Annotated in this window: 42 protein-coding genes, 1 tRNA gene, 2 pseudogenes and 1 riboswitch (1 of these 46 running past the window's edge); of the genes and pseudogenes, 22 read left to right on the top strand and 23 right to left on the bottom strand. The window is 70.1% G+C overall.

Annotated features, from left to right (window positions below):
- The 6 genes from fxlM to ACZ48Z_RS36590 form a co-directional block, all read right to left on the bottom strand.
- On the bottom strand, window positions 1-1,503 hold the 5' portion of the coding sequence (gene fxlM / locus ACZ48Z_RS36615; protein ID WP_468740232.1) for a methyltransferase, FxLD system. Its footprint begins 579 nt before the window's first position; 1,503 of the gene's 2,082 nt are visible here — the first part of the coding sequence; its start codon is at window positions 1,501-1,503; its stop codon lies beyond the left edge, outside the window.
- 21 nt (window positions 1,504-1,524) lie between these two features.
- A complete protein-coding gene (locus ACZ48Z_RS36610; RefSeq protein ID WP_468740231.1) occupies window positions 1,525-2,799 on the bottom strand; it encodes a lanthionine synthetase C family protein in 1,275 nt (424 codons plus the stop codon).
- Window positions 2,796-5,750, bottom strand: a complete 2,955-nt coding sequence (locus ACZ48Z_RS36605; RefSeq protein ID WP_468740230.1) for a lantibiotic dehydratase — start codon at window positions 5,748-5,750, stop codon at window positions 2,796-2,798. Before ACZ48Z_RS36605 ends, ACZ48Z_RS36610 begins: the two co-directional genes overlap by 4 nt.
- A 291-nt stretch (window positions 5,751-6,041) precedes the next feature.
- Window positions 6,042-6,221: an FxLD family lanthipeptide gene (locus tag ACZ48Z_RS36600; RefSeq protein WP_224295499.1), complete on the bottom strand. Its 180-nt coding sequence runs from the start codon at window positions 6,219-6,221 to the stop codon at window positions 6,042-6,044.
- A gap of 188 nt (window positions 6,222-6,409) precedes the next feature.
- Window positions 6,410-6,598, bottom strand: a complete 189-nt coding sequence (locus tag ACZ48Z_RS36595) for a hypothetical protein (protein WP_019759144.1) — start codon at window positions 6,596-6,598, stop codon at window positions 6,410-6,412.
- 227 nt (window positions 6,599-6,825) lie between these two features.
- Complete coding sequence (locus ACZ48Z_RS36590; RefSeq protein WP_468740229.1) at window positions 6,826-7,272, bottom strand: ATP-binding protein; 447 nt, start codon at window positions 7,270-7,272, stop codon at window positions 6,826-6,828.
- 241 nt (window positions 7,273-7,513) lie between these two features.
- Here ACZ48Z_RS36590 and ACZ48Z_RS36585 point away from each other — a divergent pair, with 241 nt between their 5' ends.
- Complete coding sequence (locus ACZ48Z_RS36585) at window positions 7,514-8,797, top strand: XRE family transcriptional regulator (RefSeq protein WP_468740228.1); 1,284 nt, start codon at window positions 7,514-7,516, stop codon at window positions 8,795-8,797.
- Window positions 8,794-9,333 (top strand): GNAT family N-acetyltransferase, encoded by a 540-nt coding sequence (locus ACZ48Z_RS36580; RefSeq protein ID WP_468740227.1) that lies wholly within the window; start codon window positions 8,794-8,796, stop codon window positions 9,331-9,333. Before ACZ48Z_RS36585 ends, ACZ48Z_RS36580 begins: the two co-directional genes overlap by 4 nt.
- Window positions 9,334-9,385: 52 nt before the next feature.
- On the opposite strand, the gene ACZ48Z_RS36575 is transcribed toward ACZ48Z_RS36580, so the two are convergent.
- The 3 genes from ACZ48Z_RS36575 to ACZ48Z_RS36565 form a co-directional block, all read right to left on the bottom strand.
- Window positions 9,386-10,363: a DUF4238 domain-containing protein gene (locus ACZ48Z_RS36575; protein WP_468740226.1), complete on the bottom strand. Its 978-nt coding sequence runs from the start codon at window positions 10,361-10,363 to the stop codon at window positions 9,386-9,388.
- A 64-nt stretch (window positions 10,364-10,427) separates the two neighbouring features.
- Window positions 10,428-11,459, bottom strand: a complete 1,032-nt coding sequence (locus ACZ48Z_RS36570) for a DUF4238 domain-containing protein (RefSeq protein WP_468740225.1) — start codon at window positions 11,457-11,459, stop codon at window positions 10,428-10,430.
- Between the two features lie 131 nt (window positions 11,460-11,590).
- A complete protein-coding gene (locus ACZ48Z_RS36565; RefSeq protein WP_468740224.1) occupies window positions 11,591-11,959 on the bottom strand; it encodes a trypco2 family protein in 369 nt (122 codons plus the stop codon).
- A gap of 98 nt (window positions 11,960-12,057) precedes the next feature.
- Here ACZ48Z_RS36565 and ACZ48Z_RS36560 point away from each other — a divergent pair.
- Together ACZ48Z_RS36560 and ACZ48Z_RS36555 are read left to right on the top strand one after the other, a co-directional pair.
- Window positions 12,058-12,367 (top strand): annotated as a pseudogene (locus ACZ48Z_RS36560) (aquaporin family protein); the annotation flags it as partial.
- 58 nt (window positions 12,368-12,425) lie between these two features.
- Window positions 12,426-13,733, top strand: a complete 1,308-nt coding sequence (locus tag ACZ48Z_RS36555) for a hypothetical protein (RefSeq protein ID WP_468740223.1) — start codon at window positions 12,426-12,428, stop codon at window positions 13,731-13,733.
- Window positions 13,734-13,765: 32 nt separating this feature from the next.
- Here the strand turns inward: ACZ48Z_RS36555 and ACZ48Z_RS36550 are convergent.
- Window positions 13,766-13,942 (bottom strand): annotated as a pseudogene (locus tag ACZ48Z_RS36550) (GNAT family N-acetyltransferase); the annotation flags it as partial.
- An 846-nt stretch (window positions 13,943-14,788) separates the two neighbouring features.
- Between ACZ48Z_RS36550 and ACZ48Z_RS36545 the strand changes: the two are divergent.
- The 4 genes from ACZ48Z_RS36545 to ACZ48Z_RS36530 all read left to right on the top strand — a co-directional run bounded on the left by ACZ48Z_RS36545 (window position 14,789) and on the right by ACZ48Z_RS36530 (window position 20,469).
- The gene (locus ACZ48Z_RS36545) at window positions 14,789-16,891 is read left to right on the top strand and encodes a CHAT domain-containing protein (RefSeq protein WP_468740222.1); all 2,103 of its coding nucleotides are present in this window, start codon (window positions 14,789-14,791) and stop codon (window positions 16,889-16,891) included.
- Window positions 16,892-16,908: 17 nt separating this feature from the next.
- Window positions 16,909-17,268, top strand: a complete 360-nt coding sequence (locus tag ACZ48Z_RS36540; protein WP_468740221.1) for a hypothetical protein — start codon at window positions 16,909-16,911, stop codon at window positions 17,266-17,268.
- Window positions 17,269-18,008: 740 nt separating this feature from the next.
- On the top strand, window positions 18,009-20,048 hold the full coding sequence (locus ACZ48Z_RS36535; protein WP_468740220.1) for a hypothetical protein: 2,040 nt from the start codon (window positions 18,009-18,011) through the stop codon (window positions 20,046-20,048).
- 10 nt (window positions 20,049-20,058) lie between these two features.
- Window positions 20,059-20,469 carry a hypothetical protein gene (locus ACZ48Z_RS36530; RefSeq protein ID WP_468740219.1) on the top strand — a complete coding sequence of 137 codons (411 nt, stop codon included), beginning with the start codon at window positions 20,059-20,061 and terminating at the stop codon, window positions 20,467-20,469.
- Between the two features lie 454 nt (window positions 20,470-20,923).
- On the opposite strand, the gene ACZ48Z_RS36525 is transcribed toward ACZ48Z_RS36530, so the two are convergent.
- Window positions 20,924-21,835, bottom strand: coding sequence for a hypothetical protein (locus tag ACZ48Z_RS36525; RefSeq protein ID WP_468740218.1), 912 nt, complete (start codon window positions 21,833-21,835; stop codon window positions 20,924-20,926).
- Window positions 21,836-22,264: 429 nt separating this feature from the next.
- On the opposite strand from ACZ48Z_RS36525, the gene ACZ48Z_RS36520 reads away from it, so the two are divergent.
- Entirely contained in the window at window positions 22,265-23,836 is a 1,572-nt protein-coding gene (locus tag ACZ48Z_RS36520; RefSeq protein WP_468740217.1) for a hypothetical protein, read from the top strand.
- Between the two features lie 19 nt (window positions 23,837-23,855).
- Here ACZ48Z_RS36520 and ACZ48Z_RS36515 read toward each other — a convergent pair whose 3' ends face one another.
- Complete coding sequence (locus ACZ48Z_RS36515) at window positions 23,856-24,983, bottom strand: dihydrofolate reductase family protein (protein ID WP_468740216.1); 1,128 nt, start codon at window positions 24,981-24,983, stop codon at window positions 23,856-23,858.
- A 155-nt stretch (window positions 24,984-25,138) separates the two neighbouring features.
- On the opposite strand from ACZ48Z_RS36515, the gene ACZ48Z_RS36510 reads away from it, so the two are divergent.
- The 4 genes from ACZ48Z_RS36510 (at window position 25,139) to ACZ48Z_RS36495 (ending at window position 29,786) form a co-directional block, all read left to right on the top strand.
- Entirely contained in the window at window positions 25,139-25,648 is a 510-nt protein-coding gene (locus ACZ48Z_RS36510; protein WP_468740215.1) for a MarR family winged helix-turn-helix transcriptional regulator, read from the top strand.
- Window positions 25,649-25,764: 116 nt separating this feature from the next.
- Window positions 25,765-26,400: a GTP cyclohydrolase II gene (locus ACZ48Z_RS36505; RefSeq protein ID WP_468740214.1), complete on the top strand. Its 636-nt coding sequence runs from the start codon at window positions 25,765-25,767 to the stop codon at window positions 26,398-26,400.
- 126 nt (window positions 26,401-26,526) lie between these two features.
- Window positions 26,527-28,731, top strand: coding sequence for an MMPL family transporter (locus ACZ48Z_RS36500; RefSeq protein WP_468740213.1), 2,205 nt, complete (start codon window positions 26,527-26,529; stop codon window positions 28,729-28,731).
- 143 nt (window positions 28,732-28,874) lie between these two features.
- Window positions 28,875-29,786 carry an SGNH/GDSL hydrolase family protein gene (locus tag ACZ48Z_RS36495; RefSeq protein WP_468740212.1) on the top strand — a complete coding sequence of 304 codons (912 nt, stop codon included), beginning with the start codon at window positions 28,875-28,877 and terminating at the stop codon, window positions 29,784-29,786.
- A gap of 10 nt (window positions 29,787-29,796) precedes the next feature.
- On the opposite strand, the gene ACZ48Z_RS36490 is transcribed toward ACZ48Z_RS36495, so the two are convergent.
- The 4 genes from ACZ48Z_RS36490 to ACZ48Z_RS36475 form a co-directional block, all read right to left on the bottom strand.
- Window positions 29,797-30,447: a response regulator gene (locus ACZ48Z_RS36490; protein WP_468740211.1), complete on the bottom strand. Its 651-nt coding sequence runs from the start codon at window positions 30,445-30,447 to the stop codon at window positions 29,797-29,799.
- On the bottom strand, window positions 30,435-31,586 hold the full coding sequence (locus ACZ48Z_RS36485) for a sensor histidine kinase (RefSeq protein ID WP_468740210.1): 1,152 nt from the start codon (window positions 31,584-31,586) through the stop codon (window positions 30,435-30,437). The genes ACZ48Z_RS36490 and ACZ48Z_RS36485 overlap by 13 nt, the downstream gene beginning before the upstream one ends.
- Window positions 31,587-31,690: 104 nt before the next feature.
- Window positions 31,691-32,440: a class II glutamine amidotransferase gene (locus ACZ48Z_RS36480; RefSeq protein WP_468740209.1), complete on the bottom strand. Its 750-nt coding sequence runs from the start codon at window positions 32,438-32,440 to the stop codon at window positions 31,691-31,693.
- A 13-nt stretch (window positions 32,441-32,453) separates the two neighbouring features.
- On the bottom strand, window positions 32,454-32,705 hold the full coding sequence (locus tag ACZ48Z_RS36475; RefSeq protein ID WP_468740208.1) for a hypothetical protein: 252 nt from the start codon (window positions 32,703-32,705) through the stop codon (window positions 32,454-32,456).
- Between the two features lie 107 nt (window positions 32,706-32,812).
- Here ACZ48Z_RS36475 and ACZ48Z_RS36470 point away from each other — a divergent pair, with 107 nt between their 5' ends.
- From ACZ48Z_RS36470 to ACZ48Z_RS36455, 4 genes are all read left to right on the top strand, one after another.
- Window positions 32,813-34,036, top strand: coding sequence for an alginate lyase family protein (locus ACZ48Z_RS36470; RefSeq protein WP_468740207.1), 1,224 nt, complete (start codon window positions 32,813-32,815; stop codon window positions 34,034-34,036).
- A 54-nt stretch (window positions 34,037-34,090) separates the two neighbouring features.
- A tRNA-Met gene (locus tag ACZ48Z_RS36465) sits at window positions 34,091-34,164 on the top strand.
- A gap of 337 nt (window positions 34,165-34,501) precedes the next feature.
- Window positions 34,502-34,658: riboswitch (cyclic di-AMP (ydaO/yuaA leader) on the top strand.
- 11 nt (window positions 34,659-34,669) lie between these two features.
- A complete protein-coding gene (locus ACZ48Z_RS36460; protein WP_468740206.1) occupies window positions 34,670-35,701 on the top strand; it encodes a M23 family metallopeptidase in 1,032 nt (343 codons plus the stop codon).
- A gap of 64 nt (window positions 35,702-35,765) precedes the next feature.
- Window positions 35,766-36,713: an aldo/keto reductase gene (locus tag ACZ48Z_RS36455; RefSeq protein ID WP_468740205.1), complete on the top strand. Its 948-nt coding sequence runs from the start codon at window positions 35,766-35,768 to the stop codon at window positions 36,711-36,713.
- A 25-nt stretch (window positions 36,714-36,738) separates the two neighbouring features.
- On the opposite strand, the gene ACZ48Z_RS36450 is transcribed toward ACZ48Z_RS36455, so the two are convergent.
- From ACZ48Z_RS36450 to ACZ48Z_RS36435, 4 genes are all read right to left on the bottom strand, one after another.
- The gene (locus ACZ48Z_RS36450; RefSeq protein ID WP_468740204.1) at window positions 36,739-38,112 is read right to left on the bottom strand and encodes a PrsW family intramembrane metalloprotease; all 1,374 of its coding nucleotides are present in this window, start codon (window positions 38,110-38,112) and stop codon (window positions 36,739-36,741) included.
- 51 nt (window positions 38,113-38,163) lie between these two features.
- Window positions 38,164-39,018 (bottom strand): tRNA (guanosine(46)-N7)-methyltransferase TrmB, encoded by an 855-nt coding sequence (trmB, locus tag ACZ48Z_RS36445; protein ID WP_468740203.1) that lies wholly within the window; start codon window positions 39,016-39,018, stop codon window positions 38,164-38,166.
- 204 nt (window positions 39,019-39,222) lie between these two features.
- A complete protein-coding gene (gene lhgO / locus ACZ48Z_RS36440; RefSeq protein WP_468740202.1) occupies window positions 39,223-40,443 on the bottom strand; it encodes an L-2-hydroxyglutarate oxidase in 1,221 nt (406 codons plus the stop codon).
- Between the two features lie 73 nt (window positions 40,444-40,516).
- Window positions 40,517-41,941: an MFS transporter gene (locus ACZ48Z_RS36435; protein WP_468740201.1), complete on the bottom strand. Its 1,425-nt coding sequence runs from the start codon at window positions 41,939-41,941 to the stop codon at window positions 40,517-40,519.
- Window positions 41,942-42,624: 683 nt separating this feature from the next.
- Here ACZ48Z_RS36435 and ACZ48Z_RS36430 point away from each other — a divergent pair.
- Window positions 42,625-44,709, top strand: a complete 2,085-nt coding sequence (locus ACZ48Z_RS36430) for an asparagine synthase-related protein (RefSeq protein WP_468740200.1) — start codon at window positions 42,625-42,627, stop codon at window positions 44,707-44,709.
- Window positions 44,710-45,368: 659 nt separating this feature from the next.
- Entirely contained in the window at window positions 45,369-48,674 is a 3,306-nt protein-coding gene (locus tag ACZ48Z_RS36425) for an AfsR/SARP family transcriptional regulator (protein ID WP_468740199.1), read from the top strand.
- Here the strand turns inward: ACZ48Z_RS36425 and ACZ48Z_RS36420 are convergent.
- The gene (locus ACZ48Z_RS36420) at window positions 48,661-50,655 is read right to left on the bottom strand and encodes a sigma-70 family RNA polymerase sigma factor (protein ID WP_468740198.1); all 1,995 of its coding nucleotides are present in this window, start codon (window positions 50,653-50,655) and stop codon (window positions 48,661-48,663) included. The two genes, ACZ48Z_RS36425 and ACZ48Z_RS36420, sit on opposite strands and share 14 nt — an antisense overlap.
- 271 nt (window positions 50,656-50,926) lie before the next feature.
- Window positions 50,927-51,709: a TetR/AcrR family transcriptional regulator gene (locus tag ACZ48Z_RS36415; RefSeq protein ID WP_468740197.1), complete on the bottom strand. Its 783-nt coding sequence runs from the start codon at window positions 51,707-51,709 to the stop codon at window positions 50,927-50,929.
- A 374-nt stretch (window positions 51,710-52,083) separates the two neighbouring features.
- On the opposite strand from ACZ48Z_RS36415, the gene ACZ48Z_RS36410 reads away from it, so the two are divergent.
- Window positions 52,084-53,463, top strand: coding sequence for an NAD(P)/FAD-dependent oxidoreductase (locus tag ACZ48Z_RS36410; protein WP_468740196.1), 1,380 nt, complete (start codon window positions 52,084-52,086; stop codon window positions 53,461-53,463).
- Between the two features lie 218 nt (window positions 53,464-53,681).
- Entirely contained in the window at window positions 53,682-55,307 is a 1,626-nt protein-coding gene (locus ACZ48Z_RS36405; RefSeq protein WP_468740195.1) for a SpoIIE family protein phosphatase, read from the top strand.
- A gap of 23 nt (window positions 55,308-55,330) precedes the next feature.
- On the opposite strand, the gene ACZ48Z_RS36400 is transcribed toward ACZ48Z_RS36405, so the two are convergent.
- Window positions 55,331-56,599, bottom strand: a complete 1,269-nt coding sequence (locus tag ACZ48Z_RS36400) for an MFS transporter (RefSeq protein ID WP_468740290.1) — start codon at window positions 56,597-56,599, stop codon at window positions 55,331-55,333.
- Window positions 56,600-56,721: 122 nt separating this feature from the next.
- Between ACZ48Z_RS36400 and ACZ48Z_RS36395 the strand changes: the two genes are divergently transcribed.
- On the top strand, window positions 56,722-57,270 hold the full coding sequence (locus ACZ48Z_RS36395) for a MarR family winged helix-turn-helix transcriptional regulator (RefSeq protein ID WP_468740194.1): 549 nt from the start codon (window positions 56,722-56,724) through the stop codon (window positions 57,268-57,270).
- Window positions 57,271-57,671: the final 401 nt, after the last annotated feature.

The raw sequence follows: 57,671 nt of genomic DNA, 5'->3' as shown, positions 1-57,671 counted from the left end.
CATGAAGGTGTTCATCTCGCTGCCGAGGGAGACCCATCGGCCGTCGCGCTGCTCGTAGGCGATGGAGCGGGACACCGTGCCCTTGAGGCGCTGGGGGACGAGGAGCCGGCCGCCCTGCGCGAGCTGCTGCAACCACGCGTGCGGTACGCCGTGCGCGCCGACGGTGGCGATGATCCGGTCGTACGGCGCTGCTTCGGCGTAGCCGAGGGCCCCGTCGCGGGTCACGGCCTCTACGTTGCTGATTCCAGCGGCGGCGAGGTGCGTGCGAGCACCCTCCACGAGGTCGTCATCGACGTCGAGGGTGGTCACGTGTCCGGTGTCGCCGACCAGGTGGGCGAGCAGACCGGCGTTGTAGCCGGTTCCGGCGCCGAGTTCGAGGATGCGCTCGCCGGGCCGGGCTTCGAGCTGGTCCAGCATGAGGGCGACGACGCCCGGCTGGGAGGCGCAGGAGATGGACGTGCCGTCGATGTCGTACTTGATGTGCACCGGTGCGTTGGCGTAGGCGTCTTCGTGCGACGCCTCGGGCACGAACACGTGGCGGGGCACGGTCCGCAACGCGGTCTCGACGGCGGGCGTGCGGGCGTGTCCGTCCGCGCGGAGCTGGTCGACCAGGGCGTTGCGGAGGCGCTCGGCGTCCGCCGTGGGGGTGGCGATCGTGTCGGTGTTCACCGCGCTGACGCTATCGATGTCAGCCGTTGCCTCGGTGGCCGACGCGGTGTGGTCACTCGTTCCCATGACTACCTCTCGTGCGATGTGGGACAGGGCGCTCTGGTCGTCCCGGAGGAGACCGGCGCGGTTGGCGTGGAAGATCACGTGGTGGGCGATGACGGCTCGCAGGCCGCGAGTGAGAGCGCCCTGGCCTGCGAGGTCGGCGAGCGTGGCACCGGCCCGTTCGAAGGCGGTCACCCATTCCTCGTGAGCGTGGAGTGGGCCATCCGGGCGGCAGAGGCTGTGGGCGTCGGCGGTCATGAGCTTGCGCATGGCCGGAGCCAGCTCGGCGACTCGTTCGGGTGGTGGTGGAGCGGTGGCCGGTCGAAGGGCCGCTACCTTCGCCCATACGTCGCCCTGTTCGAACCAGTCGAGTCCAGCGCCGCGCATCATGGCGCTCGCGAGCAGGACGGCTGTCTCCCGGCGTCCCAGGTGCATCGGGCTCGGCTGGTAGGTGAGTAGGTGGTGGGAGTCGCTGTGGAACAGTTCGTGGGCTGCGTCCATGGCCTCGGGTCCGCCGAACGTGTCGGTCTCGGGCTCGTAGACGCAGGGCAGGCACGACACGGCCACGCCGTCGCCGATGAGATCGCTCAGGAGCGACTCGATGGCTGGTGAGGGCTTGTCGCCGAGGTAACGCAGCGGCCAGGGCTGCTTGTTCATGAACCACCAGCCGGTGAGCTGCCCGTCGGCCTCGGCCTCGATCAGGGTGGGGCCGAGGCGTTCGGCGATGGTGCGCCGGGCAATCTCGCGGTCGACGAAGGTGATGTTGTGCTGCTGCCAGCGGTCGGGAGGCATTGAGGTCCTTCGGTCGGTGGATCAAGCGATGAGGAGGCATGCGTCCCAGGCGGACCGAGGTGGTTCGGCGGTGCTGGGCGGGAGGAGAGCCAGGGCTATGCCCGCGACGCCGTCGAGTAGGCCAGGGCCGCGTTCTTCGTCCTGGATGAGCGCCGTGGCCATGAGTTCGGGGTCCGTGCCCGGAGGGGTGACCGCATCCAGGAGGGCCGGGATCGCGGCGCGGAGTCTTCCCGCGGTCGAGGGATGGGCGTCGTCTGCCATACGCGCGGCAGCGTGGGCGAGGCCGGCGAACCCGTGGCAGAGGCCGCTGTCCGTCGTGGCCTTCAGCTGCTCGGGTTCGGTGAGGGCGGCCACGAATGCGTTCTCCGCGTCGATCTGGCGGCTGGTATCGCCGAGGGCCAGCGCGGCAAGTTGCTGGGCGCGGGCGAGGCCGGCCGTGCCGTAGCACCAGGATGGCCGCCGGGGCGCGGACGGGGCGAGACGCCCGCTTCGCAGCTCGCCCTGAGTGACCCAGTACGGCCAGACCGGTCCGCCGTCAGTCTTCTCCTTCCAGCGGTCCAGCCAGGCCAGGATGGTGCGCAGTGCTGCGTGGTGCCCATCGGTGACGGTGCCGTTCCGGGCGGCGAGGGCCAGGAGCGCGAGCACGCCGCCGATGCCATGGGCCATACCGGTGTTGGCGTGCCCGCCGGGGAATCGGTCGTCCGGGCTGCCCGAGGGCCCGGTCTCCGCCCACCAGCCTGGCATGGGCTCGCCGTGGTGGGTGATCGGTTCGGTGAGGCGTACGCAGTAGTCGAGGACGGCGCGCATCGTGGAGCTGCCGGGGTCTCGGCGCAGCAGATAGGCGCCGTATCCGGTAAGGCCCCGGATGGCGTCGAACTCGGCGAGCTGCGGCAGGCGTCCGGCGTCGATGCGACGGTGTGCGGCGTCGAGACGGCTTCCGACGTCGACTGCGATCTGGGCGTCCATCGCGTCGAGGGCGCGTTGGTAGGAGTCGGGAAGGTGGTCGGCAGCGCAGGCCAGGGCGTGGGCGAAGGCGGGTACTCCGTAGAACGGGTGACTGTCTGGGCCGCTGGTGAGCGGCTGCCGGGACGCGGCGGCGAGCCAGTCGTGGGCGCGGTGCCACGGGCCGAGGTCGTTCGCGGCCAGCTCGATGTGCAGGAGCGCGATGCCAGGCGGGCCGTACGCAAGGTGCTGCCGGTCCGAGGACAGCGTCCTCGGACCGAGGAGCGCCGTGTCGGGGTCGGCGAGCCGGACGGCGATGGCGTCGACCAAGCCGAGCGCGTGGTGGATGGTCACGAGGCCCTCCCCTTGGTGCGGGCGGTCCAGGCCAGGGCGACGGCGCGCGCCAGGTAGAGGCACACCTCTTCCTCCGGGAAGTTCACGGCGACGTGGCGCACGAAGTGGACGTGCAGCAGGGAGGTCAGGACGTCGTCGACGGCGATGCCCTGGGTGTCCGGGCCGGGCAGGTGCGGCCGGTACCTGGCGAGCGCCGTATCCCGGTCAGCCCATCCCGACACGATGGCGTTCCCGCCCGGGACATGGCGCAGCGCCGCCCAGTCGTCGGATGGGTCAGCGAGCCGTACGGCGTCGGTGAACTGCGGGCGCCGAACGGGAGCGGGGGCTGTCGGCGGGATGTGGTCAATCAGCCACCGCATCCCGGCTGCGGTGCTGCCGAGGAACGCGGAGGCGATAGCGACGGTGTGGGCCGCCACCAGCGTGCGGAGTCCGGGGCGCTGTGGCTGCGCAAGCTGGGCCAGGATGGCGCGCGAGTCCGCCCAGAAGACCTCCTCGGCGGCCTCCCATGCGGTGCCGGAGCCCCAGCGGCCCATCTCACGGTATGAGGTGGGATAGCGCAGGTCGGCCAGCAGGCCGATTCTTCGTAGCTCGTCGGCCCAGGTGCTCACCGTTCGGGCCGCGTCGGCGAAGGCTTCCGGGTCGGGGAGGGCAATGCGTACGCGAAGGTGTTGGTCCGGGTCGCGGAAGCGGATGAACCACCACGGCGGGGTGCCGAGTTGTTCGAGGAGGCCGGGCAAGTACCGGGAGAGCAAGACGTCTTGGCGGCAGGGGGCGCCGTACAGGGCGGCCAGAAGAACCGAGGAAGCGGCAGGCGTCTGCATCTGGGCCGCAGACAGGGCACGGGCCCGGCTGGGGGCGGGAAGCGGTGGCCACGTCGGCGGCCGGGTCGCCTTGAGCGGAACTACGACCTCGTGGGCTCGCCCGCCGCACCAGCCGTACGCCTCCGGTTCCGGGGCCTCGACCAGCACAGCCAAGCGCTGACGGTCGAGGTTCTGGCGCAAGAGTGTCCGGTGGCCGGCCTCGTCGAGGTCGAGGAAGAGACGTCGGTCGTCCTCAACGAGATGGACGCGGCGCGGCAGCCTCCGCCGGGCACGCCAGTCGGTGAGCGCGGCGTCCCACTCAGCCCGAGGGCGGACGCGGCCGGGGAGTTCGGACGCTTCCAGCCGCCAGCGTGCCAGGGTCAGCACGGTCCGGCCGTACCGCAGACGTGGAAGGAACGGCATCGCCGCTGCGGTGCCCCAGTCGAAGACGGTGCCCTGCGCGCACTGGGCGCGGGACAGTTCGGTGAGGAACCGCACCAGCGGCGGGGTGTGGGTTCGCAGGTTCAGCGCGTGCATCCCGACGGCCTCCACGCGGTGTCCGCGCTCGGGGGCGGCGAGGTACATGCGGCGACCGTCGCACCCCACCGCCAAGTCCTCCGGGGTGAGGACAGCGTCCTGCGGAGCGCGGTGTTCCTGAAGGCTGATCACAGTGGGCAGGACCTGTAGGGAGCGGGTGACGTGGGCGCTCTCGGGGAGCAGGGGCGGGAAAGAGAGCTGCGCGGGCACGGTGTTGCCGTCCGCGGCCGGGAGGTCGGCGAGCTCGGCGGCCAGGGCCTCGCGGTCGGCGGGGGTCAGCACGCTGAGGAATCGGCCCGTGGAGACGCCGACACCACGGGACACGCTCACGACCTCCAGTCGGAACTGCCCGTGCTGCAAGTCCTCCAGGCTGGCCGCGTGCACCCGCACCCCGATCTCCAAGTGCGGCGGCAGCCGTGGCTCGTCGGGACCCGCGTCCAGGGCCTCAATCTGTTCGTCCGTGAGGACCACTTCGTCACGGCCGTCGAGCGCGGCGGCCTGAGCCAGCCGTACGAGGGCGTCATCCCGAGCGGAGACGCGGGGCCTGCGTGCGCCGGCCGGAGCGCCTGGGTAGCCGTCGGGATAGCCGGTGCCGCTGTCCGCGACGACCTCCACGAGCGGCACCATCGTGCCTATGCCGTACCGCTCGTAGAACCGCTGGTGGTACTTGTTCCAGGCGGCGGTCCCGTACGGACGGCCGCTCAAGCGGGTCAGGATGAGAGCGGCGCGCTCGATCTCTCGGGCGACCGCTGCCGGCAGAACGATCTGCGCGTCCAGGCGGAGGTCGAGCGCGACAGGGTGGCGACGCAGGCCGGGGACGAGATCTCGCATCCGCGCCGCGACGCTGTCCCGGCCGCCGTGCGTGCCGCACTCCTCCAAGCCCGCCCGGACGGCATGGAGTTCGCGTACAGTTTCCGCGACCGGGGCGAGGCTTCCGGCGTCGATCGCGTCGAGTTGGCCCACCAGATACCCGAGGGCATCGGTCTCGGTGCTCGGAGCGTGCAGGCCCGTGATCAGCACCCGCCGCCGGATCAGCTCCGTCAGCAGTCGACGCGCCTTCTCGGGACCGGCCTCGGGGAACTCCGCCTGGAGCTTGTCCACGAGGGTGCCGAACCGGATCGGCAGTCGGGTCGCGGCAAGGACCGCGCGCACCGGTCCTGTCAAGGCCAGAGACGCCTCGACCGCGCGCGTCCGCTCGTCCTGGACATCGGGCTGGAACGGCACGATGAGCCGGTCTCCCCGGTACGTCACGGTGTTGTTGCTGACGATGGGCAACCGTTCGAGGAGGTCCGGGCACGACTCCAACCGTGCGGCCACGGCTGCCAGCCACTCTGCCCCGGCGCGGCCGACGGCCACGTGCTCCTCGCCCCAGGCGGCCCGCGCTCGCGGACCGAACTCCGCGGTGGCCACGCCGGCGAACAGGCCGAAGGGCGTAGCCCGGTGCTGCGCCCGCAGCAAGTAGCGGGCCACGGACAGCGCCGCGCGCTGCACATCACGGAGGGCAGGGTGCTCGGCCGTGCACAGGGTCCGTACCTGCGCGGCCAGGCTCGGACTGGAATGCTGGAGTGCCTCGGCGACGTCCTTGTTCGCCCAGACCGCGCGCAGCCACGCCACACGGGCAGACGAACCACCGGGCGAGCCGTCGTCGAGGTCAGGGCACGGAGGGACCGGCAGGGACGGCCGGGCCACGGCGCGCACAAGAGCAGTAGAGCTGGTGCCGAACGCTGCGGGCGGAGCAACCACCAAGTACCTCCGTAGGTGAGGGACGGGCGGCTGGTGGGGGGGGGGGGGGGGGGGGGGGGGGGGGGGGGGGGGGGGGGGGGGGGGGGGGGGGGGGGGGGGGGGGGGGTGCCCCCCCCCCGCCCCCCCCCCCCCCCCCCAGACCGGGGTGACCTGGGGTCCGGGTCAGGCGACGTTGGTGGTGCAGGCGCCGCAGGTGGACCCGCAGTTGTCGTCGGTCAGGCTGACCAGGCCCGCCGGGTCGGCGATCTCGACGAGGGAGACGTCCAGGTCGAAGCCGTCCGACGCCCCCGGGATCTGGGGGCGTACTTCGGTGCGGCTGGGAACTACGGTGCTGCGCGTCATGCTTCAACTCCTCGTAATCGTTGTGGTGTTACTGGGCTGGAGTGCCCACCAGGTGCCGTCACGGGAGCATTGCCACGCAGCTGCTCCGCGGACGGCTCCTGGCCGCCCGGCACGAGGGGTGTGCTCCGCGTAGGAGGTCCTCGCGGGCTGCCTGCCTCGCGCCGGGAAGTCGTGTGCCGGGAGTCTGATCAAGCGGATGCCGGTCGCCGCTCCATGAAGTAGGCGAGAGCCTGGGCCTTGAGACGATCGAGGCACGGCTCGCACGCGTAGAAGGGGGCGTGCTGCCCGTCCCACTGCACCGGGCCGAGCCAGATCACCAGGACTCCCGTACGCCCGCAGCCAAGCCAGCAATCACCGGTGATCCACGGCCACTCCATGGAAGGACGTCTCCTTTCTCAGCTCGTCGGGATGGTCGATCTGGCGGCCTGGCAGTGGGGAGCCCAGGCCCAGAGCTGGAACGGCAGGCCCCGGTGGCGTATCTCGCCCAGTCGTCGACCGCTCGCTCCCAGTGGCTGGGTGCAGAGAGCGCAGTCCATGGCCATCTGCTGGCGGGGCCGGAGTTGGGCGAGATCCGGAAGTGGCGACGGTGCCGTCGCCAGGATGCTCACTTGCCGCCCTCGGTGCGGAGTTCCGCCCAGACCTCTCTGCCCCAAGGGCGTCTGTCCGAGCCGTGCAGGTCGTAGCCCCAGAGGTCGGCGACAGCGTCGACGAGGAGCAGCCCGCGCCCCGACTCGTCGTCGTCAGCCGCTTGGCTGAGGATGGGAAGACGCGATGGTTCCCGGTCCACGACCCCGACACGCAGTCGTGTCGCACTCGGCCGCCCGACCGTGAGGCTGATCTCGGGACACGGAGTGTGCCTGGAGGCGTTCGCGATCAGCTCCGTGACAATCAGTGCGGCACGGTCGGCGAGGCCGTCCAGGCGCCACACACCGAGGACGTCTCGGACGAGTTCGCGGCCGATCTCGGCCGTGGACGGCTTGCACGGGAAGGTCTGGCTGTACGTGGGGTGGCCGACGGAGATGGCCTCAACTGGTGTTCTCAGACTTGTCATTGGGGTGGAGCCTTCGTGTCGTCTCGGCGCCCGGCCCGCCCCCACGGGGGAACCTCGGGGGCGGGCCGGGCCGTCAACAGCCGCCAGCACGGTGGGGCGCGGCGGGCGACCAGCACCCAGACAACTCCCTTTCCCAGCAGGTTGGTTAGGACGTTCAGATGCTCAGTCGACGGACCGACCTAGGGTGTTTTGGCTTCTCCTTTACCTGGCGGGTGAGGATCGCGCGGGCTACCGTGCCCGCATGGACACCACCCGCAACACCGTTCTTGAGGCGTGGATGACCGAACACGGATACAGCTCCAACAGCCTCGCCGAGGCCGTGAACAGGGCCATTGAACGGTTGACCGGGCACCCTGGAGGGCTCGACGGCTCATCGGTCCGAGCATGGAAAGCGGGCCGGGTCACGTGGCCAAAGTCAGCTGCCCGCAAGGCACTTGAGGAAGTCACCGCACTACCCGCCGTCGCTTTAGGGTTCGTGCCACGGGGCCGGCCTTCGTCCACCCCGGCCTCACCGCAGCAGGAGGACCCCGACATGAAGCGCCGTACCCTCGTCGGCAGCATCGCGGCGGCTGCCGCCGCAGCGGCCGCTCCCGGCACCACATCACCGCGCCGTATCGGCATGAGCGACGTCAACCGCCTGAACAAGCGTTTCGCCGAGATCATCGCCAGCGACCACCGCCACGGCGGACAACTCGGCATCGAGCAGCGGGCCGCCGCCCTCGCTGACGAGGCACTCAACCTCCAGAACGCCGGCAGCGCCACCCAGCGCGTACGCAGCAATCTCTACGCCTCAGCAGCCGCCTTCCGCTCCTCCGCGATGTGGGCCGCCATCGACGGGCGGCGCTACGACATCGCCAAGGCGCACATGCGCGAGGCCCAGGCCCTCGCTGAGATGTCCGGCGACCAGGCGATCAAGTTCCGCATCTGGAGCCATGCGGGAACCATGTACCGGCACATGGGCCGCCCCGCCGACGCGTTCGCCGCCAACGACGTCGCCCGCAACCTGCACCTCACCCGCCGTGACCCTCTGTTCGCGTCCCTCGGCCTGGCCCGCCAGGGCGCCATCCACGGCGCGGCTCAGGACCGCACCGGCACCCGCCGCGCCTTCGAGCAGGCGCAGGACGCCATGCTGCGCGCCGACCCTGCCGACTACCGGCCGGTGTGGATGCTCGCCTTCTACGACCAGGCCGAACTGGACTCCCTGGCCCTGTCAGCGCACTTGGCGCTCGGCGACTACTCGACCGCCGAGTACCACGCCCACCGCTGCCTGTCCGCCCTCCGGCCCCACATGATCCGGTCCCGGGCCATCACCACCACCCGACTCGCCCATGCCCAGCTCGCCCAGGGTGCCCCCGACGCCGCCACAGCTACCGCGATGAAGGTCCCCGCCGAAGCCGCCACCCAGCACGCCCGGGTCACGCGCATGCTGCAGGAGTTCGGGGCCGCGCTGCGCGCCACCGTGCCGGGTAGCACCAGCGCGCAGACCTGGACCGAGCACGCCGCCACCTGGAGGATGGCCGCATGACCACGGCGCCCGCCATCGAGCTTCGCACGTTCACCACCCTCGACACCGCCCGCGGCGACCTCCTCGATGTGTACGCCGACGTGCGCGCTCCCCTGCTCCACCTGCCGAACTACGCGGTTACCGTGTTCGGCGAGCGACTGGATCGGCACGGCGCGGAGACGGGGTTCACGGCCGTCCTCGCGTACGCGGACGGTCATCCGGTCGGTTACGCCTACGGCAACACCATTGAGCACGGCGACCGGTACTGGCAGCGCACGAGTCCGGCGCCGGTGGAGAAGTACACCAAGCATCCGGCCGTGGCCCTGAAGGAGATCGGCGTCCGGCCGACCTGGCGGAAGACCGGTACCGCACGCCGCATCCACGACGCGCTCCTCGCCACACGCGACGAGTTGTACGTCACGCTCATGGTCAACCCGGCCGCAGGGGACGGAAAGGTCCACGCGCTCTACAAGTCGTGGGGGTACGAGGACATCGGGCAGAGTCAGCCGTCACCGGCCTCGCCGGTCCTGACCGTGATGATCCGTGCCATCAACTGACTGCCACTACTGAGGTTTTCAACCCCGAGCGGATCAAGGTCCGCTGGAAATGTCAGGATCGCGGTTGGGACGGCCACCCCTCAGGCATCAGAAAAGCTTGCAGGTCGCCACTGATGTCCATCCCACGAGTTGCTGGCTTCGGCACGACAAGACCTTCCAGGGGACTGTCGTCCGGATGGTGGAAGACGCTGCGGCAAGCGTCGAACACGATCTTCTGGTTGAACGAACGCGCCAAGCTGGTGTGAGGGCGCAACCGGTAGTCCTCGCCCTCCTCGCCATTGATCACAAGGAATGCTCGACGGTCGAGTGGCATCAGGAAGCCCGCAGCCGTCGCAAGGCCAACCCCGTCATCCGGGTGCGCGTCTGCCGAGGGCACCAGGGCAACAGGACAATCGGACGTCACCAGGGCCCTCCGCTCGAACCGGCAGAGACCCCAAGCCCTGCTGTGAAAGTGCGCAGCCGCCCGGGGCATCAGCTCACCGATGAGCTTCATATGCGCATTGGCGTGCTGCTTGACGGAGTAGGAGTCGAAGTCCGACAGCTGCTGCCAGCGAGCCTCCACTTCCTCCTCGGTAGGCGGACGCCCCAGCCGCTCTTCCATAACCTGCCGCATCTGCGGTTTCCCCTTGACCGCGATGTTCAGCTTGAGCAGGAAGTCCGCAATCTCGTTGCCCTGCTGGCGGACCGCCGGTACGCGGACGTGCTGAAGAGCCGCCCACTTCGCCAAGGCCATGCGGTGTTCCGGAGTAGGTGGCCACTTGCCTTCATCGACGATGGCCCTAATGGCCTGGATGCCAGCGTTTTCGAGGTCACTCAGGGCGTCCTCGAACTCGTCGGTCCACTCGCCGGAGGCTGTCTCCATGAGGTAGAAGTCCCTGACGACCGTGGAGCGTTTCACTGGCTCCCTGCGGCTACTACCGTCCTCCAGCCGTACCCGCATGATCTGCTTCTGCTGGTCAGCGAAGCGCAGCAGGTAGGATTTCGGGACCGTGTGATTGGCCCTCTTCAGGCCCTTCTTGGAACTTCCCATACGATCACGATACGGAGAGCCCCTGACAGCGTCATGGGCTTTAAACCTATGACGCTGCAGGCATTCACCCCGTCATTCGAGGTGCCTTGGCATCCGGCGGAGGCTCTGGCCCGTCGCTCATTGCGCTCTTGAAGGCGTCCGACGGGCCGTCGGACGTCAGGTAACCCTCTGGCGGTCGGCTGACCTGCATCTCGCGGTCACGCATCGGCGGCAGTTCAACCCCCTCCAGGGGGTTGTCGTCGGGGTGGTGGAACAGTTCCTTGCGCGCGTTGTCCGCGAAGCGCTGGTTCAGCTCTTTGGCCAGCTTGGTGTGCGTCCGTACGAAGAAGTCATCATGCCCGGGTGATGCGATCATGATCGCTGCCCGCCGATCGATTGGCACGAGGATCGCGGCGGCATTGCCGATACCGACGCCCCGAAAACTCGGAATCTTCTCCCCGCGCACCAACGTGACCGGATGGTCCGGAACGAGCAGCGTACGACGATCGAACTTAATCAGACCCCAGGAGCGCGCCATGAACACTTCGTACGCCGTCTTCATGGACTGGCCCATCGCCGCCATGTGGTCGTTGACCGACATCTCGGCGTAGTAGCCGTCGAAGTCCGTCAGTTCCTGCCACAGGGCCTCGACCTTCTCGTCCGAGACGGGCTCTTGGGCGTCCTCTTCGAGACGCTTACGGATCTCCGGCTTCCCGCCCATGGCGATCAGGACCTTGCCGAGATGATCGGCGATCTCGTTGTTTGCCGCACGCGCGGCGGGGATCCGCGCGTGCTGTGCCGCGATCCACTCGGCGAGGACGGCCCGCCCCGTGATCGGCAGGGGCCACTCCCCGTTGACGACCTCGCGGATCACCTTGGCCGCCTTGCCCTCCAACTCGGCGAGCAGATCCTCAATGGTGTCGTCGAGCTGACCGTTCTTGTCCACCATCGAGTAGAAGTTGCGATGGACCGTCACGTCGGCGATGCCAACCGACCGACGCTCACCACCGTCGAGGGGCACACGCATGATCTGCTCGCCGTCGGCAAAGCGCCGGAGTAGCAGGCGCGGGACGGTGTGATGCCGGCGCTTCAACTTCTTCTTGGAGGACTGGCCCATGTCACGACGATACGGGCACCCCCTGACACCGTCATGACCTTTTCTGGAGCGTCAGGTAGATCTCGATCCACCCCGCGACCAGGCCCTACAACGTCTTCAACCCCCACGGGATCGAAGTCATCTGGAAGTGATCACTCTTCACCATGGGAGAGGTTTAGGCCCCTGCTCGCGTGATATTCGCGCGCGTGACGCAACTCGCTGTCCGACAGCGTGACCGCTCGGGCGTTCACCTCTCCCAAGCGGCTTCGCCAGAGGGGCGTGATCGCCACCTTGACCAGGTGTGTAGATCGATCCGTGCGGGCGTTCTTGCCGCCTCCGCCGACCACCCAGAACTTGACGTCGCCCTGCCGCTCCCTGGTCTCGTCGACTTCGACGTTCAGCTCCAGCTCGATAGATTCGTATCGGAAGTCGAGCCCGTCACGGAGAGGGATCTCCATGACCGCCGCGTGGAGTTGCTCGTACGCCGCTTGGATCGCTTCTTTGAGCCCTACCCGATCCATGGAACCTCCGTCTGGGAGTCGTCAGGGCTCCAGACGCGTTCAGCGACGTGGCGGTTCCAGTGCGTCACACACATGCGGGCGCCCATCCTCGTCCCATCCTCAGTGAGATTGTCGCGACGGCTGGCCTGATCCTGCTGATCTTGGGCCTGGCCCGCGCCTACTGCCTGCAGTACGCTCCCGTGGCCGTCGCCTCCTCTACATCGGCTACATCGGCGCCGCCTACTGGTTGACCTCGTCCCGTCCTTCGGTAAACCGGCGGTGATCATCGGCCGCGCCTTTACCGACGTCTTCGCGGGCATCGCACCCGGCTCGCTCCTGGGCTTCATCGGCATGCAGGTCGTCGGCGGCATGGTCGGACTGGCTTTGGTGGTCCTCATCTTCGTACCGGGCCGGAAAGCCGCTGAGTGACACGTACTACGAGAAAAGGGCAGGCGTCGGCGGCCGTGCGTTGCGTCTAATAGAGGGCGTGACTGATCAGGCTTCTCCCGCGTTGTGGCAGTTCATCCAGGACGACGACCCCGACGCGTTCACGCTCATTGTGGAAACCGCGAATGGGCAGTACGTGCGGCGCATACGTCCGGCGCTACCGCTGCCGTCCGGCGTGGAGCACGGCCCGGGTGCCGAGGCGGCGGCACACACCGCCGCCGCCACCTGGGGTCTGTCCGATTTCGTCTTCCAGTCCGCCTACGCCAGCAAGGGCTCCGGTCGACGCGAGCTCGGCGACAGGCTGTTGCTCGCCGGAGGACGTGGCGCGGTGATCCAGGTCAAGGCGCGCACGATCCAGCCCAAGGACGTGGACAGCGAGGTGGCCTGGATCCAGAAGGTGGCGGCCAAAGCTGTACGCCAGGCCAAGGGCACCGTGCGTCAGTTGCGGATGCTGCCCGCTGACATGGCCAACGGCCGCGATCGCACGCTGTCTGTCGATGGCAACGCCTACGAGTGGATCGGGGTGTTCCTGCTGGATCACGAGCAGGTACCCGAGGGCACGATCTGCTCGCTGGAGCCAATCGGCATCCCCGTGATCGCCCTGACACGGCGGGACTGGGACTTCCTCTTCGACCAGCTGCGCTCCACCACCGCAGTCCTGGACTACCTCTTCCGCGCCGCCGTCGAACCTCCCGTAGCCCTGGGTGAAGAGCCCGTGCGGTACTACGAGTTCGCCGCGGCCGACGCCGAGGCACCCCCCGGTCCCCTCAGCCCCGATGTCGCCGGACTCGGCGGAACCCACTTCTCCACCCCGCTGCTCCCGCAGGCCCCGGTGGGGTCGGACCACGCTCACCGGGTGATGCGACTCATCATGGAGGACGTCGCTACCAGTGCCATCCGATCGCAGATCAGTGAGCCCAACCGGCAGCTCCTCCTCTCCGACCTGGACAAGCTGCCGGTCGGAGCGCGCGCTGAGTGGGGACAGTTGCTGCTGGACATGCTGGCCGACGTGCGTGAGGTACCTGCCGACGAGTCCAAGTGGCGCTGGCGCCGTTCCATCGATCCGTCCGGCACCCGTCAGCTGATCTTCGGATGTGCCACGCGCTTCGGCCCCCAAGTAGAGGCTGCTTTCCAGTCGTACGTACTGCTGCGCCACCACCAGCTCCACCAGCAGACCGGCCTCGCCGCACAGAGCTCCACCCTCGGCGTGCTGCTCACCCCGCGCACCGATGGCAGCCGGCCGTGGGACACCACCCTGCTGCGCACCGAGGGCGACAATGAACTGAGCTCCGAGGAAGTGGAGCGGTACACCGAGCTCTGGAATCCCCAGTCTGCCGAAGCCGCCTGAGCGCGGTCTCCGGCGTTCAACTGATGGCAGGGCCGCTCGATGATCACGAAGTCCCGCCACCGGCCGTGATGCTGACTGATGCGTTCGCGCGTGCCGATGACGCGGAAGCCGCCGCGCTGATGCGGCGGGAGGTTGGCGGCGTCGACGTACACGGAGTGCTCGACAACACCGGCGTACGCGCAGCGGTCGGAGATTTTTGTGGTGGCGACCGCCGTGCACGGCCCCAATTTCCTTTGGCATGCCGTGAGGCCGGACGAGCATGAAGCGGAAGGCCAATCACCCTGGCAGCAGCTCCATCATGCGGGACACCCGGCCCCAGCCCTCTCAGATTGCCGCAAGATCACGCCAACTGAAATGGCTTCTTGGGAACCAACCGCTTGAAACAACTCATTGCGGGCAGTACCGTCCAAGAAAGGTATGCAACAGCGCCGCCGGGGGAGACAGCGATGTCCGGCACAAGGCAGATCCTAAGCGAAATCCGCGGCTGGGCACTTCCTGAGCATCTCGAGGAACAAGCTCCGGCAATCTCTTATGATGCGCAAGTCTACCAACGTTGCTGTATCTGCCTGCGTGAAACTCGCACGCATCCCGGCTTCATTTTAAGCACCGACGTAACAAAGAGAAATTGCGTCCAATGTGGCCCCACGCATCACGAGTTGATCACTCACCGGGCGGAATGTTTTTTCTCATGCGGTGACTGCGACACTGAATTCCACCTATCCATATCGGGGTTCGAGGTGTTCGCTTGCGAAAACTGCGGTGGTGGCCGCTTGGAGCTACGGGCTGGCGAGATCGAACCTCCCTTCAGCGCAGAGTGTCAGCAGGGCTATGGCTGGGAGGAAGCACTGGCACCCCCTGAGCAACAGGAAAATATACGGAACCGGCAGAAGCATGTCTGGGGGGTGTCAGCAGGGCGCGACATTGGTGAGCTAGAGAGGGAGATGCAGCTACCCTCGCTCCGCCCAGACTTCCATGAGGAGTTACAGCTATCAGTTCGATTCATACGACGGCTGTGGATGTTCGGCGGTTACGGAGACGAGACAGATACTGCACTCATGATGGAATACGAGGGCAATTTGCATCATAAGTTATTCAAACTTCTGCATGACCCGCAAGAAGGCGTGGAGGCCGTGGAGCTATGCCGCACCGCCTTGCTGACTCTCCAGACCCGAAGGCCATTTGAATTTGCCTATCTGGAGTACAATTTCACCTCGTACGCCTTCAGTTTGTTGCGAGAATTCGGCGATGTTCTGTTGGCGGCGACGTACAGACCTGGCCTGCGAACCGATGCAATCGCAGCCGCCGAGGACGCTCTGAATTTCTTTAGCATTGGTCCGGGTCGCGAAGTTAAGGGGGCAGCGTGGCAGGTTGCGCACCTGCAATGTGCTCTCGGTGATCTACTCAGCCTTCCGGTTCCTACACTGCCATCCTCCATGCACTTACGGTTGGTCACAGCAATGGAGGCCGTCGGAGAACAGGATGTCCGGACAATCGAAGGACTATCCGACCGCGACACTAGACGGGCAATTCAATTCCTTTCAAGCGCACTCGACAGCGGCCAGCTGTCCGACGCCATGCAGTTCTCGGCTCGTAACTCTCGTGCGATCGCGATTCTCGAAATCAAGGAGCCGAGCAGCGACCTCCGCTGTCAAGCGATTGAGGATCTCGAATCGAATCTCGCGGCTCTTGGTTCAGCCCTATGGCAACCGACCGCGTGGGTTACGATCGGGAACTTGGCGCAGCTGTACCTTGGCGAAGAAAAGCTCGATGCAGCGCTTCCCCTGCTTGAGCAGGTATGCGCGATGGGAGGCTTCCAGCGCCGCCGCGCAGTCGACGTGCAGGTTCTGCACGCCCACACTGAGGAGTTTGTCGAGTACTTCGACACCCTCGCTCTCGTGTACTCCCGTCTTGGTCGCTCTCTTGACGCGTTGTGTGCCCTTGAATGGTCCCGTGGTGCCACAATCCGCTTCCATACGATGGGGGAAGACGAACGATCTGCGATCGAGGAGCAAATGTCGCGGCAGCACACGCGCCAGTCCGTGGCTGCGGTGATAGACATGATCGGCGAAGCGCCGGTTATGCATGAATTACCTAGCTTCGTTGAGGACCTGAGCGTTCTTCGTACGCGGATAGAAGCAGCACTTCGGCAGTGGCAGAGCAGCTCGGGAGGAATAGGATTCATTAGCTTCGCTCTGTGGCGCGACGAGGTCCTGGCCGTTGTTGTTGGGACGACTGTCCAAGTTCGCACTTGGAAGGCTGACTTCGACAGTTTCGCCGCAGCGCTGGTCCTCACCCCCGTGAGTCAGAGCACCTGGCGGGAGAAGCGCCTCAGGAAACTCTTTGCCAAGGCGTACCAAGCCCTGTGGGCTCCCCTTGTCGACCTACTGCGAGATCAGGCATTCACTCGCCTGATCATCAGTGCTCCAGGCGCCCTCAGCAGTATCTCTTTTGAAGCTGTTGCCTCGCTGGCCGAGGCCAGCGGCTCCCAATCCAGGAGGGACATCACCTATCTACCGTCTTTCAGCCTGGTAGAGGACCTGCGGGTGAATGGGTCAACTCCTCGTCAGCCCATGAAGGTGCTTATGGTCACCTATCAGGGGTCGGATCTGGCGTCCGCGGTTAAGGAAGCGGAGATGCTGAGGGAGACGTGGGGTGGGAACCTCACTGTGCTCGATACCAGCTTCGCCGCCAAGGGAGAGGTCCTCGAATATCTGTCCGATCAGTGGGACTTTATCCACTTCGCTTGCCACGGCTCATTTGATGAGGACGACCCGTGGAACTCGGCGCTCCACCTGGCAGAGGATGCGCAAGCTGACAGTCGGCGTGTCACCGCAGCCGACCTGCTCGGCGTCAGGCTGCAGAGGTCACCCGTGATCGTTCTCTCTGCATGTTCCTCCGCATTGACAGGAAATAGCGCGATCAACGATGCAGCCGGACTGACAGGCGCGTTTCTCCGTGCGGGTGCGAGAGGAATCGTGGCTTCACGCTGGCCTGTCTACGACGAGACCGCACTGGCCTTCATGGAGTCGTTTCATAAGGCCATTCGCAAGGGGGCGTCAGCCCAGGTCGCAGTGCGCGAAGCCCAAAACGTACTGAAGGGCAAACGGGGTATAGAGGACTGGGCCGCTTTCAGCTACATCGGCGTGCCCTCGTGGTGATAAGGAGAGGAACCCTGTTGGCTGGACAAAAGGAAATCGAGCTCGTCATCTACACGTCCGATGACGCCGAGGTCGATTCGGTTGTCGACAGACTCAAAGATCTCGGTGCGCGACGACTCGGCCGGGCGCGAATCGTCGACCCGATCAGTGTCGTCGTCATCGCAGGCGCAGTCCTCACCATGGTGAACGGCCTCTTGGAGTTAAGAGATCATCTGTTTCGCCAAGGATCCCTGAACACTTCTACAGACGCGTCCGGATCTGAGATCGTCATCATCGTTCGTAACGAAAACGGAAATGAAGTTCCCTTGGTGCAGGCCGACAGAATGATCCTTGAGCAGATCCTCGAAGAAGAGGGAGATGAAGGAAAGGGCACGTGATCGATTCTTTCCATGTGTACTAATCTCTCCGGGTGGCACCGCTTAGCTAGGCGCTGCGCGGCCTGCACGACTTCTTCTTCGCGGCGGCCTGTTTCGTGGTCGTCTTCTTGGCCGGCAGCTTCTTCGCCGGGGCTTTCTTAGGGCGTGCAGATAATTAACTTGCGGGTTCTGCAACTTGACTCCGCAGGTCAGCGAGTCGATCGCTCGCAAGTTGTTCTTCTGCACGCCCTAACGCTGCAGGTGATGCACTCGCCGTCGGAGTTGAGATCGACGGCCTGCGTGTCTACTAGGCAGCACCAGCTAGAATGTTGTGGCGCTGGCAAGGGTGTCAAGCGAGTCTTCCCAGGGGGCAACGTCAGGCAAGGGGTCGGCGTCGCACATGTGAAAACCAAGCGGCCATCGCATATATATTCCCATTCTCCCCAAGTGTCACATTCTTGGGTGATTGCTCATGATCAACCCCTTTTACTGCTACGCTCCGGTCCCTGAGTTCGCACCGGGGGAGGTGCAGGGCCTTGGCACCCACGAACTCCATCCGGGTCTACGGTCACATCAGCGGGCAGTTCGTGGTGGGCGACCACAACGTCGTGGTCAACGCGAGCGGTGACTCACGGGTTGACGTACGTACCGAGCCGCCGCCGCGGGTGCGGGTGCGTCGTCCGCCCGTGGGCCGGTCGGCACTCCACCGCCCCTCCGGGCTACTCGGGCGAGAAGGTGAACTCGCGCATATTGCACGGTGGTTGGGCGACAGACGGCCGGTGCAGGTCTACGGGCCGCCGGGTATCGGCAAAACTGCCCTGCTCGCCGAGCACGCCGCCAGGTGCGCCGGGGCGGGCCGGGACGTGGTGTACTTCTCGGCCGCCGGGCTGCCCGTGGCGGACATCGTCCAAGAACTCTTCGACGCGTGCTACGCCACCGACGACGCTGACGGCTACAAACCCGCAGCCGACCGCCTGCGCAGGCTCATGGGCTCGGTGGATGCCCTGCTCGTCGTGGACGACTTCGACGGCTCGGCGGACGACCTGACCGTACTGGCGGATGCAGTCCCCTCCTGTGACGTACTACTGGCCTCGACCGGGGCGGTATCTGGCGGGGTGTGGCAGGGGCTGCGCCTGGGCGGGCTCCCGGAGACGGACTCCCTGGCGCTGCTGGGCCGGGAACTGGGGCATCCGCTGGGGGCTGATGAGGCAGCGGCGCTGAGGCTCGTGGCCACGGTGCGCGGACATCCCCTGGCGCTCGTCCAGGCGGCGGCCGCGCTGCGTCTAGGCGGCGGCTCCAACGGATTTGCCGCCGAGGAGTCGGCGCTTGCCTTCGGGATCGCCGGTGATCTGAGTGCCGCGGCCGGGCGGTGCCTGGGCCTGCTCTGCGGGTTCGCGCCGCTGGCGGTCTCCTATGCGCTGTTGGGCGCCTGCTCCGGTACGGCGTCCGCGCCGGATCAGACCGCACTCGCGGAACTGGAAGCGGCGGGCCTGCTGGCGCGGGACGGTTTCGGGTACCGGGCGAGCGGTCCCCTCGCCGCCCTCGTGGCCGAACGTGCTGGCACCCTGCGGCAGTCCGCGGAATTCGCCGCCCCGCTGACCGCCTGGGTCGGCGATGCTGTCCGCACCCACCAGGTCGTGGGGGAGACTGGCGTCGTACTGCTCGTCCTCTCCGCGGCGGAGCGGGCGGGCGACGACGCCGGGGTGTGCCGGCTGGCGCGGACGGTGGCCCCGGTGCTGGCCCGCTCCCTGCACTGGGGGGCCTGGCACCAGGTGCTGGAGGTCGGGGGCCGCGCGGCCCGCAGACTGGGGGCCGTCGAGGACGCGGCGTACTTCGCCCGCGAGGACGACACCCGGCGGTGCGCGCTGGGGATCGTCGCCGGTCTGGCGGTGGGCGGCGCCGCGAGCGGAACGCTCGTCGTGGGCGCCGCGGCGGGCAAGGCGGGCGGCGGCGCGGCGGCCACGACCCAGACCGGGAGCGGTGCGTCCGGCACGCTGCTGAGCCCCGTCGCCGCACATCCTGCGGTCGTCGCCACGCTGGCTGCGGCGATCGTCGTCGGCGGCACAGTCACGGGCTTGGCCGTCACCTCGGACGACGTGACGCCGCCCCCGCCCACCGCCACCGGAACACCCCCGACAACGACGAACACCCAGACCTCGCCCACAGTCACCTCACCGACTTCCACGACACGCACCCCCTCGCCGAGTCCGATCCCGACCGTCCCAGCCGCTCCGACGGGTGCGAAGGCCGAGGCGATCGACCGTTTCACGATCCGCCTGACCTGGACGGACAACTCCGACGACGAGACCGGCTTCGATGTGTACAACGGCGACACATTCCGCACGGTCGGGCCGAACACGACAACGTACGACTGGGGCGGCCTCGATCCGGGGCAGCACATGTGCCTGAGGGTGCGGGCCGTCAATCGCCCGAGAATCTCGCTGTACTCGCCCGTGCGGTCGTACGTCTGCGCCACGACACCAGGACAGCCCGATCCGCCTGAGCCGACCGTCCCCACCGCCCCCTCGGGCGTGGCCGTCGAGGCGCTGGACTCCGCCACAATCCGTGTGACCTGGACGGACAACTCCGACGACGAGACCGCGTTCTGGGTGAACAACGGCGATAGCACGCGGTCGACACAGCCGAACAAGACCTCGTACGACTGGGGCGGCCTGGTGTCCGGGCAGTACATGTGTTTCCGGGTCAGCGCCGTCAACAAGGCGGGAGCGTCCCCGTACGTGCCCACGCAGTCGCCGTACTACGTGTGCGCCACCACGCCCCAGCAACCTCCAGTCCCGTAAGGAGCGCAGCGTGCAGACTCCCGACCCTTCCGAACCCCGCTATCAAGTGTGGACCGGTGATGTGACCACCGGTCAGGTCGTTGTCGGCTCGGGGAACACGGTCCTCCACCAGGGGGCGCCAGCCGTCCCACCCGCGGTCGATCCCGTACGGGGCGAACTGGTCCGCGCGCTGGCACAGGTGCGGCACGAGCTCGCCCAGCTGCGCGCCCAGGACCCGGGCGCCGTACCGGACGAGGACGCCGCGGACGCAGTGCGGGCGCTCGACGAGGCCGAGTCGGAGGCGGCCCGCTCCGAGCCTCACCCCGGAGTGCTGCGTCGCCGTGTCCGTGCGATCATCGACGCGCTCGGTGAGGCGGCTGCCCTGAGCGCCGCCGTCGTTGCACTGCAGTCAGCGTTCGATGCTCTCGTCTCCGCCGGCTGACTGCGGGCACATGCTCAGCGGGCATCTGCGCACGTCCGGAAGGTTCATGCGGCGGCAACGACCACCAGCTCGAGTGAGCTGATCTCAAGAGGGAGAGCAGCGGACCGAAGTTGCTGTTGAGAGGACCGTCGTGCGTGAGCGATGCGTGAGCGGACGATGTGGCAGAGGGCATCACGGCGTGGACTGAGCGCAAGGCGGCGCCTACCCTGACCAGGCGGTTTCGGACACCGAAGAAGCGTCCGGACCCACCCGGCAAGATCCCGCCAGGACTTTTAATCCATTGGTTGTGGGTTCGAGTCCCACAGGGCCTACGGTGCGGGTAGCGGGGGTAACCCCTCTGACCTGCTGTGCAGCGCCCGGGTCGGCTTCGGTCGGCTCGGGCGCTGACTCGTTTTCGGGGCCGTACAACGCAGACCGGGCCGGGCGGTGTGGCTGTGCGTCAGGATGCAGGGGGTCAGACCCGGGTGAGGCGGACCGCCACTGTCTCGCTGACCGTCACCGGCCGGCCGTAGTCCGGGTCCGTCGCCGTCGCGTGGCCCTCGACCTCGACGTCCCCCTTCTGGAAGGGGACCGCGCCGGTGGGTACGGCCGTACCCGTCCAGGCGACCGGGGCGCCCGGGGTGCAGGACACCGAAGTGGAGAAGGAACCGCGGATGAGGTCCCGCTTCTTCACCTGCGTGACGTCGCCCGCCACGGTCACCCGCACCGGCTTGTTGCAGGTCACCGTCCCGTGGAAGGCCGCCTTGCCGTTGAGGGAGCTCGCGGTGCCGTCCAGGGCGATGCCGAGGCCGAGACCGAGTTCGGCCGGCGGGGCCGGGTTCTCGATGTGGACCTCGCCGCGCGCGGCCGCGGTGCCTCCCTCACAGTGCTGCTCGAAGGCGGCGTCGAGCTTCTTCACGTAGCCCTGGGGCCCGAACTCCACTGCGGAGACGGTGAAGGTGCCGGTGAGCTGGTTGCAGCCGCGGCCGTTGCCGCTGAGCGACAGGCCCGGTTCGGTCCCCTCGTTGAACGGGTAGCGGGTGGCTCCCGTGTAGGTCCCGGGTGTCAGTGCCTCGCCGGACGGCGCCGCGAGGTCCAGGGACCACCAGTCGCCGTTCGCTCCGTCGACGGAGACGGAGACCACCCCGTTGTCGGTGTTGCCGGAGACGCTCATGCGGTCCCGCGACGCCGTCACGTAGGCGTAGGACTGACCGCCGCTGATGTAGTCACCCTCGTCGCCGCTGAAGCTGAAGGAGCCCTCGCTGACCGGCAGGGCGTGCGCTTCGGCGCCGGAAAGAAGGCCGGTGGTGCCGGTGGCCATGGCCAGTGCCAGCGCGAGGGTGGCGGTGGCACGGGCCAGGACGTGTCTGGGCAGGCTGAGATTCATGGTTGTTCCCCCTGGTGAGATGGCATGGGTCCCGTCCGCCGACGTGATGCTTCCGCGCGCGCGTTCGCACTCTTGTACGTTTATTTCCGTCGGCGAGGCGAGTCTGCCAAGCGGCATGCTGTGCGACAACTGTGTTTCAGGTGTGCTGAGTTGAGGTTTCAGCCAATACCTGGTGTCGGCTTCGTGAGCCGGACAGGCGTGGCTGTGCCGGAGGGTGCGCCTCGCGCGAGGGGCCGTGCGCAGGCGCGGTGCAGAGGGGACCTCACCGTGCGGCCCGCCGGACGCGCTCACTTCGGTCGATGGGCCGGCCACTGTCCGCGGCGACGTTCTTTGTCACAGCTTGATCAGACGTAGCTCCTCGCTTTGATCCGCCGTGTCCGTGGCCTGCCTAGGCTTGGCCGTCTTGTGGATTTTGAGGGGGAGTTGAAGATGGTGCGACGAAGATCGCTCGCTTTCGTCGGGGTGGCCGCGCTGGTGCCGCTGGTCGCGTCCGCCGTGTCCGCGCAGGCGGCGTCGGCCTCACTGACCGTCACCACGCTGGGGCGGCACGGCGCCAAGGTCGCGACGACGATCACCGTCGTCGCCGTGCCGTCGGGGCAGACGTACAGCGTGAAGTCCGGCAAGCGGCTCAGCCTTCCCGCGGGGCACTACCTCGCGATGACCGACATCTGGGAGCACGGCTCGGAGGGGCTGGGCACGGACACCGTCGGTGCGCTGGACGTCAAGGTGTCGGGCAACAGGTCGGTGACGCTCGACGCGCGCAAGGGCAAGGTCGTGAAGGTGTCGCTCGACACGCCGGCCGACGTGACCGACCCGCCGCGGATCAGCGCACAGTTGTGCGCCGGTACCGTCAGCAACATGCCCTCCGCCTTCAGCACCGGCGGCTGGAACTACCAGGGGGCCCTGTACGCCATCCCGAACTCCTCCAGGCTGCTGCAGTTCGGGTACCTGGCGCAGTGGTCGGGCAAGGACGAGTACGTCGCCGTCAAGAACACCACGGGCATCCCGACCGCCCCCGGTGGGTCGTACAAGCGGTCGAAGCTGGCGACGATGCGCTTCTCGGTGCGCAGCGGCACGCAGATGGCCCGTCAGACCGACACCGCGCTCCAGGCGCAGCCGAAGGTCGACGACTGCACGACCGACCTGATGGCCGGAGTGCGCGACGACAGCGCTCCCTACAGCGCCACCGTCCATGTGACTCCCGGGACCTGGCAGCCGCGCGACGACATCTTCGCGGACAACGGCGACGACGTCAGCGGCGGTTCCCCGAAGGTCAGGACGCTGAAGGCGGGACAGAGTTTCACCCAGTCCTTCGGGCGGGCCGCGTGGAGTCCGATGCACTATCTGCCGACGGTCCGGCAGAAGTCCGTCACCTTCATCCCGGAGGCCCTGATCGGCGACCCCGACGTCGGCATCTGGGGGGCCGACCCGACGAAGGAGACGGTGATCCTCACCAAGGGGAGCACCACCGTCAAGAAGCAGACCATGACCAACTGGGGCGGCGATGACAACGGGTTCTCCGCCGGCATCCACTCGGCCGGCTGGTACGACCTGAAGGTCGACGCCCATCGCTACCACCCCGGCATCACCTTCCCCGCCGGCATGCTGTCGTCGCGCGTCACGCTCGACTGGCACTTCAAGGCCGACCCGGCCAAGTCGGTGGTCGCGCCCGTCTTCATGACCCGTTTCCTGCCCACCGGACTCAACAGCCACAACCAGGCAGCGGCGAACACCACCACCACGGTCGACGTCAGCGCCGGGCGCGGCTCCCAGGACCCCGACGTCAGGTTCACCAAGGTGACCGCCAAGTCCGTCAAGGTCTGGTCGTCCGCCGACGGCGGCAAGACCTGGAAGGCGGCGACGGTCAAGCACTCCGGCACGACCTGGCAGGCGGCCGTCCACAACCCGGCCTCCGGCGCGGTGGCCCTGCGCTCCGAGGTGACCGACGCCGCCGGGGACCGCTCGGTTCAGACGGTGTACCGGGCGTACGCCATCGGCTGAGGGCAGGGCTCTCGTCAGGTCACAGAAGGTGGCGGTTGGGTGTCTTGGCCCGCTCCCCGTACTCGGCCGCCACCACCACGTCCACGCCCTGCTCCGTCAGCAGCCCTGTCCCGTCCGCCGCCTCGACGAACGTGTCCGGCTCCCGCCACGCCGTCACCACCCGGCGTACCCCCGCGTCCAGGATCAGCCGGGCGCAGGGGGCGGGGCGGGAGGCACGGTGGGTGCAGGGTTCCAGGCTGGTGTAGACCGTGGCCGTGGCGAGGCGGGGGTCGGCCGGGGCGATCTTCGCCAGCGCCGCCTCCTCGGCGTGCACGACTGGGTCGCCGCCCTCCCTGGAGTGGCCGCGCGCCAGTTCCGTGCCGTCGGCGGCCACCACGACCGCGCCCACGCTGAACGCCGTCCGCGACGGCGGGCACTGGGCCGCCAGGTCGCAGGCCAGCGAGAGCCAGCGGTGGTCCGCGGCGGAGGACCACAGGCCCGTGCCGGGGGCCGTGGGCTCGTAGCGCATCAGCACCACGTCCTCGATCCGACGGGTCTCCACCAGGCGCAGCCGGCCCGGCTGGTAGGCGCCCGGGCCGAAGAGGCGGGGGGCGTGCGGATCGCCGACGAACAAGGGGGCCAGCACCAGCTGCACCTCGTCGGCCAGGCCCTGCTGGAGCAGCTGGGTGTGGATGCGGCCGCCGCCCTCGACCATCAGGCGGTCCACTCCGCGCACCTCGTGCAGATGGGTCAACAGGCGGCGCCAGTCCAGCGTGGGGCCCAGCGCGACCACGTCGGCCGCCAGGCCCGCCGCACGGGCCCGTTCCGCGCCCTTCTCCGTCGTGTAGACCAGCTTCTCGCCGCCCGTGTGCCAGAAGTTCGCGTCGGGATCGAGGTCGCCCGAGCCGCTGACCGTGACCTTCAGGGGGTACGGCGGTTTCCCGGCCGCCACCCGGGCCGCCCGGCGTTCCTCGGAGTTCACCAGCAGGCGGGGGTTGTCGGCGCGGATCGTGCCCGCGCCGATCAGGATCGCGTCCACGGAGGCGCGGACCTCGTCGACGCGGTCGAAGTCGGCCGGGCTGGAGAGGAGCAGGCGGTCGGGGCCGGTGTCGTCGAGGTAGCCGTCGAGGGAGACGGCGGCGGAGAGGAGGACGTACGGGTGGGGCATCTGTGCGGTCCCTCTCGGAGGCGGGTGCGGCAGAACGGCGGGGTTCTTCCTGAACTGCGAGAACGGTGGGTGCTTGAGCTGCGGGAACGGCGGGTGCTGGAGGCGCAGGGACAGCGGGTCTTGGTTCAAGTTTGAAACAAACCTACACTGGGGGCATGACGACCCGCTGGCTCACCCCCGACGAGCAGCGCGCCTGGCGCGCGTACATCGCCGCCTCGCTCCTCCTCGAGGACACCATCGACCGGCAGCTCCAGCAGGAGGCCGGCATGCCCCACCTGTACTACTCCATCCTGGCCAACCTCTCCGAGGCGCCGGAGCGGCGGCTGCGGATGACCGATCTCGCCGAGGGGCTGAAGATCACCCGGCCCCGGCTGACGTATGCCGTCGCCCGGCTGGAGAAGGACGGGCTGGTGCGGCGGGAGAGCTGCCAGTGGGACAAGCGCGGCAGCGTCGCGGTGCTGACGGACGGGGGTGTGGCGGTGCTGGAGCGGGTGGCGCCCGGGCATGTGGAGACAGTCCGCACCTCGCTGTTCGACCGGCTCACCCCGGAGCAGGTGGGGCAGTTGGAGGACATCTTCACCAGCGTCACCGAGGGGTTGCAGGGGGACGACGGGACCTCCGAGGAGGTCCCGTGGCGTCGGCGGTCGTCCCCGTCCTGTTCGTGACGGGCGCCACAATCCTGTTGCTTCAAATTTAAAGCATGGGGTAGGGTCTCGACCCGTGGAGCTGCTTCAAATCTGAAGCAGATGTCTCTACGGAGCCTATGGACCGGAGTACCCGCATGACCGAGACCCCTGCCGCCACCCAGCGCTCCCGCGTCCGCGTCCCGCTCCGCTTCGGGGACGGCTACCACGTCGACGCCGAACTGGTCACCTTCCACGGCCTGGCCGACGGGCAGGAACACCTCGCCGTCGTCCTCGGCGACCCGGGACCCACACCCCTGGTGCGGCTGCACTCCGAGTGCCTCACCGGCGACGTCTTCGGTTCCGCCCGCTGCGACTGCGGACCCCAGCTGCGCGAGGCCGTCGAGCGCATAGCCGAGCGCGGCGGCGTCCTGCTCTACCTCCGCCAGGAGGGCCGCGGCATCGGCCTCTACAACAAGCTCGACGCGTACGCCCTCCAGGACCAGGGCCTCGACACCTACGCCGCGAACACCGCGCTGGGCCTGCCCGAGGACGCCCGGGACTACACGGCGGCGGCCCAGATGCTCCAGGCCCTCGGGATCGGCGAGCTCGACCTGCTCTCCAACAACCCCGACAAGGCGGCCCAGTTGCGCGACCTCGGCATCGGCGTCCGCGACCGGGTCCCCACCGGGGTCTTCACCACCGCCCACAACGTCCGGTACCTGCGCGCGAAGGTCCTGCAGACCCACCACACGCTGCCGCTGGGGGAGTTGAGCGAGCTCAGCGTCGGCTGACGGGGGTGACGGGGGTGTAGCCCGCTACACCCCGGTTCGGGAGGGTGCTCCCTCGTGGGGGCGATCGGTCGGCGGAATCGTGGATCACGTCGATTCCGACCGCTGATTGTGGAGGCCTCCCGAGCCATGGCAACTGTCCTTTACCACCTGGGCCGTGTGTCCTTCCGTTGGCGATGGTTCGTCGCCGTGCTGTGGATCGGGGTCCTGGGAGCCGTCGGCTTCGCCTCGACCAAGGCGTCCACCCCCGCCGACGAGGGCTTCACGATGCCCGGCATCGAGTCCCAGAAGGCGTTCGACCTGCTGGAGCAGCGCTTCCCGGGCGCGGCCGCAGACGGGGCGAGCGCACGGATCGTGTTCATCGCGCCGAACGGCGAGAAGGTCACCGCCGCCGGGAACAAGGCGGCGATCGAGAAGCTCGTCGGGTCCGCCTCCGACGGCTCGCAGGTCGCCTCCGCCGTCGACCCCTTCCAGGCGAAGGCCGTCAGCAAGGACGGCACGACGGCCTACGCGACCGTCTCCTTCGAGGTCAGGGCCGACGGCCTCACCGACGCGAGCAAGAAGCACCTGGAGTCGGCGATCGACGTGGCCCGGGACGCGGGCCTGCGCGTCGAGGTCGGCGGGGACGCCCTCGCCACCCAGCCCTCAGCGGGCGGCGCCGCCGAGGTCATCGGCATCGCGATCGCCGCCGTCGTCCTGCTCGTCACCTTCGGCTCGATGGCTGCCGCCGGGCTGCCGCTGCTCACCGCGGTCATCGGCGTCGGCATCAGCATGACCGGCATCCTCGCGCTGTCGAAGGCCTTCGGCCTCTCCGAGAACACCGGCACCCTCGCCACCATGCTCGGCCTGGCCTGCGGCATCGACTACGCCCTGTTCGTCGTCTCCCGCTACCGCGAGGAGCGCGCCAAGGGGCACGACCCGAGAGAGGCCGCCGGCCTCGCCGTGGGGATCGCCGGGTCCGCGGTCGTCTTCGCCGGCCTCACCGTCGTCATCGCGCTCGCCGGACTGTGGGTGGTCGGCGTCCCGATGCTCACCAAGATGGGCCTGGCCGCGGCCGGCGCGGTCGGTCTCTCCGTCCTGATCTGCCTGACCCTGGTCCCGGCGCTCCTCGGCTTCTGGCCGAACGCCGTCCTGTCCCGGGGCGCCCGCCGCGACTCCGAACGCCACCGCCGCAAGCAGCTCAGGACGGAGAACGGCGGCTCCCGCTGGGCGCGGATCGTCGTACGGCATCCCCTGCCCGTCCTCCTGCTCGGCGTGGTCGGCCTCGGCGCCATGGCCACCCCGGCCCTCGACCTCCAGCTCGGGATGCCGGGTGACGAGGCGAAGGCGACGTCCACGACGGAGCGGCGGGCGTACGACGCCCTCGCCGCCGGGTTCGGGCCCGGCTTCAACGGGCCGCTGACCGTGGTCGTGGACGCGAAGGGGGCCCCGGACGCGAGGACCGCCGTGGCCACGGTCGCGAAGGACATCGCCGCGACCCGGGGTGTGGTCACCGTCTCGCCCGCCCGCTTCAACCAGGCCGGGGACACCGCGGTGCTCGCCGTGACGCCCTCCACCGCGCCCACCGACGAGAGGACCAAGGACCTCGTCCAGACCATCCGTGACGAACGCTCCGGCATCGAGGCCGAGGCGGACGCGAGCTTCGAGGTGACCGGCAAGACCGCGCTGGACATCGACGTGGCGCAGAAGGTGCAGGACTCGCTGATCCCGTATCTCGCGGTGGTCGTGGGCCTCGCGATCGTGCTTCTGCTGCTCGTGTTCCGCTCGCTGCTGGTGCCCGTGAAGGCGGCCTTCGGTTTCCTGCTCTCGGTGCTGGCCGCGCTCGGCGCGGTGGTCGCGGTGTTCCAACAGGGCCATGGCGCCGGGCTGTTGGGAGTGGAGACCTCCGGGCCGATCATGAGCATGATGCCGATCTTCCTGGTGGGCATCGTCTTCGGCCTCGCCATGGACTACGAGGTGTTCCTGGTCTCGCGGATGCGGGAGGCCTACGTCCACGGGGACGAGCCGAAGCAGGCGATCGTCTCCGGGTTCCGGCACAGTGCCCGGGTCGTGGTGGCCGCCGCGCTGATCATGATGGCGGTGTTCTCCGGGTTCATCGGCGCCGGTGAGTCCATGATCAAGATGATCGGCTTCGGGCTCGCCGTCGCGGTCCTGTTCGACGCGTTCGTGGTGCGGATGGCTGTGGTGCCGGCCGTGCTGGCGCTGCTCGGCCACAAGGCCTGGTATCTGCCGCGGTGGCTGGACCGGGTGTTGCCGAACGTCGATGTCGAGGGCTCGAAGCTCGTGAGGTCGGTCGAAGTCGCCGATGAGGAGCGGGTGTTGAGTCTCCGCTGAGTTCTGTCGGCGGTTCTCTGCGGGTTCGTGGGGGCTGGTCGCGCCCACGCGGCGGAGCCGCACATCGATACAGCCCCGCGCTCCTACGGGGCGCGATGCGGCCGGCCCCTCTTCATCGCTCAGCCAACAGACGGGACACCCTCATGCCTTCTCACCCTCGGATCATGGTCGCCGGGCTCCTTCTCGCCTGCGGGACTCTGGCCGTCACCGTAGGTGTGAGCCGGGACGACGACTCCCCCGCGCCCTCCGGAAACGGCCCGTACGTCGCCCTCGGTGACTCCTACACCGCGGGGCCGAAGATCCCGGACCAGAACGGCGACCCGGCCGGCTGCGACCGCTCCGACCGCAACTACCCGTCCCTCGTCGCCGCCGGACTCCACATCAAGGGCGCCGACTTCAAGGACGTCAGCTGCTCCGGCGCGACCATCGCCGACCTGACCGGGAAACAGTCCACCGAGGACGGCACCAACCCCGCCCAGCTGAAGGCCCTCTCGCACGACACCCGCCTGGTCACCCTCGGGATCGGCGGCAACGACATCGGGTTCGCCTCGACGGTCGAGCGGTGCGTGGGCATGGGCGCGCTGTACGCGCTCACGCGCGGTTTCGCGCCCGAGGACGCGCCCTGCGCCCGCAAGTACGGCGACGGCGTACAGGAGAAGACCGAGGCCGCCGGCGCACACCTCGCCGAGGCGCTCGGTGAGATCCGGCGGCGCGCCCCCGAGGCACGGGTCTACGTCGTCGGCTACCCGGCGATCCTGCCGTCGGACGCCGCCGAGTGCGGCCGCGAGATGTCCCTCGCACCAGGCGACGTGGCCTTCCTGCGGAACCAGGAGCAGCGGCTCAACGCGGAGCTGCGCAAGCGTGCCGAGGCCGCCGGAGTGGAGTACGTCGACACGTACACGCCCTCCGAGGGCCGCGACGCCTGCTCGGCGCAGGGCACACGGTGGATAGAGCCGCTGGCCCCGAAGAGCCCCGCGGCCGCCGTGCACCCCAACGAGCGGGGCGAGCGCGGGATGGCCGAGGCCGTACTGCGCAGGACGCGGTCGGCGCTGTGAGCGCGCGGCCTCACTTGGGTGTGTGCGCCAGATACGTCAGGACCGCCAGCACCCGCCGGTGGCCGCTGTCGCTCGGCGGCAGGTCCAGCTTGAGGAGGACGTTGCCGATGTGCTTGCTGACCGCGCGCTCGGTGACGACGAGCGTCGAGGCGATGGTCGTGTTGTCGTGGCCCTCGGCCATCAGCTTCAGCACCTCGCGTTCGCGCGGGGTGAGGGAGTCGAGGGGGGTGTCGCGGCGGCGGGTGAGCAGTTCGGTGACGACCTCGGGGTCCAGGGCGGTACCGCCCGCCCTGACCCGCTCCAGCGCGTCGAGGAACTCGTCGACCCGGCCGACCCGGTCCTTGAGCAGGTAGCCGACCCCGCTGGTGCCACCGCCGAGCAACTCGGCGGCGTACGACTCCTCGACGTACTGCGAGAGGACCAGGACCGGCAGCCCGGGGATCTTCTCGCGGGCCTCCAGCGCCGCCCGCAGTCCCTCGTCGCGGAAGCCGGGAGGCATCCGCACATCGAGCACGGCCACGTCCGGCCGGTGCTCCAGCAGGGCCGGCATGATCTCGGGGCCGGTGCCCACGACGGCCACGACCTCGTGTCCGGAGGACGACAGCAACAGGACGAGCCCCTCTCGCAGAAGGGCGTTGTCCTCGGCGATCACCACACGCACGGCAGCTCCACATCGATCACGGTCGGGCCTCCGACCGGGCTGGTCACTTCCAGTGTCCCGTCGAGGGCGGCGACCCTGCGCCGCATCCCGAGCAGACCCGAGCCCTGCGCCTCGTCGGCACCGCCCCGGCCCTCGTCACGGACCCGCACGGTCAGACCGCGCCGGGTGCGGGTGAGGTGCACCTCGGCCCGGTTCGCCCCGCTGTACTTGGCGACGTTGGTCAGCGACTCCGCCACCACGAAGTAGGCGGCCGCCTCCACCGCCGCGGGCGCCCGGGTGCCCGCCTCCAGGCCGCCGTCCTCCACACGCACCGCGAGCCCGCTGCTCGACGCCAGGGCCCGCACCGCGCCGACCAGACCCCGGTCGGTGAGGATCGGCGGATGGATGCCGCGCACCACCTGCCGCAGCTCAGTCAGCGCCTGTTCGGCCTGGTCCTGGGCGTCGTCCAGCAGTTTGCGGGCCGCGTCGGGGTCCCGGTCGTAGGCCCGCTTGGCGAGTCCGATGCGCATCGACAGCGCCACCAGGTTGGCCTGGGCGCCGTCGTGCAGGTCCCGCTCGATGCGGCGCAGTTCGGCCTCGTGGGCGGCGATCGCGTCGGCCCGGGTCTCCTTCAGCTCCTCGACCCGCCGGGCCAGCCTGGCCTTCGGGGAGGGCATGAGCAGCAGGGTCGACCAGCGTGCCTCGGTGTCCGCGAGCCGCACGATCAGCGGGAGGACGACCGGGCTGCGGCGCAGCGCCCCGGCCCACACGCCGTCGACCACGAGGCCGACGGGCCACAGCGGGAGGGCGAGGGCGAGGAGGGCGCCGTAGAGGTAGTAGCAGACCATCCAGCGGACGTCGGTGAGCGTGCCGGGGTCCTTCACGGAGATCCGCAGCCGCTCGCGCAGTGTGCCGGTGATCGGCGTGTACGCCTCGGGGATGTCCTTGCCTGTCCACAGGGCGGTCAGGTTGCGCTTGGCGCCCGCGATCCGCCGGATCAGCAGCACCGCCTCGGGCAGCAGCCAGCAGCCGACGACCGCGACCGTGCCGATGCCGGCGATGAGCAGCACGGTGATGAAGATGTAGATGCCGAAGCACATCGCCGCGGCGACGACGAGATGCACGGTCGCCATCCCCGCACGCTGCACTGTCCTCCACATGCGACTCACGCTAGATGATCCGCTCCCGGTCGCACGGTGTAGCCCGCTACACCATCTGCCGGTCCCGCGTGCATGCAGGCCGTCGCGTCGGTGCGGCCCGTCGGTCACGCGTGCACGCGTACGCGCAGGTCGGCGCGCCGGACCTCCAGCACCCGCCGGTACGGCAGCACCCGCCACGCCCCGTCCGGCTGCGGCACCCCGCTCGACGCCACGATCACGCGCTCGCCGTCGGCCCGGTACCGCAACCGGAAGAAGTCGGGGCCGCGCCGCAGGCTGACCTCGGACTCCGGGTCCTCGTCGGCGTACGCGTACAGCGCATCCCCGGTCAGCAGCAGGCAGTTGAGGCTCGCGAAGGCCGCGCGGGACCGTATGTCGTCGGCGGCCCGGGCGAGGGCGTCGACCGGGCCCCTCGCCCGCAACAGGGTCAGCACGCGCAGGAAGAACCGCTCGGAGTCGGTGCTCCCGGCCGCTCCCGCGAGCAGTGCGGGGTCGATGAGCCCGTCGAGCGCGTCGTACGGGGAGAAGAAGCCGTTGTGCGCGAAGGCGAGGCCGTCGGCGGTGAACGGGTGGGTGTTGCCCGGCACGACGGGCAGTCCGGGGCTCGCCATCCGCAGGTGCAGTACGGCGGCGTCGGTGGGCGTCCCGGCCAGGGCCCGGTCCCACAGCTCGTCGCCGACGGCCCGCCCGGTCCCCTTGACGACCCGCGGTCCGGCGCCGTCCTGGCCCGGCAGGGTCGCGACCCCCCACCCGTCACCGTGCTCCCGGCTCAACTCCGTGAAGGGGGCGGCGAGGTCGCCCAGGGCGGTGCTGAGGGGGAGCGGGGCGCGGGTGACCACACCGAGGAGGCGGCACATGGGCGCGACGGTACTAAGACGGGCTGTCCCCACCGTGGTCGCGGACCCAGTTCCGGTGGGCGTTCGAGCCCTCGCGCCCCGGAGAGAGCTTCAGCATGACCCCGTCGTCGATCTGCTCCAGGACCGTCACCACATAGGGGGACCCGGCGTGCACGGCGAGCCGGACGCTGCCGTTGGCGAACTCGGTCACCCGGAGCGTCCGGCCGCCGGAGAGCGGGATGTCCCGCTTGCCGATCTCCGTCGGGTGCTCCTCGGCTGCGGTCATGGGCTCCTCCTCGTTTCCCGTGAGGGGCGCCACGGTACGCCCGGTCCACCCGGCCGTTCGGCCCAACCGGACCTGCGTCGCACCCCCCGGCGTCCGACCCTGGCCCCATGGCCCCACGACGCGCCCCCGCCCTGCTGCTCGCGCCCCTGCTCGCCGCCCTGCTCGTCTCCTGCGGCACCGCCGGCACCCACACCCGCACGATGGCCCGCGCCCTGCCCCCGGACGCGGGCTTCACCCACCCCGGTGTGCTCGTCAGCGAGGCGCAGCTGGACGCCGTACGGGAGAGGGTCACGGCGGGGAAGCAGCCGTGGCTGTCGGCGTATCTGGCCATGCGGGACAGCAAGTACGGGTCGTACAAGTACCGGCCCGAGCCGTACGCGAGTGTGGACTGCCCCGGCGGTGACCACGCCGACCGGCCCGCGCACGGGTGCGTGGAGGAGCGGCAGGACGCCATCGCCGCCTACACGCAGGCCCTGCTGTTCAGCGTCACCGGCAAGCAGCAGCACGCCGTGAAGGCCAGGGAGATCATGGACGCCTGGTCGGCGACGATGAGGCGGCACACGGAGGAGGACTCCGGGCTGCAGACCGGCTGGGCCGGCTCCACCTGGGCCCGGGCCGCCGAGATCATCCGGTACGCCGACAGGGCGGGGTGGCCCGCCGACCGCGTCCGGCGGTTCGAGCACATGCTGCGGACCGCCTACCTGCCGACCGTCACCCAGAAGGTCCCCGACTACAACGGCAACTGGGACCTGGTGATGACCGACGCCGCCATCGGCATGGCCGTCTTCCTGAACGACCACAAGGCCTTCGACCACGCCCTGGAGCGGTTCCGCGAGCGCGTACCGGCGTACTTCTATCTGGAGAAGGACGGCAAGGTCCCGCTCACCCCGCGGGGTTCCACCGTCAACACCCCGCAGAAGCTGACCGCTTACTGGTTCAAGCAGACGACCTTCAAGGACGGGATCTCGCAGGAGACCTGCCGCAACTTCAAGCACGTCGGGTACTCCCTCGCCGCCACCGCGCACGTCGCCGAGACCGCCTGGCACCAGGGCGTCGACCTGTACGGCGAGGTCGAGGACCGGCTCAGGGCCGCGCTCGCCCTCCACGCCCGCTACCAGGCCGGCGAGGCCGCGCCCGCCTGGCTGTGCGGCGGGAAGGTGGACCGGACCATGGGCCCGGACCTGGAGGTCGCCCTCAACCACCTGGAGAACCGGCTCGGCGTCCCCGTCCCGGCCGCGCACAGGCTCGCGGTGAAGACCCGGCCCGCCGGCACCGACGCTCTCTTCGTCTCCTGGGAGACCCTCACCCACGCCGGGAACCCCGGCCGCTGAGACACCTCTGGCGCGAAGCACCCCGCGGATGGCGTACAGTAGTGAACACAACGGCGCGGGGTGGAGCAGCTCGGTAGCTCGCTGGGCTCATAACCCAGAGGTCGCAGGTTCAAATCCTGTCCCCGCTACTGAAGACTCAGGGCCGGATTCCAGTTCACTGGAATCCGGCCCTGAGTGTTTTCCCGGCCCACCCCGTCTCGCCGAGTGCCTGTGCAGCGGCCCGTGCGACTGACGTGGTGTAACTCGTTGTGAGCAGTCGAGCGCCCTCCGCGCCGAACTGACATGCCGTCACTACCTGTGAGTTGTCTGAGGCGAGGTCAACTCGCCCGTTTTTCGCCGGTCATGGGCCGTAAGTCCTGCGGGATTTCGTTAATGATCAAGGGGAACGGCTTGGAATCGGGCCCCCGGGTCTATTAACGTTCGATAACGCAGCGCGGTCGTCCCAGCCGTCACAAGAGACGGCTCCGTGCTCACGCGCCGAATTCCGCTAGGAAACCGGGGAACCACCAACTTGGGGTGAATCGCTCGTATTTCGCCGTGGCAGCACGGCGGTTTACGCGCGTAGGAGACCTTCCTGCTCCGAACCCGTCAGCTAACCCGGTAGGCGAGAAGGAAGGAAAGGAGCACGCCCACGTGGCGTCCAACCCGCCTGCCCCCGAGGCGCCTTACGTCCCGAGCGACACCCTCGTATACGGCGGCTACCGTGCCGACGACGAGGCGCTGCTCGGTGAGTGGAACCCGACCGCGGAGTCCCTCGCTCCGGTACGCGGCCGGCATCGCGTCGCCAAGCAGCGCGGCGGCGGGTTCGCCCGCAGCTCCACGGTTCTGGGCGTCGGCGTCATAGCCGCCGTCAGCGCCGGCGGAATGGCCAGCGCCAACACCGGCAAGCCGCCGGTCTCCATCTCCATGCCCGACCTGCCCTCCGTGGGCTCGCTCATCTCGGACGGCTCCGGCTCCTCCGCGGACGACACGAGCGCCTTCAGCAGTGTCGTCACCGCCTCCGTGGCGACCACCAAGGGCACCTCGACCTCGGACGCCGGTGAGGTGCTGCGCTCGCGCATCCTGGCCCAGGCCGAGACGCAGCAGGACCAGATCGACGTCAAGGCCGCCAAGGCCGTCGCGGACGCCGCCCAGAAGGAAGCGGACGCGGTCGCCGCCAAGGCGGAGAAGGAGGCCCAGGCGAAGGCCACCGCCGCCAAGAAGAAGGCGGAGGAAGAGGCCGCGAAGAAGGCCGAGACCGCGCGTCTGGCCGAGCTCGCCAAGCAGTTCACGCTGCCGACCTCCTCGTACACCATTACCGGGACCTTCGGTCAGGCCGGTTCCCTGTGGTCCTCCGGTTACCACACGGGCCTCGACTTCGCCGCGCCCACGGGCACGCTGATCAAGGCGATCCACAGCGGCACCGTCACGGAGGCCGGCTGGGCCGGCTCCTACGGCTACCGCACGATCCTCACCCTCGACGACGGCACCGAGCTCTGGTTCTGCCACCAGTCCTCGATCAGCGTCAGCGTCGGCCAGAAGGTCGGCACCGGTGACGTCATCGGCCGCGTGGGCGCCACCGGCAACGTGACCGGCGCGCACCTGCACCTGGAGGTCCACCCCGGCGGTGCGGCCACCGGGATCGACCCGATGTCGTGGCTGCGGAGCAAGGGGCTCAACCCCTGAGGTTTACGGCGATTTTGCGGCCGTAGCGGAAGAACAGGGTCCGGTGCTTGCGTTGATGAGGGACATGACTTCTCTTCGCAAGCTCGGCTCCTCCGACCTCGAGGTCTTCCCGCTCTCCCTCGGCGGCAACGTGTTCGGCTGGACCGCCGACGAGGCCGCGTCCTTCGCCGTCCTCGACGCGTACACCGCCGCGGGCGGCAACTTCCTCGACACCGCGGACGCCTACTCGGCGTGGGTCGACGGCAACTCCGGCGGTGAGTCCGAGACCATCATCGGCAGGTGGATCGCGGCCCGCGGCAACCGCGACGACGTCCTCATCGCCACGAAGGTCAGCCAGCACCCCGAGTTCCCCGGCCTGTCCGCGACGAACATCAAGGCTGCGGCCGAGGCTTCGCTGCAGCGCCTGGGCACCGACCACATCGACCTGTACTACACCCACTTCGACAAGCCGGAGATCCCCGTCGAGGAGATCATCGGCGCGCTGGACGAACTGGTGACGGCGGGCAAGGTGCGGGCCATCGGGGCCTCCAACATCTCCGCCGAGCGGCTCTCGGAGTCCCTCGCCTTCTCCGACCGCGAGGGCCTGGCCCGGTACGTGGCCGTCCAGCCCCACTACAACCTGGTCTCGCGCGACACCTACGAGGGTGAACTCCAGGCCGTCGCCGAGCAGGAGGGCCTCTCCGCCGTCCCGTACTTCGCGCTCGCCTCCGGCTTCCTCACCGGCAAGTACCGTCCCGGTGCCACGGTCGACAGCGCCCGTGCCAGGGCCGGCGCCGGCAAGCACCTCGACACCGAGCGCGGCCAGAAGGTCCTCGCGGCGCTCGACGAGATCGCCGAGTCCCACGGGGCCCCGGTCGCCACGGTCGCCCTCGCCTGGCTCGCCTCCCAGCCGACGGTCGCGGCGCCGATCGCGTCCGCCCGCACGGTGGAGCAGCTGCCGGCGCTGGTCGGGGTGGCGGACCTGGTGCTGACCGAGGCGGAGCTGACGCGCTTGACGCAGGCGTCGGCCTGACCTGCCACGGAGGGGCCGCGCGGCCCTACGTCCGGTACGGGTTGTACGCGGGATACGGCGCCGCCGGATAGTGGACCGGCGGGGCCATCCGGAACGGCTGGACGGTCTGGGCCGGCTGCGCCGGATACCCGTACACCCCGTACACCGGCCAGGGCGGCGCGGCCACCGGGACCGGCGGTGCCGTCATGCGTGCCGCGTGGTCCAGCGCGGGCCGCGCCACGTCCCGGCGCCGCCACAGCTCGTGCAGCAACTCCCGTTCCCGTACGACGAAGTCGGCGTTCGCCCGCCCGAGCCGCCCCCGGTGCCGCAGAAAGGCCAGCGAGGTGGCGTACGCCTCGTACTGCGCGACCGCCCGCGCCGCGGGCCGCCCGCCGGACTGCCGCCGCGCGTACTCCCGAGCCACCCGCCGCGCCCGCATCGACCCGAGCACATACGGCTCGGTCGGGGCCAGCCAGCCGGCGACGGCGTACGCGGGCAGCTCCTCCCGCACGGTCTTCAGCTCCCGCTGCCGCGTCCAGATGACCAGCCAGGTCAGCAGCCCGAACGCCGGCACCATGAACATCGCGTACACCGCGAAGAACCCGTACTCGCCGAACGTCGACGAGCCGTTCCAGGTCGCGTGCATGCCCATCGCGAGCAGCAGCCCGGACAGCGGGACGAGCACCCGCCGGATGTGCTGGCGCTCCGCCGAGAGCGCGGAGATGCCGAAGCCGATGCCGGTGAGCACGGTGAAGAGGGGGTGCGCGAACGGCGACATGACCACGCGTACGAAGAAGGTCGCGGCGGTGACGGAGGCGATGCCGCGGTCGCCGCTGAGCTGGTCGGTACCGAAAGCGGTGCCGAGGTAGAGGATGTTCTCGGTGAACGCGAACCCGGTCGCGGTGACCCCGGCGATCACCACCCCGTCGACGATCCCGGTGAAGTCCCGTCTGCGGAACAGGAAGACCAGCAGAACGGCGGCGGCCTTGGCCGACTCCTCGACGACCGGCGCTATCACGGTCGCGCCGAGGGTGTCCGCGCCGGCGGGGTCGGCGGTGGCCGTGGCTATCCACTTCGTGGCGAAGCTGTTGGCGATGATCGCTATCAGCGCGGCCGCGCAGGCACCCCAGGCGAAGCAGAACAACAGATTGCGCCAGGGGCCCGGCTCGACCCGGTCGAGCCAGCGGAAGGCGGCTATGAGCAGCGGTACGGGCAGGACCGCGAGGCCAAGACCGACCAGGAACCCCTCGGTGCCGGTCTGTTGGCGGACCAGGGCGAGGATCACGAGCCCGGACAGCGCCAGAAGCGTGATCAGGGCGCCGTAACGCACCCACTTCTTCTGCCACCAGTGCGCATGCCGCAGCGCACCGCCGCCGGAGGGATCACCGGGGCGTGTCGGATACGGGGGACAGGTGGCCACGGCATCGACCTTAACGAGACAGAGGCGCCGCCCGCAGCAGGGCGAGGACGCTCAGGCGTCGGCGGGGGGTTGAGCGGACCGGTCGGTTCGGTCGCCGTGCTGTACGCGGCGGAACAGCAGGTCGTTCACGACATGTCCCTTGTCCAGCCCCTGCCCCTCGAAACGGGTCAGCGGCCGGAAGCCGGGACGCGACGCGAAACCGCCGTCGGCCTGGGTGTTCTCGAAGTCGGGATGCGCCGTGAGTACTTCGAGCATCTGTTCGGCGTACGGCTCCCAGTCGGTCGCGCAGTGCACCAGCGCCGAGGGCATGAGGCGGGCCGCGACCAGATCCAGGAACTCCGGCTGGATCAGCCGCCGCTTGTGGTGCCGCTTCTTGGGCCAGGGGTCCGGGAAGTAGACGCGCAGCCCGGCGAGCGAGTCCTCGGAGAGCATCTCGCGCAGCAGGATGATGGCGTCGCCGTTGCCGACGCGGACATTGGACAGCTTCTGCTGTTCGGCGAGATTGAGCAGGTTCCCCTGCCCGGGGGTGTGCACGTCGACGGCGAGGATGTTGGTGCCCGGCTCCGCGGCGGCCATCTGCGCGGTGGCCTCGCCCATCCCGAACCCGATCTCCAGCACGACGGGATGATCGTTCCCGAACATCTCGCCGAGGTCGATCGTGCGCTGCCCGTCGATGTCGAGCCCCCACGTCGGCCACAGCCGCTGCAGGGCGTCGGCCTGCCCCGCCGTCACCCGGCTCCGCCGGGGCTGGAAACTCCGGATCCGCCGCTCGAAGTGCGACCCCGCGGGATCGGGACTGGGCCCGTCGGGAAACCGCGGCTCCCCCTTGGTCCGACCGTGCCGGACGGAGACACCGGGGGCGTGAGGGGGCGGGGAGGCTTCGGGAGCATTGAGGGAGTCAGACACAGTGGAACCGATTTTACGGCCACGAGCAGCCCGACGCTTCAGCCCCGTCGGCAATTCAGCCCCTCCGACAATCCAGCCCCTCCGGCGTTTGAGGAGCGGGGGTCCGGGGGCGGAGCCCCCGGAGGACGGGACGGGTAGGGGCGGCGGGGGCGAGAAGAACCACCCGGCACCAGCAGGCGACCGGCTCCACACGTCCGCGAAGTCTCACACGCCCCGCAACGCCTCCAACGCCCGCCGAGCCACCTCCCGCCCGATCGGCAGCGAAGCGGTCGCCGCAGGCGAGGGCGCGTTCAGCACATGCACGGCCCGAGCCCCCTCCCGGATCAGGAAGTCGTCCACCAGCGTCCCGTCCCGCAGCACCGCCTGCGCCCGCACCCCCGCGGCCGAGGGCACCAGGTCGTCCGCGGTCACCGCGGGCAGCAGCCTCCGGACGGCCGAGGTGAAGGCGGTCCGGGACACCGACCGCCGCAGCTCGCCCGCCCCGTACCGCCAGTGCCGCCGAGCGATCTGCCACGACCCCGGCCAGGCCAGTGTCGCCGCCAGCTCCCGGGGCCGTACGACGCCCCATCCGTACCCTTCACGGGCCAGTGCCGGCACCGCGTTCGGCCCGACGTGCACTCCTCCGTCGATGCCGCGCGTGAGGTGCACCCCGAGGAACGGAAACGCCGGGTCCGGCACCGGATACACCAGTCCCCGCACCAGCTCGGGCCGCGCCAGCGTGAAGTACTCGCCCCGGAACGGCACGATCCGCATCCCCGGGTCGTCCCCGGTCAGCCGGGCCACCTCGTCGCAGTGCAGACCGGCGCAGTTCACCAGCACCCGCGCCCGGACGACATCCCCGGCACCTGTCAGGACGGCGACCCCGCGCTCCGGCCGCCTGTCGACGCGCTGCACCTCGGCGCCGTACCGGATCTCCGCCCCCGATGCCTCGGCCAGCCGGCGCGCGACCCCGACGAAGTCGCAGATCCCGGTCGTGCCGACATGTATGGCGGCGAGCCCCTCCACCTCGGGCTCGTACTCCGCGATCTGGGCGGCCCCCAGTTCGCGCACCGGAATGCCGTTCTCCCGGCCGCGCTGGACCAGTCCGTGCAGGCGCGGCAGCTCGCTCCGCTCGGTCGCGACGATCAGCTTTCCGGTGACGGCGTGAGCGATGCCGTACTCCGCGCAGAACTTGACCATCTCGGCGGCCCCGCGCACGGCGTACCGCGCCTTCAGCGATCCGGGCCTGTAGTAGATCCCGCTGTGGATCACGCCGCTGTTCCGCCCGGTCTGGTGCCGGGCGGGCCCGGCCTCCTTCTCCAGGACGGTCACCCGGGTCCCGGGCGCCGCACGGGTGATCGCATACGCAGTCGACAGCCCGACGATGCCCCCACCGACGACGAGCACGTCACAGTCGTAAGCGATCCCCGATGACACCTGCACCACCTCCCACCCCCGATAGTGCACTGCACCACTGACAGTCGCTTCAAACGCGGGGGGCGGTGCCGCTGTCCTGGGCTTACGCCGGGGCCATCAGAAGCGGCCTGGCCCGCTCCCGCAGCTCCACCACCCGCGGCTCGTCCCCGTACGGTTCCAGCCGGTGCAGCAGGTCCTTCACGTACTCGGTGGTACGGGCCGAGGAGATCCGCCCCGCGACCTCCACCGCCCGCACGCCCTGCTCGCACGCCGCGTCGAGATTGCCCGACTCCAGCTCGGCCACCGCCGAGACGACGAGCCGCAGCCCGTGCGACCGTACGAACTCCTCCGTCGGCTTCGACAGGGCCTGTTCCGTGAAGCGTCGCACCTGACGCGGCGCCTTCAGATCGCGGTAGCACTCGGCCGCGTCGGCCGCGAACCGGTCGTAGGAGTAGAACCCGAGCCACGTCGGGTCGTTGTCGCCCTCCCGGGACCGTTCGAGCCAGCCCTCGGCCGCCTTCAGCGCGGCTCCGGCCGCCGCGGCGTCTCCCGCACGCGCGTGTGCCCGCGCCTCGACGAGCCGGAAGAAACTCATGGTGCGGGCGGTCGCCAGCCCCCGGTTGCGCTCCAGCGCGGCCTGCGCGAGATCGACGCCCTCGTCGCCGAAGCCCCGGTAGGTCGCCTGCAACGACATGGACGCCAGCACGTACCCGCCGAGCGGGACGTCGGCCGCCGCGCGAGCGAGCCGCAGCGCCTGGATGTAGTACCGCTGCGCCGCCTCCTGCTGCCCGGTGTCGAAGGCCATCCATCCGGCCAGCCGCGTGAGCTCCGCGCTAGCCCCGAACAGTGCCCGGCCCACCTCGTCGGAGTAGGAGCCGAGCAGCAGCGGTGCCGCCTCCACCCTTAAGCACTCCGGCACCATGGACGAACGCCAGTCGCCGCCTCCGTACTTGGAGTCCCAGCGCCTGGCGTCCTCGGCCGCCTCCCGCAGCTTCAGCACATCACTGTGGCCGACTTTGAGCGGTGCGCCGGAGCCCTCGGAGTGATTCACCTCACGCGCGACCGAGCTGTCGGCCGGGGTTATCAGCCAGCGTGAGGCAGGCGTTGCGTATGCGCTCACTGCGAACGACCCGGCGAGGGACTGCCAGATGCCGCCCGCGCCGGCCCTGCGCCCGGCGAGGTCGAGACGGTAGAGCTCCGTCGCCGACCTGACCGCCTGTCCGACGTCCCTGGGGAAGGCGAGGCCCACCTCGGGCGCGGGATCCGCGTCCGCCAGGCCGATCTCGTGGAGCGGCACCGGGCGGCCGAGCTTCTGGCCGATGGCGGCCGCGATGAGGTGCGGCGCGGCGCCCTGCGGCACCATGCCCTTCGACACCCAGCGCGCCACCGACGTCTTGTCGTAGCGAAGAGTCAACCCGCGTTGAGCGCCAAGATCGTTGACGCGACGCGCGAGTCCTGCGTTGCTGATTCCCGCGAGGGCGAGAACGGCGCCGAGTTTTTCGTTCGGCCCGCGTTGCTCCCTGGACATGCGCCACCCCTCGACACAGACGGCTGCCGCGCTGGCATAACCACCCGGCATTCGTAAACCCAGCGTAGTTCGCCGCATCCCAAGCGTTAAGGGGCATTGTTCCGGATGGCGGGATTGTGGTCCGTACTGAAGTACGGGTCCGATACGCGCAGTTGCCTCGTGCTCCTGTCGTGTGGCCGTGCGCCCGTCCGTGCGCTCTTCTCCGGCCATGAGGGGAGCGCTTCCATGGATGATGCGTGGGTCGGCCCGCTGTACTGGATCCAGTGGGCTGGGGGACACCGCCGCCTACATCCCCGCGGGCGGCGGACCGGCCCGGGGGGCGAAGTGGCGTCTCCCGGGCTGCGCGCCTGCCGTGCGGCGCGCGGAACGTGTACGGAGTGTGGCCGAGCCTGCTCCGATGCCGCCGATTTGGCCGAAAATCAACCCCGCTTCTCGTGGGCGATCAGCCCTCCTACCATGGCAGTTGAGGGCGCGTTAGGCGTTTTTGGGGAGCGCAGCGGGGGCGCATTCGCGTCGCACGCCCTTGGCCCGGTGCGGGTGTTCACAGGCGTACGCGGTTGTTCGCAGGGGCGCGTTCCCCGCATCTCCAGAGGCTCCACCGGCCCTCCGGCGCGCGTCCTTCATGGCAGCATGGGGACCGGTTCGAACGGTGCACTGGTTGTCCACAGCCTGTGGAGGCGTCCATGCGGTGGTTGGTGGGGTGGAGCAGCACCGCCGCGGGTGTTCCCGGAATCGGGGGCGCGGGGGCCACCGGAAGCGACGGCGAGACCGTGCACCCGGTCGGTTCGCACCTCCTGTGGGGCGACCCGGATCCCCTGTGGGCGGTCGGCGACTGGCGTCCCGACGAGGTGCGTGTGCTGACCGTCGACGCGCAGACCCGGATCGCCGTCCTCGGCACCTGCGGGGCGTCCGACGAACAGCTGCGGATCGGACTGCTCGCCGCGCGCGGAGGGGCACTTCGGCATCTGACGGCGTGGTCGGGGGCGTACACGGCGGTGGTCCAGGTGGGCCGCCGGATGACCGTGTGCGGGGACCTGGCGGGCGCGCGGCCGGTGTTCCACACGCCCTGGGCCGGCGGCACGGCCTACGCGACCGCTGCCCTGCCCCTCGCCGACCTCATTGAGGCCAACCTCGACTTCGGGCACCTCGCCGCGCTGCTCGCCGCCCCCGACGTACCGGCCGCCCTCCACGACTCCACGCCCTACGAGGGCGTCCGGCGCATTCCGCCGGGTCACGCGCTGATCCTGCGCAACGGCGCCCGCGAGGTCGCCGGGTACGAGCCGGTCGCCTCCCTCGCGGTCGCCGCGCCCTCCGCCGATCCGGACAGTGCGGTCGACGCTGTGCGGGACGCCCTCGTCGAGGCGGTGCGGGCCCGGCTCTCCGCGCCCCGGCACGTGCCCGACATCGACCCCGGCCCGGTGCCCGGCATGGGGCCCGCCGCACGACGTGCCGCGCGCGGGATGCCGGTACCGGGCATCGGGGCCGACCTGTCCGGGGGGCCGGCGTCGGGAACGCTCGCCCTGCTCGCCGCCGGGCTGCCCGGAATGCCGGGCACGGTCCTGGGCCACGGAACCGGGGCCGGTGAGCGGCTGCTCGCGGTCACCTTCAACGACCTCGTCGTGGGCGGGCGGGAGGCCGAGGTGGAACGGGCGGGCGCGCTCGCGGCGAATCCCCGACTGCACCACGTGGTGGTGGCGGGCGGCGAGGAAACCCTTCCGTACGCCGAGCTGGACGGGCCCCTGACGGACGAGCCGGGGCCATGCCTGGTGACGGCCGCGCGGCATCGGGCGCGGCTGGCGGCGGGCAGCGCCGACCACTTCACGGGGTACGGGGCCCGGCAGGTGCTGGACGCGCACCCGGCACGTCTGGCGGACCTGCTGATGGACCGCAAGCGGCGCCATCTGGTGCGGCCGGTGGCCGCGTTGGCGAAGGCCGACGGTTCCGTGTTCGTCCCCGCGCGCGTGTACGGCGCCGCGCGACGGCTGGCCCGTACGCCGTACCGGGTCGGTCTGGAGATGCTGGCCGACCGGCTCATGCACCAGCGTTTCGACGAGCCCGGGGGTGCGGTGGGAGCCTCTCTCGCCGCACTCACCTGGGCCAGACCTGGGCCCGCGGCGCGCTGGCTTACGGGGGAGGCGCTCGCTGAAGTATCGGTTCGCCTCCAGGGCGCCACACACCGCTCCGGGGTCGGTCCCGGACAGCATCCCGGTGACTTCCGCGCGCGTGCGGCGCTCGCGCGTCACGCGTCCGATCTCCGCGTCCTGGAGCAGGCCGTGGAGATCCGCTCCCAGCGGCTGCACGCGCCGTTCCTCGACAACCAGGTGGTGCGGGCCTGCCGTGCCCTCCCCGAAGCGCTGCGGGTCCGGCCCGGCGCCCGGGCCGAGATCCTCCGTACGGTCCTGGAGGGCGCCGGTGTCTCCGACCTCCCGCCCGGCTGGGGCGCCCCTTCCCACGCCTCCTCGGCCGCGGCGACCCGGACGGGGTTGCGGGTGGCGGCGGACTCCCTGATGTCGTTGTTCGGCACGCCGTTGCTCGCGCAGGCGGGGCTGGTCGAGGCCCGGGTGGTCCGCAAGGCGCTCCGCGGGGCGGCGGAGGGGGAGCCGCTGCCGTTGGACGGTCTCGCCGATCTGGTCTCGCTTGAGCTGTGGCTGGGGCGGTTGCTGGCTCGTCGGGGTACGTGCTGGACGGGAACCCCGGCACGCGCGCGTGCGGTGCCGGCGGGGATTCGGCCGCAGCGGGGGGCGTTGGGGGCGGGGGCCGCGGGGTGAGGTTGTCGTTTGTCTGCGGGTTCGGTGGGGGTGGGCGTTGTGTGCGCAGTTCCCCGCGCCCCTGAGTGCGTGCGGTTCGGTGGGTGGGTCGGGGCCGGGGCGGGGGGTGTCCGTCCTCGGTCCGGCGGCTCGGCTCCTTGAACAGCACCCGGTTCCGGACGCCGGCCGCTGCGGGCGGACACCCCCCACCCCGCCCCCTTCACGCCGTCGGCGGCTGCGGGCGCTTTGTGGCGCGCGGTCCGTCGTTCCGCGCGCGATCGGGCGAGCGGTCCGTCGTGGTGCGCAAGGGGTGCCCAACGACCCGTCGTGGCGCAGGCCGGCTGCAACTCCTTAGGGGCGCGGGGAACTGCGCGACCAGCCACAACGGACCCGTACCCGCCCGACAACCCCATGTCCGTCCTGGTGCGCAAGGGGTGACGAACGGCCCGTCGTGGCGCAGGCCGGCTGCAACTCCTTAGGGGCGCGGGGAACTGCGCGACCAGCCACAACCGGCCCGCACCCGCCACTCGTCCCCGCGAGGCACTCCCGTAGGCGCCCGGCCCAAGCCCAGCGCAGCGCCCCGCGGGGAACTGCGCGACCAGCCCCCACCGGCCCGCACCCGGCACCCCCCACGCGAAATCCACCAGCGCTCCCACAAGGAACCCGGTGACAATGACCTCGTGCGGTACAGAATCCTGGGCGTGACCGAGGCAGTGGACGATCACGGTGTCGTCGTGCCCGTCGGAGGGCCCCGTGTCCGCACCCTGCTGGCCGCCCTCGCCCAGCGGCCCGGCCACACGGTCACCCCCGAGACCCTGATCGACGAGGTCTGGGACGACGACCCGCCCCAGGACGCCCCGGCCGCCCTCCAGGCGCTGGTCGGCCGACTCCGCCGCACCGTCGGCAAGGACGCTATCGTCTCCGAGCCGGGCGGCTACCGGCTGGCCGCCGCCGAGGACGCCGTGGACCTGTACGTCTTCGAGCGCCTCGTACGGCGGGGAACCACCGCTCTGGCCCGGCAGGACGCGCAGACTGCCGTCCAGGACCTCACCACAGCCCTCGCCCTGTGGCGCGGTCCCGCCCTCGCCGACCTCCCCGACCGCACCGCCGCCACCCGCCCCGAGGCCCTGCGCATGGAGGCCCACCGGGCCCGGATCGAGGCCGACCTGCTGCTCGGCCGCGCCAAGGACGTCGTACCGGAGCTGAAGGAGCTGACCGGGGCGCATCCCTACGACGAGCCGCTGCACGTCCTGCTCATCCGCGCCCTGCGCGACAGCGGCCGCGGCGCCGACGCCCTCGCCGCGTACGAGGCCGCCCGGCACGTCCTCGTCGACGGCCTCGGCACCGACCCGGGCCCGGAACTGCGCGCCCTGCACGGTGAATTGCTTGCAGCCCCGGGTCCCCTTACCCGCCCTCGAATCGAACGCGACGGCAACATCCGTCCGCGCCTTACCTCCTTCGTGGGCCGGGAACCCGAACTCGTCGCCATCCGTTCCGAATTGCACAGGGTCCGTCTCGTCACCCTCACCGGACCGGGCGGATCCGGGAAGACCCGTCTCGCCGAGGAAGCCGCCGCCGGCCTCCCGCAGGCGTGGCTGGTCGAGCTCGCCCCGCTCGACCGGCCGGAGGCGGTGCCCGGTGCGGTGGTCAGCGCGCTCGGTCTGCGCGAGACCGTGCTCATGACCACCGAGCTGGCGGCCCCGCAGGACGACCCGCTCGCCCTGCTCATCGAGTACTGCGCCTCGCGCAGCCGACTCCTGATCCTTGACAACTGCGAACATGTGATCGAAGCGGTGGCCCACCTCGCGGAGACCCTCCTCACCCGCTGCCCGAAGCTCACGATCCTGGCCACCAGTCGTGAACCCCTGGGCGTGCCGGGGGAGTCGGTGCGGCCGGTCGAGCCCCTCCTGCCCGACCAGGCGGACCGCCTCTTCGCCGAGCGCGCCGCCGGTGTCCGTCCCGACGCGGCCGGTGTGCTCGCCGACAAGGAGGCCGTCGCCGAGATCTGCCGGCGCCTCGACGGACTGCCCCTCGCCATCGAGCTGGCAGCGGCCCGGCTACGGCTCCTCACGCCTCGCCAGATCGCCGACCGCCTCGACGACCGCTTCCGGCTTCTCACCTCCGGCAGTCGTACCGTCCTGCCCCGCCAGCAGACCTTGCGGGCCGTTGTCGACTGGTCCTGGGAGCTGCTTGACGAGCGGGAGCGGACGCTGCTGCGCGAGGTGTCCGTCTTCGCGGGCGGCTGGGAGCTGGAGGCGGCGGAGGCCGTGTGCACCGGGCCGGCCGCGGAGATCATCGGGGCGCTCGTGGACAAGTCCCTGATCGTGGCCACCCCCTGGGAGCGGGACGGTTCGGACGGCATGCGCTACCGCATGCTGGAGACCATCCACGAGTACGCCGTCGAGCGCGCCGCCGAGGTCCCCGCCCTGCGAGCCGCCGCCGAGCGCCGACACCGCGCGTGGGTGCGCGCGCTGGTCGAGGAGGCCGACCCCCAACTGCGTTCCGCCGGCCAACTCCCCTGGATCTCCCGCCTGGAGACCGAGCTGGACAACATCCGCGCGGCCCTCGACCGAACCCTCACCGCGGGCGACGAAGCGCAGGGCACCGCCCTGGTCCTCGCCATGGGCTGGTTCTGGTGGCTGCGCAACTACCGCCGCGAGGGCCTGACGTGGGTGGACCGGGTGCTGAGTCTGGGGGCGGCGCTGGACAGACGGAGCGCGACCGCCCCCGCAGCGGCGACGCGCGGCGAACCCGTAACCGCAGCCGCCGATGGTGACGCCGAGGACCCGATCGACGTCTACCTCGCCGCCCCGCACGCGGAGACGACCCATCCCGCGCACCCCGCACGCATGAACCTCCGCATGCTGTACCTCTTCCTCAAGGCCGAGACAGAGCCCGTCGACGGCCGGCTCGACCAACGCCTGCTTCGTTTTGTCGCCCGCGTCCGAGAACACTTCGAGCGCGGTGGGCCCGACGCGGCCCGCCTCCCCGGGATCATCTGGCCCATGGCCGGTCTCGCGCTGGGAGACCCCATGAGCATCCGTTCCCTCATGGACACCTCCCTGGCCAACTGCCGGGCCCACGGCGACGACTGGTCCGTGGCCATGACCCTGATGTTCCGCACCCACACCATCGTCGACTCCCCGGGCGGAATGGCCGGCGTGGACGACGACCTGGTAGAGCTGCGTGTCCTCAGCCGCCGCGTGGGCGACCGCTGGCTCCGTGCCCAGGTCAGCAGCGCGGCCGGTGAGGCGGCCATGGCCCGCGGGCGCCCCGCCGAGGCGAAGGAGGAGTACGAGCAGGCGCTGCGCCTCGCCCACGAGGTGGGCGCGTACGCAGAGACACCGTTCCTCATCGCCCGTCTCGCCGAGGTCGCGTACCGCACCGGTGACCGCTCCGCCGCGCTGACCACCCTGGACGAGGCGACCGCCGCCGGAGACCGGTACGGAGTCCCGGAGACCAGGGCGTTCGTACGGCTTCTCCAGGCCCACATGGCCCTGGAGGAGAAGGACGCCACTCGCGCGCGCCATCTGGTGGAGGCGGTCCGTGAACAGATCGGCCAGGGGTCCCCGCCGCCGATGTTCACGGTGATGCTGAACTTGGTCGACGCGATGGTGACGGCCGAGGAGTCGGGCCCGGAGCAGGGGTTGCCGCTGCTGACCGACACCGTCCGTGAGGCGATCGAGAAGCGGTGTGCCGACGCGGTCGTGGCGGCACTCGTGGACGGCGCGGCGGGCCTGCTCTGCGACCTGGGCGATCTCCCGCGCGCGGCTCGGCTGCTCGCGGCCGGTGAGCGGTGGCGCGGTGGTGACCCGCGCCCCCACCCCGAACGCGTGGCGGCGGAGCGCGCCGAGGCCGCTGCCCGCACCGGTCTGGGCCCCGTGCGCCACGCGGCGGAACACGCCCGCGGCACGCAGCTCACCCCGGGCGAGGCCCTCGCCGAACTCGACGAGGCGCTTCAGGCGCGGCGCGCTAGGAGCACCTGAACTTCGACTCCGCCCAGTCGGCGAGCATGAGGTCGTCGAAGGGACTGTGCGGCTCGACCACCAGCCGTACGGTCGTGCGCCCGGCGAGGTTCACATGGACGGGCACGGCCGGCTCGCCGCCCTCGACCGGTCCGGACCTCCACAGCCGGACCCCGTCGGCGTAGACGGAGAAGTAGACCGTGCCGAGGCCCAGCGTCATGTCGTCGACGCCGACCACCGCGTCGTAGGAGGAGCACGCGCGGTTGAGGTCGATCGTGACGGAGGAGCGGCCGTGCACCGTCACGCCGTGGGCGTACTCCCGGTCGGCGATCGAGACGCCGTAGCGCTGCCACACCCAGCTGCTCTCGCTGATCCGCATCTCGGGCCCGCTGCCGTCGCCGGAGATGTCGTAGGCCAGCTCGCTCCACTGGTAGACGGCCGGCGGAGGCGGGGGAGTCGGAGTCGGTACCGGCGTGGGTGTGGGGGCGGGTCTCGGGGTCGGTGTCGGCTTCGGGGTGGGGGTCGGCGCGGGAGTGGGGGTGGTCCTGGGCTTCGGGGTCGGTGTGGGGGTCGGTGTCGGCGTCGCGGTGGGGGTGGGTGCGGCGGCGACGGGGATCACCGGGGGCTGCGGCTCGGGTTCCTTCGGGGCGGGGCTGGGGTCGGCGGGCTGGACCACCGGCGCGGACGCGGGCGGCTTGGCGTCCGGCTTCCTGGCCGGGCTGTCGTCACCGACCAGCGCGAGCGCCACCGCGGCGGCGGCCACGGCGACCACACCGGCGGCGATGCCGGCCTTCACCGGCGCGCCCAGCCCCTCAGAGGCAGCGGCGCCACCGGCACCCGCCCCGCCCGAGGAACCCCCGCTCGCCGCGGCGGCCGCGCCGGCGGCACCGGCCGCTCCCACCCCGGCACCGCCGGCGATGAGCCCGATGGCCTTGGCGTACCCGGCGGCCCCGAACCAGCCGATGACCGCGAGCGGTACGACGGCAGGGATACCGCTGGCGACTTCCTTGATCTGGCCCGCGGCCAGCCGGCACTTGGCGCACTCCTCCAGGTGCTTGCGCAGGCCCCGTTCGGCGCGGGTACGCAGTCCGCCGCGGGCGTAGGCGCCGAGCCGGTCGGCGTAGCGGGCGCACTCCTCGTCGGTGGCGAGGCTCGCGCTGACGTGGGCCTGGAGGTAGGCCTGCTTGAGGCCCTCGCGGGCGCGGCTGGCCAGCACGCGCGTGCCGTTGGCGTCGAGACCGAAGAGGGTGGCGACCTCGCTCGGCGACTCGTCCTCGACCTCGGTGTGCCACAGCACGGCCTGCCAGCGCTCGGGCAGCGACCGGAAGGCCTGCATGGCCATGGACTGCTCGGCCTCGTGCATCGCGCGCACATCGGCGCCGAGATCCAGCCCCGCTCCGAAGGAACCCATGGACGCGGTGTCGTCGGACGCCTCGGCCGACCGTGAGGCCTGGGTGGCGAACACTGCGAAGTCGTCGACGAGTTGCTCACGCTTCGCCGACTTCGTCCAGTCGGCGGCGACCCGGCGGACGCTGGTGAGCAGGTAGGCGCGCACGGCGTACTCGGGGCCGTGGCCGCGGCGCACGGCCTGGAGCATGCGCGCGAAGACCTCGGCGGTGAGGTCGTCCGCGGTGTGGCCGTCGCGGCAGCAGGTGCGGGCGTAGCGGCGCACCGCCTCCGCGTGCCGCCGGTAGAGCGCCTCGTAGGCGGTGTCGTCGCCGGCGCGCATCCGCTCGATCAGGTCGGTGTCGGACGGTGGCATGTCCCTGGGCGGCGGCAGGACGCTGCCGTCCTCACGGCGGTCGCGCTGGGCGGGCACGTTGCCCTCGACCGGTTCGCCGCCCTGCGCCGGGATGCCGGCCTGAGGGACGGCGGCGCCCCGGGGGATGCCGGCGTCCAGCGGAACTCCTGCCCGGCTGCCCTGCTCCGGCACCTGTGGTGTGCCGCCGGCGGCGTCACCGTCGCCCTCGTCCTGCGGCTCGTTCCGCCCGTCAACGCTCATCGCGGAATGCCCCCGCCGCCGGCCCAACCAGTCCCGAACACCGGGTCAGAGTGCCATATCGACTTTTAGTCAGTAGGGCTGACTGCGGTGCTTCCACTCGTCCGTGGGGTTTTCCGGCTGTGCGGCACTAACCGCCACCCGTTCGGGGAATGCTCAACTGTCGCGCACGGGACAGGAGTTGAGCCGGAGTGGGACCGCGCGTCGGAAATGACCGGGAATGCGACGGGGTGCGGACGGCATCGCGCCCGCACCCCGCTGTCACCCCTTCGAGTCACGCCGGCCGGGACCGCAGCCCCTCCAGCAGGATGTCCAGCAACCGCGCCGAGGCCGCCGCCTGCTGCGCCGCGTCCGGCAGCGAGGGCGCCGCGGTCGCGATCACCAGCAGGACGTCCGACACCGACACGTCGGTCCGCAGCTCACCGGCCGCACGCGCCCGGTCCACGAGCCTGCCCACGACCTCCAGCAGCGCCGCCGCCCCGGAGTCGTCGTCGGCGGAGACCAGGGAGGTCTCCTCCGGCACCAGCCGCAGCTCACCGGCGCCCGGAGTCGTCCGCTGCTGCGGCACCCGCGTCCCGTCGTAGCCGTCGGTCCCCTCGTCGGCGACCCCGACCCGCAGCACCTGCGGCGGCAGCAGCCGCCCGGCGCCGGACGCGACCGACGTACGCAGGAAGCGCGACAGCGCCGACCACGGCTCGTCCTCCTGGCCGAGCGCCGTCCGTGCCTGGTCGGTCAGCCGGGAGGTCTCCTCCTCGGCTATCCGCCGGACCAGGACGTCCTTGCTCGGGAAGCGCCGGTACACCGTGCCGACACCGACCCGCGCGCGCCGCGCCACGTCCTCCATCGGCGCGCCGTAGCCCAGCTCGCCGAAGACCTCGCGCGCCGCGCGCAGTACGTGTTCCAGGTTGCGCTGTGCGTCCACGCGCAGCGGTGCCGAACGCGATCCGTCACGTCCGTTGCCCGCCGCGCTCATCGCCGAGCCCATCGCGCCGCCCAACGCCCCGCCGCCGGGTGCGATGGCCGATGCGGTGGACCAATGAGAGTCCTGAATGTGCATAAATAATCCCCCGGTAATGACGTCTCCCCCCGGAGACTCTCCCCGCCATCGAATGCCGGAGCGTACGGAACAGGCCCGTTTCGCGAGTCCGCCCGAAGCGGACCCGGAGCGCATCCCCCTACACCCCGTCGTCACACGAACATAGTTGAGTGGGGGTCAATTCAGAAGGGGCAGGTTCCGCACGGAGCGCCCCCCGATCGGAGTACGGGTGGCAAACGCCCCGATTGCACCCCCTCCGTCCGCCCGACGCACACCCCCTGACCTGCGAGCCTTCCGCGCGCTCCGACGATTCGGCCGGCACGGCGCGCCGACTGCTTCCGGTCACACAATTTGTCGAGGCTGTGGACAAACTCAAGCGGCGGGTGCGTCATGGGATGGTGAAGGAACGTGCGCGCATTCTGGTTGTCGGCGGCGGCTACGTCGGGATGTACACGGCTCTGCGTCTGCAGCGCAAGCTGAAACGGGAACTCGGCAGGGGCGATGTGCAGATCACCGTCGTCGCGCCCGACCCGTACATGACCTATCAGCCGTTCCTGCCCGAAGCGGCGGCCGGATCGATCTCCCCGCGCCATGTCGTCGTACCGCTGCGCCGCGTCCTCGACCGCTGCCACGTCGTCGTCGGCGAGATCACCGCGATCGACCACGCCAAACGCACCGCGACCCTCACCACCCTCGCCACCGAGGAGGAGCGCACGGGCGCCGAGCAGCTGTCGTACGACGAACTCGTCCTAGCCCCCGGTTCTATCGCGCGCACACTGCCGATCCCCGGTCTCGCCGACCACGGCATCGGGTTCAAGACGGTCGAGGAGGCCATCGGCCTGCGCAACCACGTCATCGAGCAGATGGACATCGCCTCCTCCACCCGCGACCCCGCGATCCGTGACGCGGCCCTCACCTTCGTCTTCGTCGGCGGCGGCTACGCGGGCGTGGAGGCGCTCGGCGAGCTGGAGGACATGGCCCGCTACACCGCGCGCTACTACCACAACGTCCTCCCCGAGGACATGAAGTGGATCCTCGTCGAGGCCTCCGACCGCATCCTTCCCGAGGTCGGCGAGGAGATGGGCCGCTACACCGTCAGCGAGCTGCGCCGCCGCAACATCGACGTACGGCTGAACACCCGTCTGGAGTCCTGCGTGGACCGCGTCGCCGTCCTCAGCGACGGCGCCCGCTTCCCCACCCGTACGGTCGTCTGGACGGCCGGCGTGAAACCCAGCCCGCTCCTGGCCGCCACCGACCTGCCGCTCACCGAGCGAGGTCGGCTGAAATGCACCCCGCAGCTCACCGTCGACGGCACCACACACGCGTGGGCGGCCGGAGACGCGGCCGCCGTCCCCGACGTCACCGCCCAGGAACCCGGCAGGGAGACGGCCCCCAACGCCCAGCACGCCGTCCGCCAGGCCCGGGCCCTCGGCGACAACATCGCCCACGCCCTGCGGGGCGAGCCCCTGGAGACGTACGCGCACGCGTATGTCGGCTCGGTGGCCTCGCTCGGTCTTCACAAGGGTGTCGCGCAGGTCTACGGACGCAAGCTGAAGGGCTACCCTGCCTGGTTCATGCACCGCGCCTACCACCTCAGCAGGGTGCCCACCTTCAACCGCAAGGCCCGTGTCCTGGCCGAATGGACCCTGTCGGGTCTCTTCAAGAGGGAGATCGTCTCCCTCGGTTCACTCGAACATCCCCGAGCGGAGTTCGAACTCGCGGCCGGTGGAAAGCCTCCTCTCGAACCGACTGACGACCCGAAGGGGTCGTCCTGACCCGACCGAGGAACTCCGCGGACCGCCCCGGCGTCTGACGAATGTCGACCCGGTCGGCCCCCTGCCACACTGGTGCCCGACCTGGACGGGCAGCCGCCCGCCCATCGACCCAAGAGGTTTCCCACCGTGCTGCACCCCCGGGCTGCCGTCCCCAGCCCCCCGGCCGGGCCCGGAGCCGGCCCGAAGACGCCGAAGACGACGACGCGAGGCAAGAATTCGTGAACTTCACGCGCTGGAGCGCCCGCCTCCCCGGAACGCAGCGCCGCGCCGCAGCGCGGACCGACGACCTGGTCACCGAGGACCGCCTGAGCGAGGGAGCGGTCCCCGCGGCCCGCGCCGAACAGCTCACCGTGCCGGTTCCCGCCGTCGACGAACTGCCGGTGCGTGAGGTCCTCGACCGCGTCCCCGCCCTCGTCGCCCTCGTCCACGGCCCCGACCACCGCCTCGCCTACGTCAACGACGCCTATGTGGTGGCCTTCGGCCTCCGCCAGCCCGGCCGGCCGGCCCGAGAAGCACTCCCGGAGCTCGACGAACTCGGCCTCCTCCCGCTCCTCGACCAGGTCCTGCGCAGCGGCAAGCCGCGCACGGTCAAGTCCCGCAAGGCCCCCGACGGCCGCTCCTACACCTTCACCTGCACCCCGGTGACGGAAGGAGACGGCGGCGTACTCGTCTTCGCGACCGACGTCACCGACCACGCCGAGGCCGCCGAGCGCCTCAGAGCCAGCGAACGCCGCCAGCGCGAGACCGCCGTCACCCTCCAGCGCTCCCTGCTCCCCCAGGAGCTCGAAGAACCCGACGACCTGCGCATCGCCGCCACCTACCACCCCGGCGGCACCGAGGCCGCGGTCGGCGGCGACTGGTACGACGTCATCACCCTCGGCGGCGGACGCACCGCGCTCGTCATCGGCGACGTCATGGGCCGGGGGGTCCGCGCGGCAGCGGTCATGGGGCAACTCCGCACGGCGGTCCGGGCGTACGCCCGCCTCGACCTCCCGCCGCACGAGATCCTCCAGCTCCTGGACGGCCTCGCCATGGAGATCGACGCCAACCAGATCGCCACCTGCGTGTACGCCATCCACGACCCGAACGAGGGAATGCTGGTCTACGCCTCGGCCGGCCACCTCCCCATCCTGGTCCGCGACGAGAACGGCGTCGTCCTGCGCGCCGCCGAACCCACCGGCCCGCCCCTGGGCACCGGCGGCTGGATGCCCGCTTCGGGCTCCATCCCGCTCAGCCCCGGCTCCACGGCGGTCCTCTACACGGACGGCCTGGTGGAACGCCGTAACGAGGACCTGGACGAGGGCATCGCCGCCCTGGAACGCGCCCTGGCCGGCGCCACCGGCAGCCCCCAGGTGATCTGCGACCGCCTGATCCGCTCCGCCGGCGTCACCGCGGAACACGACGACGACGTGGCCGTCATGGTCCTCCAGCACCCGGTCCACACGGGCCCCGACGGCGACCTCTTCCGCAACGCCGGGCTGGAACTCCTCGGCGGCGTCGAAGCGGCCCCACGCGCGCGTGCGTTCGCCTCCGGCGTGCTGACCAGCTGGCGGTTCCCCGTCGAACTCCACGATCTGGGCGTTCTGGCGGTGAGCGAGCTGGTGGCGAACTCCCTGCAGCACGGAACGCCGCCGATGCGACTGCGCCTGCGCCGCACCGACCGGCGCCTGATCGTCGAGGTGACGGACGGCGACGACCACTTGCCCCGGCGCCGCCGAGCGGAACCGGGAGACGAGTCGGGTCGCGGCATCGCCATCGTGGCGACCATCGCGTCGAGCTGGGGCTCCCGGAGAACGCCCGGAGGCGGCAAGGCGGTCTGGTGCGAGTTCGTGCTGCCCAAATAGAGCTGTAGGCGGGCGGCTCGCGGCTAGGCGGCGATCGACTCCTGCTGGGTCCCGCCCTGGGCCACCACCCTGCTCTTCCGCAGGAACGGCTGGTCCTGCACGGCCGTCAGCTGCCTGCCCAGCCGCAGGGCCAGGTACGTGATCCCCAGCGAGAACAGCAGGAACGTCACGATGTACGGCGTGTGCAGCGACGCCCCCATCGGCCCGCCGACCGCCGGGCCGACCGCCAGGGCCAGCTGCTTCACCAGGGCGAAGGCGGAGTTGTACTGGCCCGCCATCCCCTCCGGCGCCAGGTCGGCCACCAGCGGTGCCACGGTCGGCGACAGCATCGCCTCGCCCAGCCCGAAGAGCGCGTACGTCGACACGAACGCGGCCGCCGCCATCTCATGGCTGCCGTGTCCGAGACCCGCATAACCCGCGGTGACCCACGCCACGGCCCAGATGAGTCCGACCACAGCGATCACCCGGGACCGCTTCTGCCGCTCGACGAACCTCAGCACGGCGAACTGCGCGACCACGATCATCGCGGTGTTGGCGGCCAGAGCCGACCCCAGCGCGGAGGTCGAGATCCCGGCGGCCTCGACGCCGTAGGCGGCCAGGCCCGACTCGAACTGTCCGTAGCAGGCGAAGAACAGCACGAAGCCCAGCACGCACAGCTGCACCATGGCCCGGTTGCCGAGCAGCTGCTTCCAGCTGCTCCTGGCGGACGAGGTCGGCGCCCCTTCCATCCGCGGCGCGCGCGGCAGCCGCAGTGTCGCCATCACGACCACCAGCAGCAGGAACATCGCCGCCTCGATCGCGAACAGCAAAGTGAAGGACGCGGCGCTCGACGTGTCGACGAGATGCCCGCCGATCAGACCGCCGACGCCCAGCCCGAGGTTCTGCAGGAAGAACTGCGTCGCGAAGGCCCGGGACCGGGTCTCCGAGGTGGAGCAGTCGACGATCATCGTCGCCAGCGCCGGCTGCATCACGGCCTGACCGGCCCCGAGCGCCGCCGCCGACAGCAGCACGGTCGACGCGTGACCCGAGAGACCGAGACTCAAAGCCCCGATCGAGGCCGTGACCAGGGCGGTGAGCAGCACCGGCAGCGGGCCCCGCCGGACGATGGCCCGCCCGGCGAACGGCAGCACGACCAGTGCCGCCACCGCGAAGACGGCGAGGACGAGCCCCGCCGTCATGGCTCCCAGCCCACGCACCTGCGCCACATAGACGTACAGGTAGGGGACGGTGAAACCGAGCCCGAACGCGCTGAGTGCGTTGCCCACGTGGATCCGGCGCATCGCTGCGCCCATCGCCCTGGTCACGTTCACCTCTCTCACTAGTTAGGTCTGAAGACTTCAAAGCTAAACTTCGAAGCTAAAGAGTACACAGAGAAGGACTTCAAGGCAAAGGAGGTGCGTGCGATACTGCCGCCATGGCCGAGACCCCTGGCGCCCCCGAGCCCACGCTCGATGAGCAGATCGCCGCCTACCAGCGCGAGTTCCAGGACCTCGACCCCCAGGTCGAGCAGATCGTCTCGGCGCTCTCCCGTCTGAACCGCCGCATGAACGTCGCCTACGGCCGTCAGACCGCCGCTCTCGGCATGAGCAACGCCGAGTGGGAGGTGCTGAAGGCCCTCGTGCTCTCCGGCGCCCCCTATCGGATGGGCCCGAGCGACCTCGCCAAGCGCCTCGGCCTCACGCCGGCCGCGATGACCCACCGGATCGACCGCATGCTGGCCGAGGGGCTGGTGACCCGGGAGCGCGACGAGTCCAACCGTGTCCGCGTGATCGTGGAACTCACTGCCGAGGGCCGCGAGAAGTGGCTGGAGGCGATGCGCCGGGCCACTGTCTTCGAGGAGGATCTGCTCCAGGACCTCTCCGCCGAGGAGCGCAACGCCCTCGGGGACGTCCTCATCCGGCTCCTGCGTAGGGTGGAACACGCACAGCCGGACGCCGGCGGGCGCCTCAGCGACCTCGACTAAAAGATCTTGACAGAGGGTGCTTGACAGCCACCTCCACGATCCGTAGAGTTCTTCGGGTTGCCACGGGGCCGTAACGGCTTTTCGGCAGCACCTTCTGCCGCGAGAGCGGCCACTCAAACCAACAGCATGATCGCCCAGCCGGGATGAATTCGGTGTGCCCGAATTCAATTCGATTCGGGTGCGGCCCTCGATTTGGGGCCGCCGAGAGAATCCGCTAAGGTTTGAGACGTCAGAACGGCCCAACAGCCGGGAAGACAAGCCCCCTCTGACTGGGAATCAGGCCCGAAAGGATCTGATAGAGTCGGAACCGCCGGAAAGGGAAACGCGGAAGCGGGAACCTGGAAAGCACCGAGGAAATCGGGCCGGGAAACGGTCTGGTAGAGTCGGAAACGCAAGACCGA

The organism is Streptomyces sp. NPDC031225 (genome assembly GCF_055570355.1).
This window is presented reverse-complemented; position numbering and strand designations above follow the sequence as displayed.

Coding starts and splice junctions, on each gene's coding strand:
- ACZ48Z_RS36470 (WP_468740207.1), top strand. CDS start 32,813: ATGGCCCCACGACGCGCCCCCGCCCTGCTGCTCGCGCCCCTGCTCGCC.
- ACZ48Z_RS36510 (WP_468740215.1), top strand. CDS start 25,139: ATGACGACCCGCTGGCTCACCCCCGACGAGCAGCGCGCCTGGCGCGCG.
- ACZ48Z_RS36575 (WP_468740226.1), bottom strand. CDS start 10,363: ATGGGAAGTTCCAAGAAGGGCCTGAAGAGGGCCAATCACACGGTCCCG.
- ACZ48Z_RS36400 (WP_468740290.1), bottom strand. CDS start 56,599: ATGGGCGCAGCGATGCGCCGGATCCACGTGGGCAACGCACTCAGCGCG.
- ACZ48Z_RS36580 (WP_468740227.1), top strand. CDS start 8,794: ATGACCACGGCGCCCGCCATCGAGCTTCGCACGTTCACCACCCTCGAC.
- ACZ48Z_RS36515 (WP_468740216.1), bottom strand. CDS start 24,983: ATGCCCCACCCGTACGTCCTCCTCTCCGCCGCCGTCTCCCTCGACGGC.
- ACZ48Z_RS36485 (WP_468740210.1), bottom strand. CDS start 31,586: ATGTGGAGGACAGTGCAGCGTGCGGGGATGGCGACCGTGCATCTCGTC.
- ACZ48Z_RS36455 (WP_468740205.1), top strand. CDS start 35,766: ATGACTTCTCTTCGCAAGCTCGGCTCCTCCGACCTCGAGGTCTTCCCG.
- ACZ48Z_RS36395 (WP_468740194.1), top strand. CDS start 56,722: ATGGCCGAGACCCCTGGCGCCCCCGAGCCCACGCTCGATGAGCAGATC.
- ACZ48Z_RS36430 (WP_468740200.1), top strand. CDS start 42,625: ATGCGGTGGTTGGTGGGGTGGAGCAGCACCGCCGCGGGTGTTCCCGGA.
- ACZ48Z_RS36595 (WP_019759144.1), bottom strand. CDS start 6,598: ATGGAGTGGCCGTGGATCACCGGTGATTGCTGGCTTGGCTGCGGGCGT.
- ACZ48Z_RS36410 (WP_468740196.1), top strand. CDS start 52,084: ATGGTGAAGGAACGTGCGCGCATTCTGGTTGTCGGCGGCGGCTACGTC.
- ACZ48Z_RS36545 (WP_468740222.1), top strand. CDS start 14,789: ATGATGGAATACGAGGGCAATTTGCATCATAAGTTATTCAAACTTCTG.
- ACZ48Z_RS36520 (WP_468740217.1), top strand. CDS start 22,265: ATGGTGCGACGAAGATCGCTCGCTTTCGTCGGGGTGGCCGCGCTGGTG.
- ACZ48Z_RS36600 (WP_224295499.1), bottom strand. CDS start 6,221: ATGACGCGCAGCACCGTAGTTCCCAGCCGCACCGAAGTACGCCCCCAG.
- ACZ48Z_RS36475 (WP_468740208.1), bottom strand. CDS start 32,705: ATGACCGCAGCCGAGGAGCACCCGACGGAGATCGGCAAGCGGGACATC.
- ACZ48Z_RS36525 (WP_468740218.1), bottom strand. CDS start 21,835: ATGAATCTCAGCCTGCCCAGACACGTCCTGGCCCGTGCCACCGCCACC.
- ACZ48Z_RS36495 (WP_468740212.1), top strand. CDS start 28,875: ATGCCTTCTCACCCTCGGATCATGGTCGCCGGGCTCCTTCTCGCCTGC.
- ACZ48Z_RS36585 (WP_468740228.1), top strand. CDS start 7,514: ATGGACACCACCCGCAACACCGTTCTTGAGGCGTGGATGACCGAACAC.
- ACZ48Z_RS36420 (WP_468740198.1), bottom strand. CDS start 50,655: ATGAGCGTTGACGGGCGGAACGAGCCGCAGGACGAGGGCGACGGTGAC.
- ACZ48Z_RS36565 (WP_468740224.1), bottom strand. CDS start 11,959: ATGGATCGGGTAGGGCTCAAAGAAGCGATCCAAGCGGCGTACGAGCAA.
- ACZ48Z_RS36415 (WP_468740197.1), bottom strand. CDS start 51,709: ATGCACATTCAGGACTCTCATTGGTCCACCGCATCGGCCATCGCACCC.
- ACZ48Z_RS36480 (WP_468740209.1), bottom strand. CDS start 32,440: ATGTGCCGCCTCCTCGGTGTGGTCACCCGCGCCCCGCTCCCCCTCAGC.
- ACZ48Z_RS36500 (WP_468740213.1), top strand. CDS start 26,527: ATGGCAACTGTCCTTTACCACCTGGGCCGTGTGTCCTTCCGTTGGCGA.
- ACZ48Z_RS36505 (WP_468740214.1), top strand. CDS start 25,765: ATGACCGAGACCCCTGCCGCCACCCAGCGCTCCCGCGTCCGCGTCCCG.
- ACZ48Z_RS36590 (WP_468740229.1), bottom strand. CDS start 7,272: ATGACAAGTCTGAGAACACCAGTTGAGGCCATCTCCGTCGGCCACCCC.
- ACZ48Z_RS36570 (WP_468740225.1), bottom strand. CDS start 11,459: ATGGGCCAGTCCTCCAAGAAGAAGTTGAAGCGCCGGCATCACACCGTC.
- ACZ48Z_RS36435 (WP_468740201.1), bottom strand. CDS start 41,941: ATGTCCAGGGAGCAACGCGGGCCGAACGAAAAACTCGGCGCCGTTCTC.